This window comes from Pontimicrobium sp. SW4, assembly GCF_039954625.1.
Classification (GTDB): Bacteria; Bacteroidota; Bacteroidia; order Flavobacteriales; family Flavobacteriaceae; genus Pontimicrobium.
In genome coordinates this window covers 114359-172029 of the sequence record NZ_CP157199.1, presented here as the reverse complement: position 1 = coordinate 172029, position 57671 = coordinate 114359, and the positions used below count along the sequence as shown (strand labels likewise).

Genomic DNA, 57671 nt, shown 5'->3' with positions numbered 1-57671 from the left:
GAGCTGTTTCTTTACCTTCCTTCTGAAGTTGAATTACTGTAGGTAACAATAACATTACAAACATCCAAGCAATAAAGTACACAATTCGTCCAATTAATGCCAATGATGCATATAATCCAGCATCATAAGATTCAAAGTAATGCTTTACCAAAATAATATCGCTATTATTTATAATGATTTGAGTAAGCTCATAAAATGCTGTAATAATAAAGAAGTTACGAATAACTTTAGATTGAGCAACTTCAATAATTCCAGTTGTTTTAAATTGTAAATAGGTAAACTTAAACGGTAGTAATCCAAAACCAAAAGAGAATAGAATCCCTAATGCAACTACTATTGAAGATTGGATATTAAGAAGAAAAAGAAGGATGAGAGTAATTACCAATCTACTCAACATTTCGGCTTGATATGTTATTGATAATAATTTAAATTCTTTTTTCCCTTGAAAAACACCTCTATTTATACTCATTAAAAAATAAAGCGGCACACCTATACCAAATACAACAAACATGTTTGACGATGATGTATTAAGTATTTGTTGTAACTGATTTGCAAATACAATTGTTAATACCCCAAATCCAATTCCGGTAAGTATTGCCTTCTTATAAGTCTTTGAAATGAATCTTTGAAATGTTTCTTCGTCGAATACTGCTGAAAATTTTGCTGTAACCAATTGAAAAGTCATTGCTAAAAAAGATAGTATTAACAAAAGAGTTATTAATACAGCCGCATCTGCAAACTTTTCTGGTCCTAAAATACGACCAAGAATAAGGTTGTAAAAATAGTTTCCTCCATTTACTACTAAAACACTTAGCATAAATAGTTGTTCTTGAGAAACCTTAACTCTTAAAGTTTTAGATTGAGTAGTCATTTTTAAAAATCTTGCAAAGTTTCGCTTTTCTAATTTTATTCCTAATCTTATTATTCCTTTCTCCTAAAACAAAAATTGTTTTGCTTCGCTTAGTAGACTTTTTTAGAATGAATTCTAGTACACTAATACCATAGTTATCAATTTGTTTTACCTGTTTCAAACAAATTATAATTTCGTAATACGTATCAAGTAATTCATTGAAATAGTTCCTTACTTTATCTGCGTGTTCTTCAGTAAAGTGGTCATGTACTTCAAAAGACACCTTTATTATTTAATATCTGTAAATTCATAACTAAATCTTTAAGATTAAGCTGCTATAGAGCTTTTAAAGTCATCATAAATCTCTTTACATCCAACACCTACAACGCATACATTTTTGTTAAAATATCTTGCATTATTGATAATTAAGCGTTTTAATGCAGACAAACCTGTTTTATCAATTTCTGATAGATTTTCAATATTAATAGTTGCTCTACCTCTTATAGATATAACGTGTTCAAAATGCTTTAAAAAGTCTTCTGCAGTAGTAGTATTTAATCTTCCTTCTAAAAAATGTGTTCCTAAATGTTCTTTAATTGCAAGTGCCATAATTATTATATTTTAAGTTAATATTCCTTTGTATCTGACACAAATATCTACACAAACTCCATGTATACCCTTTTGATTTCGATGGATGGTAGTTTACTGTAGGTGAGTGAAGTAGTCTTTGTCCGTAACTTGCAATAAAGCAAATCAAACAGATATGAAGACTTTAAAAACACTTATTACTTGTTTCCTTTTATTACTTATTATTTCAAGTAATGCCCAAAACATGCAAAAAGGTTTTAATTATTTAGAAACTGGTAACTACGAAAAAGCCGAATCGTTTTTCGAAACTGTATTGCAAGACTACCCAGATAATAAAACAGCACGTTTATGTTATGGAAGAGCTATAGGGCTAAATGGTGACTCTAAAAAGGCAAATAGTTTATTTACAAGACTATTAAAAGATTACCCCAATGACTTTGAAGTAAAACTAAATTATGGAGAGTCTTTATTATGGAACAAAAACTTTACAGAAGCCAAAACGTATTATGCTAGATTAGTAACTGAATCTCCTAATAGTTTTCCAGCACTTTTAGGCTATGCAAATACATTATCTAATTTAAAAGAATATGAAAATGCTTTCTTATATGTAAACAAAGCTCTAGTGGTCTCTCCAAAAAATCCAAATGCTTTAACCTCTAAAAAGTATATGTATTTAGGTTATGCATACCAAAAGCAACAAGCACAACTTTATGATGAAGCAGAAGTACTTTTAATTAAAAGCTTAAGTTTTTTTAAAGATGACAAAGACACCTTACTTAATCTTGCCAATCTTTATCTTATAACTGATAAATTAGAAAATGCTAAAGCAACATATAACACTTTGGCAGAACAACAAAAAAACAAACTCTTAGCCTTAAATGGGTTGGCTCTGGTAGCGCACTTAAACAATAAAGAAAAGAAGGCATTGGACTTAAGTACTCAAGCCTATAATAGCTTAACTGGTGCTACTGATAAAAGTACAAATAAGCAAACTACAGAGCGTTACATACAAGCATTAATTTGGAACAAAAAATACAAACCAGCAAAAACTCTAATTGATACATTATTTTCTGAACAGCCTAATAAAAACTGGGTGTTAGCTTTAAGAGCAACATTGAATATTTATAAAGGTAATTTTAAAAAGAGTCTTAGTGATTACAACTCAATACTAGAAAATGACAACACATCCTTTGATGGTCATTTAGGGAAAGCAAATACTTTAAAAGCATTAGGATATTATGACGAAGCTTATACTTGGGTTAAAAACACATTAAAGATTTATAATAACCAAAAAGATGCTATTAACTTTATTAATCTATTAGACAGTCACTTTACACCCTCCATAGAATCAAATGTCTCACGTTCATTTGACAATGGTGATAATAAGGCTTTCTCTTTTATAAACACTGTTGCCTTTCCATTATCAACTAAGTTTAGCCTTTTAGGTAATTACGGTTACAGATCTACCAATAATACTGTAACGAACAATAGTGCTACTTCTAATAATATCTCTCTAGGTTTATCTTATCAGATTGCACCCAATACTACTATAAAAGGAACCGCTGGCATCACCTCAGCAAAAGCTGATAGCAATGATTATACACAATTATTAACAGACGTGTCCTTAAATATTAGATCTATTAAATTACAAACCTTAAGTATTGGTTACAAACGAGATATACAAAGCTTTAACGCTGATTTATTGGATAGGGAAATTGTACAAAACAATTTTTACGCTAACTATAATGTAAATACTAACTTTAATTTAGGTTGGTATACACAATACTACTATACCTCACAAAATGATGATAATACAAGAAACTTACTATTTACCTCCATATATTATAATTTACTTACAAAGCCTTCATTAAAGTTTGGATTAAACTACCAATACATTACATTTAAAAATCAAGTTCCAAATATTTATTTTAGCCCTGAAAGATTTAATGCAGGTGAGGTATTTGTTAACCTAATAAAGGATGAGGCAGTTACAAAACCAAAAGCTTGGTTTTATGAGTTTACTGCTGCAACAGGATTGCAATATATAGAAGATGGAGATAGCCAAAGTACTTATAGATTTCAAGGAAAATTAGGATATAAGTTCTCCGAACGTAGCATCGCAAATATTTTTGGTACACGAAGCAACATTGCTTCTGCTACTGCCGCAGGTTTTACATATACTGAAATAGGTATGCGTTTTAAGTGGCGCTTATTTGATGGTCCTGTTTATAGAAATTAAAGCCATTGACCCAATACGCTTCTACAGGATCCTACTTACATTGATATTTATTAGCCCTAATATTACTTTGCTTTGAATGTATTATTATTTCATAATAGTGTATATTCACAGGACTTTTTTACGATTATGAAACTCAATAGTACTAAAAAAATAAAGAAGCCTTGGCCAACTAAAGATGCCATGCAACAAGTTTATGAGAACAACCTTTGGGGAGGTGAAAACACCGTTTTCTATTCAGGCGTAGGATCACATCATCCCGAAATAGTAAATCTATATATAGATGTCCTAACTTCATTTTTAACATCCTTCAAGAACCCTTTAATTGTTTGCGATTTGGGTTGCGGAGATTTTAATGTAGGGAAAGAATTAGTAAAACACACTAAAGTTTATTATGCAATAGATATAGTAAAAAACCTTATTGAGCATAATAAAAAAGCATTTCAAAAAGCAAATTTAGAATTCCATTGTTTAGACATCTCAAAAGACGATTTGCCGGCAGGCGATTGTGCTATTGTGAGACAAGTGCTCCAACATTTATCAAATACTGAAGTACAGCGTATATTGACAAAGTTGTCACATTTTAAATATGTGATTGTAACAGAACATATACCTTCTAAAGACTTTTTACCTAATAAAGATATAATTTCGGGGCAAGGAATAAGGCTAAAAAAACAAAGTGGCATAAACCTTTTAGCTTCACCATTTAATTTTAAAATAAAAGAGAGTAAACAACTATTATCTATTCCATTAAGTGACAATAAAGGACTTATAGTTACTACGTTTTATAAAGTTTTTTAAACCATTGTTACTTTGGACAAATTACAATAAAACAAAAAGGCAAAAGATTTCTCTTTTGCCTCTACAAACAAACTATTAATTAGGCTACCTAATAAGTAACTTCAAAGGGTTATAAACATGCTTATCTCCAACCATATTGCAAAAATATAAACCTGAACTTAATTGTTGTTTGTTTAGTTCTATTTCATTTTTACCAGAAACAGTTCTATAACTAGTTTTATAAACTACTTTACCTAACTGATCATGAATTATAAGTTGTACTGTTTCAGATGTGTTTGACATAAATCTAATAGTCGTACTTGTATTCATTGGATTTGGTATTGCCATTATTCTATTTAAGCCTTCTGCATCATAAGATTCAATACTTAAAGATTCACTCTGTGTGAAACTTATATCTTGCAGCAACATGTTTTTAGTAACCGTTTTTCCATCTTTTGAGACCATTGTAAACACAATTGTTACAATATCATCTAGTACTAAATTGGAATATGTTGAATTATTAAATTTCGAAAACGGTATTATAAATTCATTTAGTGTGTCTGTTAACTGTATATTAGTCTTGTACTGATCTTCCCAATTGTCAATGCCTTTTTTAATAAACGTAATTTGTAGATTTCCTGTTCCTTTTGCTTTTAATTTAAATGCATTATAACTAGTTAGATTTACTGGATTGAATCTTGGTGTTAATGCTCTATAAGCCGCTACATATTCACTTGTTGTAGCTTCTAGATTTATGTTTCTTTCTATTGGAAAATCTGCTGTATCAAAATCTATAGAATTTGGTAAAATGTTATAGGAGTTAATTACTGTTGTTTTAGCAAAATCATCAATTCCCCATGGACCGTCAGACATAAACAAATCATCCGGTGTTGCAATGCCGTCTCCAATTCTAAAACCAATGTCAAACAAATTGCCTATGTCATATTCTAAATTGGTTATATAATTTTCATTTAAATTAACTGTAGAAGATTCACTAATTATATCTCTAGTTTCAGTTTCTCTTAATCCAGCATCAAATGTAACTGCTCTTGTTGCATTTGTATTAATTATTTGTAAGTCTAGTTTTCCATTAACATATTTGCCTTTTCTAACAAATACTGTTGGAGGTGTTGAATTATTATAACTTGAAATAGGTCTTTGTGAATTTAATAAACGTACTACCTCTTCGCCTAGTAATAGCAGATCATCTAAAGAATTAGACCAGATTTGAAAATTATAAAATGTAACATCACTTTCGTATTTATCAAGGTTCCAGTGACTCTCAATAGCAAAATTCTCATTGTTATTAACTTCTTTTGCTGAAAGACTTAATACAAACTCAACTGTATTATCTGTATTTCTAATGATGCTTTTAATAAAACTTTGTTCATTAATATCTATGGTTGATACTGATATCAGCTCTCCTCCTAAAAGACGGTCGCAGATATATTTTGTGTGTTCATACACGCCATTTTCTGTTTTTAAGGCTAGTATTGAAGCTACTGTGTTTGTATTTATCATATAATCTACAGAATAGACTTCGGTTGCATTCGTTATATTCAATAAGTCTGTTGGTGTAGATTCTAAAGCATATTCTTCATTTATAACATCAAGAGGTATAAAATCTTGTAACTTAAACTCTAAATTAGAATTTCTTTGTGCATATTTCGCTGTTTTCTTTACTTTACGCGCATTTGCTTTATCAAAACTATAACTGTTTTTAGCGCGATTATAATTTCTTTGATTAATTTGGTTTGAGAGTCTATTGTTGCTTTCCAAACCACCATCATTTCCGCCTGATGTTGGAGGATCTATAACCTCGCAATCACCATAACCAGAACAAGAAGGGTCTTCACAATCTGTAAGCCCATCACCATCATCGTCAATTCCATTGTCACAAATTTCTTGAGGCACAGGTGCTGTTGGACAACGTGCTCCGTCATTTTGTGAACTTGATGGCCCAAATGCAAATAAATTTGAGTCCATACTATTAGCTCCATCTAGATCTTGAACACTTTGAATAACATAAATTGTTCCTGTTTGATTTGCCGATACATAAAAACGCCCAGAGACATCAAAATATACAGCTCCATATGTGTAATTTAGTCCAGATAAAATAGGGACTTCGCCTAAATTTTCAATAGCACCAGTTTCTGCATCAATACGATATAAAATATTAGTGCTTTTTTCGACAGTATATAACTTATTATCTACGGCATTAAATGCCCAATCATGATGACTTATACTCTGTGAAAGGTTTAGGGTTTCAATATACTGTCCGTAATTTGCAGAATCGGGGTTCAAATCTATTTTATAATATGTTGTACCTCCTCCTTTTAAGTAATAGATTCCTTCAGTACTAATATCTCCAACATATCGATTATGTATTGGTAATTCATCTATATAGAGTGTTGTGGTTTCAAAATTCTTACCAATACGTACTATTGTTTTTGACGGTGTACTTAATGAGCCCCAGATAAATCCATCCGCAGAGTTATAAGCTGCTGCGTTAATGTTTCCTGTTGTAATATCTGTTGCTACTTCATAAGCATTGCCTGAAGCTAAATCTATAGCATAGACATCATTATACTGAAACAAATATGCATTATAATCGCAATTGAAAGGTAGGTCTTGCCCTTGGCTGTTTAAACCAATTAAAATAGAGCTAAGTATTAAGATTCTATTTTTTAAAGTGTAAAGTTTATTCATCATTATATTTCTAATAGGTTATTAGCAAAATTATTCCCTCTTTTAGTTTTATTATCATATTTTCTATTAAAGCATTTTGAATAGGGTTGGTTTGTAGTTTACAATAGACGAATGGCTTTAGAGGCTTATAGCCAATACTTTATAAAGTAAAAAAAGGCAGAGATTAAATTCTCTGCCTTGACTTTGACTACTAATCTCAATAAACTAAATTACTATTAATCACAAATTGTTATGTTATAATTTGATTTACAAAAATAACAGTGATTATGACTCGATTGATTGATTTTCGTTTGACTGAAGATTAAGTTAGTTAGAATACCTTTATGTATCGACGAACCGTTTTAAAGCAAATTAAGCCGCTTCATTAGTTCAGGTCTGTTTGATCTACTTACAGGGATGACATCTTTTTTAATAAGCACACTATTATCTTCGATGTCTATAATTTTTTTGGTATTAATAATATAAGAGCGATGTACTTTAAGAAATAAACTGTCTGGTAATTTTTCTTCAATCTTTTTAAGCGTAGAATGTACGGTATAATTTTTCTCTTCGGTTTTCACATGTATGTAATCACCTTTAGCTTCTACCAGATAAATACTAGGAATATCAATTTTAATTAACCGTCTGTCTATATTTACATATAGATCATTCCCTGATGCCATTTCAACTTTCTCAGAAGGGATTGTCTCATTTACTTTACTAGGTAAAGCATTCGCTTTATTAATTGCTTTTTGGAAACGTTCTGGGGTTATAGGCTTAACTAAATAGTCTACAATACAATCATATTCAAAAGCTTGAATTGCAAACTTCGAATCTGAGGTGGTTAAAATTATTTTTGGAGGATTCTTTAGAGTTTCTATAAAATCGAATCCTGTAAAATCTGGCATATGTATATCCAAAAAAATTAAATCTACTTCATGTTGATTTAGATATTTAATTGCCTGAATTGCATTAGGGAATTCTTCCAAAACATTTAAGTTATCAACATTTGAACATAGTTGATTAATAATTGCTCTTGCTGTAGACTCATCATCAATGATAATACAATTCATATAGGCTAATTATAATTGTTGTAAATAATTAGTTATGGTATTTAAAATAGATTCAAATTCTTCTTGAAGCTTAGTATTATCTTCCAGTAGATTATTTTCAAATGCTGCTGCAATCTCATAACTTTTCTCAAGTCCCAAAATACTAATTTTATGTTTAAGTTTATGTACATTTTCTGAAACTTCTTTAAAATTTTTAGCAGCTAAATTTTTAAAATAGATTGTCTTTTCTTGTGGAAATTCTGTTTTTATAATAGTGATAAGCTTTGCCTTAAAGGCTTTGTCTCCACCAGACAATTGATTAATATAGAGTAAATTAGGCTCTTCCATTGTCATTTTTTTATTGTAAAATAAAACGTTGTTCCTTGTCCTAAACAAGATTCTATCCATATCTCTCCTTTATAGTAATCAATAATTTTTTTAACTATTGACAACCCAATTCCAGTAGATTCTTTATTGTCATTTAAAGAATGGAAAATCTTAAAAATCTTATCATGATATTTTTTTTCAATACCTAAACCATTATCCTTTATTGAAAATTGATAATATGTTTTCTTATTTGACACATCAATCTCTACAAGTCCTTTTTCTTTATTAATAAATTTAATAGCATTACTTATTAAATTTTGAAATAGTTGTTGAAACTTAACTTTATCTCCGTAAACAACTGGTAATATATTTAACACTTTAACAGTGATATGTTCTGGTATAAAAAGAACCTGTGTTACGTCTAGTACAAGTTGGTTTAAATCTACTTCTTGCTCTTTAACACTATCAGAACCTATACTTGAGTATAAAAGAATATCTGAAATAAGGTGTTCCATTTTTTCCAGAGTAGTTTCTATTAGCTCAAAGTTTTCTATACTCGCATCATCTAACATACCTTTATTATCTTCTTTAATCCAGTTTACTAAAGCATCTATGCTTCTTAATGGCGATTTTAAATCATGAGACACAATATGAGCATATTCTTGTAGCTCATCATTGCTTTTAGCTAATTGATCTAAAAGCTCTTTGTTTTTAGATTCAGCTCTTTGACGTTCTCTTAAATTAATCGCGCTTTTTAGCTGCATAGCCACTAGATTTGCTATACTCTCTAAAGCATATAAGTGCTCCTCAGTGTAGTAGTTTTTTTCAGTATGTTCAGAGTCTATAAGACCAATAACATGTCCATCACTAATAATTGGCACAGTTATTTCTGAAAATCGTTTTGCACCATCTTCAATATAGCGTTTATCTATAGTTGTATTTTTTATAATCTCTGCTTTTCCTGTTTTTGCTACTGTTCCTACAATACCTTTCCCGATAGGCAAGGTAATTTTATTAATGATTTGGTTATTGTTATCTACTTTTTCTCCATACGCTGCAATTTGTTCTAGAGTATTCTTTTCACGATCAATCAAGTAAATAACACAGTCTTCTGAATTTAAATATTCTGCTATATTATTAGTAATCTCCCAAGCTATTTCGTAAATATCCATTTTCCCAAGTATAGCCTTAGCCACATCATTAATCATATCGATGATTAATGTATTTTCTCTTTCTGAAGTAATATCTTCTATAAGTGCTACTTGATATTTAATATTTTCCGAGTTGTCTCTAACTGCATTTACATTTACTTTAGCCCAAAGTACAGAGCCGTCTTTCTTTTTATAGCGTTTAGTGATAACAAAATTGTCTATTTCTCCAGAGTCCATTTTTATTAAGTAGTCTTTAGACTCTGAGAAATCTTCTTTTAAAGAAATATCCTTAATTGTTAGCTTAGAAAGCTCCTGTTCTGTATATCCTAACAGTTTTTGTATCGCCTCATTTGTTCTTATAATTTTTCCTCTTTTGGTAAGTACTATTCCTAAGGACGAATTTTCAACAATAACATTTAACTCTTTTTTTTGCTCTTCTATAAACTCTGCTGTTAGTTTTGCTTCAGTTATATCCCTTATAACACCTTGAGCAGCTATAGGTTTTTTTCCTTTGTCATATATAATGCTGGCATTTATATGAACCCATCTAACAGTATTATTTTTAGTTATAACACGTGCTGTATAGTCTGTAAAAATTCCTTTTTTTCTTAATTCTTTAAACGATGCAAATGCATAATTAGCATCTGCTCTATATATAAGGTCTACAACGTTTAATTTTTCTATACTTAAGTTGTATCCAAAAAGCTCTATAGCTACATCGTTCATTTTTAGAACATTTCCTTCAAGATCCATTATTAAGTATGCGTCATTAATGTTTTCAAAAACACCTTGTAGCTGTGATGTTTTCTCTTCTAAAAGCAATTCCAATTTCTCGTTTACTTCTTTTAGCTTTTCAGCAGTACTAAAAAGTTTTAAAGACTTATCCTCTAAAATACTTTCCGCTTGTTTTCTAGCTGCTTTTTCACGATTTAAGGCACGCTTTAATATGTCAATTTGAGTTTGACTCATTAGTTTTTATTAATAACGAACTTCACTTCTGTTCCATCAGGTTTAATTTTTTCTAACTCAATTGAAGCGCTTGAATTAAAATGCTCGAATGTTTTATTCATCAAACCTAAGCCAAAATGATGCATTGCTCTACTAGATTTGTATATCATTATCAAGGAATTATTTGTCTTTTCTATAACCTTAAATGTAGGTAATTCTGCATCAGGATAAATTTTCCTTACCTCAACATGTATATGATTTTCTATAGATGATAGCATTTCTATAGGATCTTTATAGGTAGCTAGCAAGCCTGGGTAACTTTCTTTTAAAACTCCAAAAAAATGTTCGGCGTAAACCAATAGTAAATTATCAATGCTAATATTTGTATTCGCACTTAAATTTTGTAATAACTGTAACATTTCAGAGAATTTATATGTCCCAATTGAAGTATAAACGCCTTCTGATTCTAAATTAGAGTTCTCTATAATATTATCTACCATCTCTAATCCAAACTTCTCTTCAACTAAATCCAAAAACTCTGTAAAAACAATTCCTTTCATTTAAACTTTTATTAATTGGTTAATACTCCAGTAAGCCAGTAAGCTTTTAATTTTTAAAACATAGTCTTCATATTTTAAAGGCTTTAAAATATACCCTGCAATACCAATTTTATAGCATTCTAATAAATCCTTTTGATTATTAGATGTTGTCAATATTATGGTTGGAATATGCCTTAACTGCTCATCTTTTTTTAAGATTGATAAAAATTCGATGCCATTTACTTTTGGCATATTTAAATCTAATAAAATGATATCCGGTAGATTTATCTTTTTAGATAATAAGTTTAAAGCGTCTTCTCCATTATTAGTTTCAATAATTTCATGCTCCAATTGTAGCGCTTTTATGGTTCTGTTCATCTTCATGATTTCAATCATATCATCTTCAATGAGCATTATCTTAAGAGCTTTATTCATTTAGATTTAAGTTTAATAAAGTACAATATACATCACACTACACCTCTTTAACTTGTGTCTTTAGATAAAAGTAATGTTTAGTATAGTCCAATGGCAAATAAGTGTCGATTAATAGTTTTTATTCTCTAATAATAATCGCATCTTCTTCGTCATTCCTTTTACAACCATATCATAACTATGATCTATTAGTTCTAATACTAATTTTGGTGTCAATTCATTTTTATGGATTGCTATAGTATTCCAGTGTTTATTACTTACATAAGGGCCTGCATAAACGCTCTCGTATTGCTCCCTAAGTTCAATTGTATATTCTGGGTCGCATTTTACTGTTACTGAAGCTTCTCCTTTCTCAAACTTATCTAAAGGCGCCATTAAGAACATTTTGTTCATTACTTTAAAAACTAATGTGTTTTCATCAAACGGAAAACTCTCGGTTGCTGCTTTTTTGGATAGGCAATGATCTCTTATTTGGTCTATATTCATTTTAAAATTCTTTCCATTACTTTATCAGGATAACTCAACTCTTTATATCCGAATCTTTTATACAAATTATGTGCGTCGGATGTTTTAAGCATCCAAACTTTACATGATTTTAATTGGTCACAATTATTTATTGCTTCTATTAATTTTTTAGAATAACCATGTCCTCTATGTTCAGGCAGAATAAACACATCCATAAGATATGCAAAAACCACATAATCTGTTGCTATTCGTGCAAATCCAATTTGCATATTTTCTTTATATACTCCAAAACACAAACAATGTTTAATCGATTTTTCAACCTCTTTGCGAGTTCTTCCTTTTGACCAATAAGCATTAGTTAAAAAATTATGAATAATATCTATATCTAATTTAGACTTATCTGAAGATATCTCAATCATTCTAATAATTTTGAAGGTGTTTTATTATCCATTTTTAAAGATTCATAATCTAGTTTCCAACCAATGGTTTGAACTAAATTTTCCATTAACAGTATCGCTTCTAAGGCTTCTTTTTGTGCTGCTTGATACAAACCACTTTCTGGGATTTTATCTTTTATATGAATCTTGGCTTCATTCTGTAAATCAGTAAGATCGGTTGCTTCAAATTTATTAAAATAACCATCTTTTTTATCATAATAATTCAAAGTGGTGTCTATAGATAATACTTCTGCTTCAGGAAAATTTTGCAGAACTATTGTTTTAGTATTTGAATTTGCCTTCATTTCTATTTTAGACAAGTCAAATCCAATATAGGCTTTGGCGTTAACCACAACTAGGGCTTTTTTCTTACTAGTTATAAGTTTTAAGAACTTTTGTTTAACATCTTCATAATGGTAAATCTCTGCAAAATCTCCTTCAACTGTTATAAATTTGCAAACACTTTTTACTTTATCCAAAAGAATAACAGATTGCGAATTAGTCAATTTTTTTGATTGCACATATTTAATATAGGTAATAATACCAACTGTTAGTAAAGCACCAATTATTAACCCTAAAATTGCTTCCATACTATTCGTATAATTTATATAAAATAGGCTTACTAGGTGTTGCATCATTCTCAAATGGTGCTATTTGAAGATTTAGAATATACTTACCATCTTCAATACTATTAGGCACATAAATAAACTCTGTAATAGTCGCTTCGGTTCTTATTTTTCCGTCTGTATTCCAAAAAGCATTATGAGATAATAATTCGCCATCATCTCTTTCTTTGTCAACACTTGGTAAATCAATAAGTAAATGCTTTACCCCTTTACTTTTTAAATAAATTGCTGCTTCTTCTAACAAGTATGGTGGATTAGTATTTGAATATTGTTGCGATAATTTTTCAGTGGTATTTGGCAATGTTCTAATAATCACTGCTTCACGCTTTTTATTTCCAATTGCAAAACGCAATTGCTTTGCCGAAATCACAAAATCATCTCCTAATTTTTCTGGCGCAACTGTTATGACTTCAGCGACAAAAAAGAACTGTTTTAGACATTGATTAATACTGTATTTTTTTTCTGTAATATGACCAACACATTCTGTATGTGTACCGTGAGCATGTGGATTAAACTGGATGTTATTAAAATTTACTGGAGCTCCATGTTCAACGCTTACAATAAAGTCATCCATTTTTACTGGTTCTATAATAGGTTCATCAATATACCAAGCATTTACGTTGCTTTTTGTTGCACGTAATGGAATTGAAATATCTAAGGGTTTATCTATATATATGGCGTAGGTACGACTGTTTACGTTTATAACTGCTTTCATGTGTAATGGATGTTAAGCGTAAATTTAAGGATTAAATAAGAAAAAGACTTGATGAAATACCATCAATTAAAAACTTTCCTTTTTGGGTTGCTTGTAACTTCTCGATACAATTGCTATCGCAATCATTCGAAGTGATAACAAGTAATTGTTGATTGATAAATTCTTTAGATGCTGTTAGTAAATGTTCTTTATATTCGACTCCAAAGTCTTCTTCAATTTTATTTAATGAAACTCCCCAAACAGTACGCAAACCCGTCATAACATACTCATTAAACCTATCCTTTTTAGAGAGTGCTTCAACAGTTGAAGGCAATTCGTTTTGCTGAATAGATGTAATATATTTTGTGTTATTTGACACATTCCAACTTCGTTGATTATTATTAAACGAATGGGCTGATGGGCCAATTCCTAAATAGGATTTCCCTTGCCAATAACTTGTATTATGCTTAGAGAAATAATCAGCTTTTCCAAAATTAGAAATCTCGTATTGCACAAAACCTTGTTTATCGGTTTCTGTTATTAAATGATTAAAATGTTTTAAGGCCAATTCTTCATTAATTGGTGGATAGATACCTTTTTTAATAAAACTATCTAAGGCTGTTTTTGGCTCAACTGTTAAGGCATAACTAGAAATATGATTAACTCCAAAATCAAAAGCTATCTGTAGATTTTGATTCCACTTATCTAAACTCATGTTTGGAATACCGTAAATTAAATCGATAGTGATGTTATCGAAGTGACGAGTTGCTTCCTTTAAACAATCTTTTGCTTCTGTTGCATTATGCGCACGATTCATGCTTTTTAAATCGTCTTCAAAGAAGGATTGAATGCCAATGCTTAAACGGTTAATTGGACTTTTAGATAATTGGATTATTCGATCTTTAGATAAATCGTCTGGATTTGCTTCTAAGGTGATTTCTGGGTTTTCTACAACTTGATAGTTTTTATAAACAGCATCAATCAATAATTTTAATTCTTCATTCGATAATAATGAAGGTGTACCTCCACCAAAATAGATAGTTTCTATAGTTTGATTGTGAAGTTCTTCTTTTCGTAACTCTAACTCTTTTACTAAAGCCTGAAGCAATTCATCCTTTTTATTTAAAGACGTTGAAAAATGGAAGTCACAGTAGTAACATGCTTGTTTGCAAAATGGTATGTGGATGTAGATGCCGCTCATTTAGTTTATTAAATCTTTGTGATGAATTTAGGGTTAAATTTTCTTTTGACCACTAATCTTCTTCTGAATGCAATAAAAAATGAATATCCAAAAGCCCCAAATACAAGTACGATAAAAAACCAAATCAATTTATCTTTTCTATACTTAAACTTTGTCTGAAATAATTCAAATGAAAAAAGAAGTAAAAATATTAATCGAAAGCAAAACATTAGACAAAAACTTTGAAAGTGGATTCCTGCCTTCGCAGGAATGACAATACAACTACTTTTTTATTCTTTTTTCATTGTTTTTCACAAAACTTTCCCAACCAGAATAACTTTTACCGACAGTTACTTTTCCAGAATTATAAAAATGACATACTGCAGCTGCTAAACCATCGGTTGCATCTAGGTTTTTTGGTAAGGTTTTTAGTCCTAAGGTACTTTGTAACATTTTTGCAACTTGTTCTTTACTCGCATTACCATTTCCAGTAATGGCCATTTTAATCTTTTTTGGCAAATATTCAGTAATTGGAATTTGTCGCGATAATCCTGCTGCCATGGCAACACCTTGCGCTCTTCCTAATTTGAGCATACTTTGTACGTTCTTTCCAAAGAAAGGCGCTTCAATAGCTATTTCATCTGGATGATGCGTGTCAATAAGTTCTATGGTACGTTCAAAAATGAGTTTTAGTTTTAAGTAATGATCATCATATTTTTTCAAACTGAGTTCATTAAGTTGCATAAACTGCATTTTTTTATTACGTACTCTTATTAGCCCAAAACCCATAATTGTGGTTCCAGGATCAATACCTAATATAATTCGTTCTTTATCCATTAATCGCAATATCTACAACCACTTAATGCTACTGATAGTCCAACAGTGGTATATACTAAATCTCCATTAAACGAGTAACCATCTAGAGCTACATCGTACTTATTTTTACTCGACAAACTTTTTGCATAAGCAACATCTACAAATACAGATAGCTTACGCGATAAACTAAAGTAAACATCCAACCCTACTAATCCATTTAAATAGGTGTACGTGTTTTCAGAATCATTTAATAAGGGTTTTGTAAAGCTTATTCCTGGTCCAGCATGTGCTTGAATAGTCATTTCTTGAGGCAAGAAATTCAACAAATCATAAAAATCGTACACAATCTGTGCATTAACGCGTGTGTAATTAAGTTTAAAATCTAAAGACCCTACATCGCTTTTTGACCTATTATAGCCAACATCAAGTTTTGCTCCCAATTTGTTAGGCTTAAACATATATCTAATCCCAAAGTTAATGGTTGGCAAGTTAATATCTTTAGCATAATAACCATCGTTTTCACCATTATCAATTGGGTTGTTTACACCTAATGCTAGTTGTAATCGGATTTTTTCAGTATCCCCTTGAGCAAAACTTAAGGATGTTACACAAAAAAGTAGTAAACAGAGTAAAGGTCTTTTATATTTATTTTTTATAAAGCTCATTTACAATAATAGTTTTAATTTGTGACAAAATGATTAGCGGGCTTCCATACAAAACTAAGCAATTCTTTTTTGTACTTATTAAGTTAAGTATCGTTGTTGGTGCTACTTATTTTATTTACGACAAACTAACAAATAACGAAGAATTAGATTTTTCAGTTTTTATTGATTTTTTAACCAAAAACAATGCTTTTTCACTAAAAAGCATTGTTTTTTTACTGTTTTTAACCATTTTTAATTGGTTTTTTGAAATTAAGAAATGGCAAAGTTTAGTAAATTCTATTTCCAAAACCTCTTTTATTGAAGCATTAAAACAAAGTTTAGCTTCACATACAGCCTCTTTATTTACTCCAAATAGAATTGGAGATTATGCTGCTAAAACTATTTACTTTAATGGCAGCGAACGAAAAAAAGTAATACTCCTAAACTTAATAGGAAACATGGCTCAAATGCTTATGACACTTTTATTCGGAATCATTGGTTTTTTAATGTTTATTACACAATATCAAGTTGATATTTCTTACTACAAATTAGTACGGTTGCTCACTTATGCTTTAATAGGCATAATTGCTATTGGATTTGGTGTGTCGTATAAGCGATTTAACATTAAAGGTTTTCCATTTTTAAAAATATGGTCTTTTGTGAAAGGGCTCTCTAAAAAAATTCATATTAAAAATATATTGCTATCACTCTTTCGATATGTAATTTTTTCATTTCAATTTTATTATTTGTTTGTGTTGTTTGGAGTAGACATCACATACATAGATGCTATGGTTTTAATAAGCACCATGTATTTCGTGGTTTCCATAATACCAACCATATTTATTTTTGATGTTGTCGTTAAGGGAAGTGTTGCTTTATATGTATTTGGTTTTGCCGACATCAATAATATTACCATCTTGAGCGTTACTACTTTAATGTGGCTATTAAATTTCGTGCTTCCAAGTATTTTTGGTAGTTATTATGTGCTTAATTTTAATTTGCCAACAGCTTCTAACATCGATAACTAAATGATTTTTATCATTCTAATTACAACAATATTGTATTGCCTTTTAATAGGCTTTTTTGTTATTGGATTTAATAGAGTTAAGTCTTTCGAAGAACCTTTTTTAAGGAATCTAACTCGTTTTACCATTGTTGTTCCTTTTAGAAATGAAGAAGAAAATTTACCCGATTTAATCAAGTCACTAGAGAGTTTAAACTACTCCAAGAATCATTTTGAAGTCCTTTTTGTGGATGATGACTCTACTGATAATTCGGTAGAATTATGCTCACGATTATTAAGTTGTTCGCAATTAGATTTTAAAATTATTAAGAACAAACGCTCATCTAATTCACCAAAAAAAGATGCCATTACGACTGCCATTAATAATGCTAAATACTACTGGATTGCAACTACAGATGCCGATTGTGAAGTTCCAAATAGATGGCTTGAAACAAGCAATTCATTTATAAACAGTTATGATGTTGCTATGATTGTTGCTCCAGTAACTTATACATCATCTGACTCTTTTTTAAAACAGTTCCAAACATTGGATGTTTTAAGTCTACAAGCGGTGACTATTGCTGGTTTTGGACTTTCATTACCTTTTTTGTGTAATGGTGCCAATTTATTTTATAGAAAAGATTTATTTGAAGAACTTAATGGCTTTGATAATAATAATGATATTGCTAGTGGTGATGATATTTTCTTGCTTGAAAAGGCAGTGAAAAAATACCCTAAACTGGTTAAATACTTAAAATCTACAAACGCTATTATATTTACAAAAGCAGAAACTTCTTTGTCTGCGCTTATTCAACAGCGTATTCGTTGGACAGCCAAAACTAGCACTTACAAAAATACTTTTGGAAAATTTGTCGGTATTTTAGTTTTAACAATGAACAGCTTAGTTGTTACTACTCTTTTCCTAAGTATTTTTGGACTCTTTAGCTGGTTATATTTTACAATTTTTTTAACTTCAAAACTTGCGATGGATTATTTACTGCTATCTAAATCGACGAGGTTCTTCAATCAAACAAATCTTCTAAACAATTACTTTTTTAGTGGCTTACTGTATCCTTTTTTTACCGTTTTTGTAGCCTTTAAAGCGATGTTCTCTAAATATAAATGGAAAGGTAGAAGTTTTAAAAAATAAGTATCTTTCCAATCGATATGCAGAAACTATCCAACTATAAAACGTCCAATCCAGCTTTTTCCAATTATTTCTGGAAAAATAACCCTAATACTTCTAAAACAATGAGTGTTAGAGGTATTCTCATTAAATCTATGGTTTGTATTTTCATTATTGCAATGATTGTTGCATTTGTTTGGAGATTATACGACAATGGCACTAATGTAAGATGGTTTACACTTGGTGGTATGTTGGCAGCAATTGTTATTAGTATTGTCATTTCGGTAAGGCAACATTGGGCACATTTTTTAGTACCTCTTTATGCGGTTGCTAAAGGTTGTTTTTTAGGTGGTTTTAGTGCATTTATAAAAGCTAAATATCCTGAATTACCTTTTCAGGCAATAGGTGTAACCATTGTCACTTTTTTTACCATTTTAGTATTATACCAAACACGGATTATTATAGTAACCAAAAAACTTAGAAGTGTTATTATTACTGCTGCTTTCTCAATCATGATTGTGTATTTGATATCTTTCATTTTGAGCTTGTTTGGTATTAAAACATTTATTTGGGGAACGTCTTGGATTGCTCTAATATTTAATGTTATTGCAGCTATTGTTGCTGCGTTTACATTGTTATTGGACTTTGATTATATTGAAAAACATAAAAACAAAGCCGATAAGTACAAAGAATGGATTGCTACTTGGGGTTTATTGGTATCTCTGGTTTGGTTGTACACAGAGATTTTAAGACTCATGCGAACATTCGCTATAAAATTCTAAACTACTCTACCTTAATTATTATTGGAATTTTAAACTCTGTTTTAACCTGTTGTCCTCGTTTTATTGCTGGAGAAATCTGTGGTAAATTATTTAGACTTTCATTTAAAAACGTGTTTATTTCTGGGATTTGCGCAGCTATTTTTGGATTGCTTTCAATATTCAATACACTTAAGTTTCCTTTCTCAGAAATAAAAAAAGTCATCTCAATAGTATCATTTAAATCTTCTGTAACCACAATTTTCCTTAATGCTAATTGCGAAGTGATATGGTTGGTAAGTGTCGTTTGAAAACATTGTTTACGAAACTCCTTGGTATCTGATGAACTACAATTATCAAACGATGGATATTCATCAACCTCATTCCAATTAAATGTCTCAAGTTCTTCTTTGACTATATCTTGAGAATTCACTTTCTTCTTGTCGAAATAATCGCAAGAAGTAAAGCAAATAATTAAAACAAAAATCTTTAGATACTTCATTATTGGATACTGAAGTGGAAAAGTACGATTTTTTTAAAATTAATCGGTCTTCATAAATTTCTCTTTTTTTAATTCGTCTATTTTATAGTTGACAAGTGTCTTGAATTTACTCTGCGGAAATCTGTTATTAAAGTTCTCAAATAGTTTAATACGAGCATCGATATCTTCATAATATTGGTCTTTAACATAAATTGACAAAAAGTGTGCTCGTTCATTTTTTGGATTTTCATCAATCGCTTTTTTATAAGCATCTATCGATTCTTTGTATTTTTTTTGCCGACTGTAAACACCAGCTAGTTTAATGTATTCAGCATCTAAAGGCTTATCTAATAGAGCAAGAGATTCCTTATAATATTTTTCGGCATTTTTAAAGTCATCTATATCTTGGTATAGTTGACCTAGAATAAACAAATTTGTAGCATTTTTAGGATCAAACTTTAAAGCTATTAATTGGTGTTCTATGGCTTTTTCAGGTTCGTAAACTCTATCATAGCAAAAACTTAATTTTTCATGAATAAATTGTGATGATTCGTTAAGCTCAAGTAATTTTTCAAACCATTTGGCTGCATTTCCATAATCTTCTTTCCAATAAAAATTTTGAGCTTTTAAGCTAATGAGTTCTTTATTATTGGCATACGTGCTTAAACCAATATCTATGTACCTATCAACCACTTTATGATGTCTTTTTGTTAAATGGTGTTTCGCAATTTGAAAAATAGTTTTTTGGTGTGTATTATCTAAATCGAATGCTGTTCTAAAACGATTCTGACTTGTAGAATCACCTAATTTTTGCATTACTAGACCACTTTCATAATGATAATTTGGATTTCTGTAATCAATATCGATAAGTTTATAAAAAACCTCCAAAGCTTCTTTGTGTTTTTTAACTCTAGTTAATAATTTACCATAATCGAACAAGGTTAATGCATCCTTTGGGTTTTTCTTTAGGCTATTTTCGTAATTAATTAGAGCCTCATCATAATTTCCTAAAGCGATGTATGCCTTAGCAATTTTATCGTAGACCTCATCTTGGTTTTTATGATTTTTATATGCTTCTATCGCTTTAGTATAATTACCATGCAAATACAAACTATCTGCTAGATGCAGTGTTTGTGTTTGCGCGTTTATCGCTACAAAACACATTAAAATTAATATTTGAAGTAAATTTTTCATGACACTCGTATCTTTAAAATAAACAGAGAAAAGCCAAAGTTTACACTAAGGCTTTTCAATTTACACCAATAATTTTTCAAAAAACTTATAACCAACTAATTTTTCTTTTCTCCTAACTCATACATTATTGGTACAGAATAGGGTACAATCACCGTAACTCCTTTGTGTTTTCCGGGAGTCATTTTTGGCAATGCTTTTAATACTCTTATGGCTTCTTTTTCTAATTCTGGATGTTTGGCCCTAACTCTAATAGATTCAATATATCCTGTTTTGTCTATCTTAAACATAGCCAATATTTTTTGTCTTGGTTCTAACTCGGAGTCTATATTTTTTGGTAAGTTTTTGCCAAATTCTTTAGAGATGAAATTAGCTAAACTGTTTTTAAAGCATTCTTTTAGTTTATCGCTAGAAGAGGTCACATTACAACCTGGATAAATTGGTGATTCATCGAGAGCTACTAAAGGCACTTCCTTAGAGTCTTGTTTTTCTACATCCTTTTTAGAATTTGAGTTTTCCGTTGTCAAATAACTAATAATCGCATTAGGGCTCTCTTTTACTTCAAAAACAATAGGCAACGAAAAAGGCACTACCACTCTTTTACCTTTTTGTTTTCCAGGAATCATTTTTGGGAGGCTTTTAATCACTCTTATGGCTTCTTCTTCTAATTTTGGGTGTGGAGCTCTCGCTTTTATATTAACAATTCTACCTTTTTCATCTATTTTAAACATAGTTATAATTGTTTGTCTTCCTAACAAGCCTAAATCTCCAGCTAAATTTGTATTAAAGTTTTTAGCCACATGCTTTTGAACAGCTTGAGACGTACACTTTCTTTGCTCTTCTGCAGAATTGAGCATTTTACATTCTTTAGACATAGGTGGTTGTTCTATATGTGAGTAAGGGACTTCAATATCCTGATTTTTATTAGGAACTTCTTCATGTTTGATTTTGTTGTTAGAAGGTTTATCATCTGTTTTGTCGGCTACTTCAAAAATAATTGGTAAGGAATAAGGCACCACTACTGTTTTACCTTTTTGTTTTCCAGGAATCATTTTTGGTAAGCTTTTAATGACTCTTTTGGCTTCTTCTTCTAATCTTGGATGTGGTGCTCTAGCAACTACGCCCTCAATATCACCTTCCTTATTGATTTTAAACATGACTCTAATGGTTTGTCTTCCTGTTAAGCCTAAATCTCCTGCTAAGTCTGCACTAAAATTTTCTAGAATATGTTTTGTAATAGCATCAGATGTACATTTTCTTTGTTCTTCGATTGAAGCGAGCGTTTCACAATCTTTAGACATTGGTGGTTGTTCTATAACATAAAAAGGAACCTCTACTTCATCAATCATTATACTTTCTTGTTGTGCGAGTTTTTTATCAGTGCTGTCAGCAACTTGAAAAATAATTGGCAAGGAATAAGGTACCACCACTGTTTCTCCTTTTTGTTTTCCAGGAATCATTTTTGGCAAGCTTTTAATTACTCTTTTGGCTTCTTCTTCTAGTCTTGGATGTGGTGCTCTTACCTTTACATCTATAATATTTCCTTCTTTATCTATTTTAAATACAGTAGCAATTTTTTGTCTTCCTGTTAAACCTAAGTCTCCAGCCAAGTCTGTACTAAAATTTTTTAGAATGTGTTTTGTAATAGCTTCAGACGTACATTTTCTTTGCTCTTCTCTAGATAGTGTTTCACAACCCTCAAACATTGGTGGCTGTTCTACTACATCAAATCCAACATTTACACTTGGGTTATTTATAAGTGCCGCTTTAGTATCATCGGTTTTATTGGCGCTAGAGAATTCATTTGGGTTAAAGTATGCAAAAATTCTTCTGCCGTTAACATCTGTCATCATGAGCTGCGTAAAAAATACGTCTTTAGATAATAGCTCCTTTTTCTTATTGTATTTATTTTTTTCTTCAGAAGTTAAATTATCCAAATCGTCAACTACCAATCTTAGCACACCATTTTCAATATTATTTTCCCAAATCTCTTTAGCTTCATCCGTTTTTTTCCATGCCAAATACTCCTTGTAATTTTTCAGATTTTTAATCACTTTTTCACGGTATAAAACAAATTCTTTGTTTATTTTTTCTTTATTAGGATTTGGATTTAGCATAATACTTTTATAGGAGTATTTAATATAGGCATTAGATTTTGCATGTTCATCTCTACTCAAAACATACTTGTCTTTTCGTTCCCGTTTTGCTTCATGATAATTTGCAATTCCTTCAGCTTTCATATCTAAAAACTCTTGATAATATTTTTCAACTAATTGTTCAAAGGTCAATTCTTGAGTTTCTGTTTTATTTATATTTTCTTGCGCATTTGATGAGGTATATACTAGGATCCCAAACACCACTGGAATTAACAAAGCATACTTAAACTTTACTATTTGTTTTGATTTTGATTTTGACAACATGATGATTCGTTTTTTAATTAATGATTTCTTAAAAAATGCATTGACAAATGATACATTTTGTGTGTCGAAAACTTGTGATAATAAATTTTGATAATAGTCCGACTTATTTTGAGTCTTTAAAGCCTCTTGGTCGGCAATAAATTCGTGTAATGAGCGTATTCGAGTTTGATACATATACACTAATGGATTAAACCAAAATACAATACGCTGTATCTCGAAAAACAAAAGATCCAACGTGTGTTTTTGAGTAACATGTACTAGCTCGTGCTTTATGATGACTTTTTGTTCTTCTTCTTTCAAGTTAGCACCTAAGAACACATAATGAAAAAATGAAAAAGCTGATGTACTGTTTATTAATTCCACTAACAATACATTCCCTTTCCATCGCTTTGGATTTTTATAGATAAGCAGAAGAATATGTACTATTTTAAAAACAAACAATAAGCTAGCAATAACAACTCCCAAATAAAACAATGTCTCTAAATTCCAAGAAAATGCTTGCTTTGTAATTTCAACTTCTGGTAAAACTATTTCTGCATTGCTAACTGTTTTGTTTCCAATAAACACTTCAGGTAATGTTACTATGTAATCTTTAGGTACTAATTCTTTAAAAGCAGTAACCTTAACAAACGGAAGTATTAATGACAATACAGATGTACCAATTAAGTAAAACCTGTTCCAATTAAAGAAGGTTTCTCTTTTTAAGAATACATCATAAACCAATAAAAAGAACACTTGAAAAGCGATGATTTGAATAATATACTGCACCATAATTATTCCTCTTTATTAATTTCTTTTAATACCGATTCTAGTTCGTTTAAATTGATATCATTCTTTTTTACAAAAAACGACACCATACTTTTAAAAGAGCCTTGAAAATAATTATCTACCAATTTATTGAGCGATTGGTTACTATAATCTTGTTGTTGCACTAAAGGGTAGTATATATGTCCTTTTCCTTTTTTATCATAATCCACAAAGCCCTTACTTTCTAATATTCTAACTATAGTAGAAACCGTATTATAGGCTGGTTTTGGTTCTGGCAATACATCTATAATGGCTTTAACGTTGGCTTTTTTTAATTGCCATAGTACTTGCATTATATCTTCTTCGGCTTTCGTTAACTGTTTCATTAAGTAAATTTTTAAACTAAGTTTTTAGTTGAATAATTATCAAATATAACTAATTTTTTAGTTTGAACTAATTTTTTAGTTAAAAAATGTAACATTTAGAGTGTACCTTCGTCATACATTCAGTACTAATATTACAAATAATTAATGGATATATTTTTAGTTTTTGTTGCTGGCCTATTTATGCTTTTAGGTATTATAGGTAGCTTTTTACCAATATTACCAGGTCCTTTAACTAGTTGGTTCGGGCTTTTAATTTTGCATCTTACTGATGCTATTCCTATGAACTGGGTGTTTCTAGGTATTTGGCTTACTGTTGCAATACTTATTTGGTTACTGGATTATTTTATTCCTGCCATGGGGACCAAAAGGTTTGGAGGTAGCAAGTATGGCATGATTGGGACTACTGTTGGGCTTTTAGTTGGTTTATTTTCTCCTATTCCATTTGGAATTATTATTGGTGCTTTTGTTGGTGCTTTAATTGGAGAGCTTATAAATAAAAATGACACAAATGTTGCTATAAAAGCTGCTTTTGGATCTTTTCTTGGGTTTTTAACCTCGACCTTTTTAAAGTTTATTTTTGCTGTAATCTTTTTAGGTCTCTACTTTGTAAAAGTTTGGGAGTATAAAAGTGTTTTATTTTAAAACAAAAACCTTATGACCAACAGAGTTAGTCATAAGGCGTGTCAATTGCTATTAATTCAACAAATAAATTAGAGGGATAATTAATTCTTCGTTGTCCCTTCAAAGATACTTAGAAACTTAAAAATTTTGTTGCGGTAAAACCGTAGACTTATTACGGAAAAACCGTAATATGCTGCAATACCAATATATTCGAGAGATTTTTAAGTCTAAAAAAAGTAATATTTTAACACTTTAGTACGAATTGGTCTACATATTTATTATAAAAAACCTCTTTCACGAGCTTCTTTTAGTAAGGTTTCATCTTTACCATCCTCAACATCAAACAATAATTTTAGGTGTTTTTTTCGCTTCTCTATAGCACTCATAGATAAATCTATGTGTTCTTTAAGGCTTTTTGTTTTTACTCCTTGAGATAATAAATGAAGAATTTTTCGGTTGGTTTCATCTAAATAAATATCGCTTGTTATAGCGGTGTTTAAAAAAGCACTAACCGTACTACTATAATAAGGAGGGCTAGATAAAATATGCTGAAAAGCTTCAGCCAACTCACTAGATGTTAGATCACTTTTAATTAATAAACCTTCGGGATTTATCCCTTTAATGATATTTAAAATTCTAAAAGACTCATTAAACATGGTGAGAATAATCACCTTAGCTTTTGGCAAATAGACTCTAGCAATTTTTGCTAAATCTTCTCCAGAAGTAATTAAACCATCCTTAGATGCTGGCAAACTTATATCAAAAAACAACACGTCATAGGGTTCGTTTTTCGCAGCTTTTAGAATTAGCTCATTCGCCATATCACAATCGTGAGCAATATCAATATCTAAATGTTGGTGAGATTTTTTAGTGGCAACCAAGGTCATCTGGTAGCCTTCGATAATCATTGGGTGATCATCGACCATTAGTATTTTTAAATGCTGTTCCATAATAGCTATTTGACCGGAATAAATATTTTTATAATTGTTCCAATGTCAATCTTAGAATAAACTTCAACTTTTCCCTCTATTTCGTTTATTCTGGAATTTATATTTTTTAAACCTATTCCTTTTCTAGCTTTGTTAACATTAAAGCCAGAACCATCGTCTTCGATAGTACATAAAATTACATTATTTTTTAATTGGAAACTAATTTTTACAAGGGTTGCGTTAGCATGTTTGTAAATATTTTGCATTGTTTCCTGCAACATTCTGTATATGTGTATTTTAGTTTTGTTAGGTATTTCTTCCCAATCTATATCATTATCGTTTAAAAACTCATATTTGAGATTATAAGCAGCCGTTTGTGTTTCTACTAATGCTTTTACAATGTCTATAAAACTTGAATCTGCAATGAAATCGGAATTTAAATCGTGTGATATTTTTCTAATTTCGGCTTCAATAGTCTTTAGTTGATCTATATATTGGCTTCTGGATTTAGCAGCATCTTCGGTTTGTACTAAGTTTAAACTATCTAAACTCAACCTGGTACCAAATAACTTTCCTAGGATGCCGTCGTGTAGCTCTTCCGAAATTCTCTTTTTTTCATGTGTTCGCCCTTCTTCAACCTTATCCTGTTGGGTTAACATTAAATTATAAATCTCTTCGTTAGTCTCTTGCTGTTGTTGTATAAACTTTAATTTTCGGTTTTTAGCTCTTTGGGAAATAATCACATACAAAAGAGTTAAGCTAATTAGCAAACCTATAGAGATTAATAACAAAAGTTGTCGTTCTTTAGATAGTTGTAAATTATTTTCTTCTATTTTATCAGTGTCAAACTCAATTCTTGCAAATTTATCACGAGCAGCTCTTTCATTTTGAACAAGACTGTCATTTAATTTTATATACTCATCCAAATAATACTTCCCCAAGCTCCCTCCTTCAATATCTGACATTAGCTTTAAAGATTTAAGAACTATATCATTAGAATTTGTTTCCTTTCCTAATTTATAATTTTCTTTACTGAGTAAAAATGCGGAATCTTTCTTATCAATAGAGAAATAAAATTCTGCCATGTCTTTTGTAATCTCCATTAATCCTAAAGAATAATTTAAGCTATCGCTTATCTTATATGCTAACTTAAACTGTTCTTCAATACCTTCTACATCGCTATCTTTTTTTAAGAATCTAGTATAAGCTATATTGCCTAATACAGTTGGATATAATTCAGGGTCAACATCAATTAATCTTTCATCACTAATTAACTCTTCATATATAGATAGTGCTTTTGAGTAATCACCCATTTGACTATAAGAAAAACCAATATTATTTTTCGTGTTTAAGTTAAAATATAATGGATCACTCATATCCTTAGCAATGTTTATACATTCATTATAATTCTTTATAGCTTCGTTGTGCTTTTCTAAACGCTCAGAAATAACAGCTAATAAATTATATAATTTCCATAATACATCAAGGGTTCTATCATTTTTTGGTAACGACTCAATTAAGCGTATTGCTTCTACAGCTGTCTCTTCACTTCCTTTATAATCTTTTGCTATCTCTTGAATATCTGCCATATTTAAGAGTACTTCTCCTTGATTCCTTATATCCTTTAATTCATAATAAATTTTTTCTGCATTATAGTAATAATGATATGCACTATCATTGTTCATTACCTGAGCGTGATACCAACCTAAACTCCTATTTGCTGTACCTAATGCCATAGAATCTTTAAGTTTTTGAGCTAATTTTAAATTTTCATGGTTTGTACTTCTGAATAAGTCTAGATTATCTAAATTTAGATACATGAATGAAAGGTTAATGTTACTTTTTAGAATAGTAGAATCTAATTTTAGTTCTTTAGAAAGTCTAACTGCATTTTTAGCATGCAACAATCTCCCTTCTAAATCTTGTTTAGAGTTTCTTGATAGCTTCCTAAGAACATTTATACTGTCTATTTTACTCAAAAAACTATCTTCTTGAGCATTTATAGAAAAAGAAATAAAAACCAAAAAGAGTAATCGAATATATTGCAATTTTTAAAGACTTAATTAAACTTAAATTTAGAACAAAATATAACAAAAAAACTGTCTAAAGGAAAATCTTAACATAAACTATAAAAAAAAAGCTTTTCATATAATTATATGAAAAGCTTAAGTTTAATTTATGATTAAGAAATTACATTTCTTGTGTAGGTCTAGATGTTCCTTTTTTTACACCAGCTATATACTTAAACTCACTTTTATCGACTTTTTGAAAGGTATCAGTAAGTTTAACATCTGTTTTCTTACTTGTTCCAGAAATAGTTAAGCAAAATATTGCTGCAATCATTAAGGTAATTTTTAGGGACTTCATAGTTATCGTGTTTAGGTTTATAAATTGTCTATTTTATTACATATTTTTTAAAATTTAAATACATAATCTATCTGCAATTAAAACTACAGAGAGGGATAATAAAATGGACTAATTATTTCTAAACACACTATGGTGCTTAAATTGAGGGAATACATTTTAAAACAAAAAATGTACTAATAATAAGGATTAATTAAATTTCTTAAAAACAGAGGGAATATTTTGGGGCTTTTAAGAACTGTAAATGTAGAGTCAGTTACGACGAAGTATTAAAAAATACGATGAAATGTATAAAATAATCGATGAACTGTTGTTGAAAAGTATTTTTCCTACAAATATTATGAGTTTATCAGAACTTTTTGTATGACAATATATGGGTTTTTATAATATCGCTCTTCTTAATACTGAAATTGGGTGCTTAGAAATTCTGTTAACACCATCATTAATTTGATGTCTACAACTTGTTCCAGCAGCAACAAAAATAGTTTCATTATCTATATGACGTACTTTATCAAACAAAGATTCTTCTCCAATTTGCATACTTAACTTATAATGTTCCTTTTCATACCCAAAAGATCCAGCCATTCCACAACAACCAGTATTCATAATTGTTACAGTAAAGTTTTTGGGCAAAGACAGCATATTAAATGTATGTGACATATTACTTAACGCTTTTTGATGACAATGACCATGTATTTTAATTATCTTCATTTCTTTACTAAAGCTATTTGATGAGATTTTATTTTGCTTAATTTGAGCGTCTAGAAACTCCTCAATAGTAAATGTGTGTTTTGAAATTTCTTGAGCAGCACTTTTATCATCTGCTAATCTTAAATACTCATCTCTAAAGGTTAATATTGCTGAAGGCTCAATACCAACTAAGGGAACTTCACTATTTACTTTATCTTTAAAAATTTTAATATTCTTGTTTGCAATGTCTTTCGCTTTATCTAAAATTCCTTTAGAAATATAGCTTCTTCCACTTTCTTCATGGTTTATAATATTGACTTTATACCCTAAATGTGATAGTAACGTAATAGTGTCAATTCCAATTTCAACATCATAATAATTAGTAAATTCATCTATAAATAAATAGAGCTCTCCATTATTGAGTTGCTGCATCTCAAATTGTTTCTTGTTCTTTTCAAACCATCTATAAAAAGTTGTTTTATAAAGCTTAGGAATACTCCTTTCTATAGCAACTCCCATTAGCTTCTTAGCTATTGAGGTATTTAATAATGTATTAGTAATTATAGGAAGCTTGCTCCCTAGTTTGTTCCACTTATTGTTTGAAGCAAACAATTTAGTTCTAAAAGGAATACCATGAGTTTTGTAATATTGATGTTGAAATTCTGCTTTTAACATAGATACATCCACATTACTAGGACACTCGCTAGCACAAGCCTTACAACTTAAACATAAATCGAAAACCTGTTTCAACTCTTCACTATCAAACTTATTTACTTTACTAGAAGTCGTTAATACTTCTCTTAAAGCATTTGCACGAGCTCTTGTAGAATCTTTTTCGTTTTTTGTCGCTCTATAACTTGGGCACATGGTTCCTCCTGCAAATGATGGTTTTCTACAATCTCCTGAGCCATTACATTTCTCTGCTGCCCGAAGAATTCCAAGGCTATCTGAAAAGTCAATAAGAGTATCTATATCTGGTTCAATTCTATCTTTTTCGTATCTAAGATTTTCATCCATTGGAAAAGGATTTACGATCTTACCTTCATTAAATATATTATCTGGATCGAAAGTCGATTTAACCTTTCTCACTAATTCGTAATTCTTTTTGCCAATCATTATTGGAATAAACTCAGCTCTAACAATACCATCCCCATGTTCGCCACTAAAAGAGCCTCCATATTTTTTTACAAGAAGTGCAGTTTCATGTGTTATTTGACGAAATAATTTTACATCTGCTTCTTTTTTTAAATTCAGTATTGGACGTAAATGTAATTCGCCAGCTCCTGCATGCGCATAATAGACCGCTTTTTGATCAAACTTGTCCATAATCGCAGTAAACTCTTCAATATAATTAGGAAGATCAACTACCTCAACTGCTGTATCTTCTATGCAAGGCACAGCTTTTTTATCTCCAACGATATTTCCTAACAAACCCAAGCCAGCTTTTCGTAATTCAATGGTTTTATTAATATCATTACCTAACAACATTGGATAACTGTATCCAAAATTATTCTGTTTTAAATCTTCAATAACCTTTTCTGCAAGAGCTTTTGCTTTTTCAATATCGCTAGAACTCACTTGAAGCATTAAAATAGCTTCGGGATCTCCTTCAACAAAAAATCGATTTTTAAGTTGTTCTCGATTATTTTTAGTGCAATCTAAAATGGTTTTATCCATTAATTCGCACATGTATAAATCGTGCTTCATAGCACATACTACTGCTTTTAAACTTTCATTGATACTGGTAAAATGTGCAGCAACTAAAACGCTATTGTTAGGAGGAAGCTCATTTAATTTTAAAGTGATTTCAGTTGTAAACGCAAGCGTTCCTTCACTTCCACATAATAGCTTTGCAATGTTTAATGGGTTATTTGAGTTATTAAAAACTTCTGAATCAATTAAAGCATCTAAAGCATATCCTGTATTTCTACGATGAATATTAGACTTGGGAAACTCTTTAGTTATTTCTTTTTGTACTTCTTCTTTAGAAAATTCATCAGAAAGCATTTTATAGATGTTTCCTTCTAAATTATTTAACTTCCGTTTTTTATGAAATTCATCTTTAGATAGCTCACCAAAAACAACTTCGGAGCCATCACTCAAAACTGATTTAAGCGCTAAAATCTTATCTCTAGTAACACCATACTTAATTGATGTCGTTCCAGAAGAATTATTACCAACCATTCCTCCAATCATACAACGATTACTTGTAGAGGTGTTTGGCCCAAAAAATAAACCATGAGGCTTTAAAAATTCATTAAGCTCATCTCGAATAACTCCTGGCTGAACTTTTACAGTTTTCTGGTCTTTGTTAAACTCAAGTATTTTATTAAAATATTTAGACGTGTCTACAACAATACCATTACCAACACATTGACCTGCTAACGAGGTTCCAGCTGCTCTAGGAATGAGTGTTATTTTATTGGTCGTTGCAAAAGCAATCAATGATTTAATATCATTAACAGTTTTAGGTATCGCCACTGCTTCTGGAAGCATTCTATAGGCAGATGCGTCAGTAGCATAAATAGAACGATGGAGATTATCAAAATATAGTTCTCCTGAAAAATTAGCTTTTAAATCGTTATAAATTTGGCTCTCTATATGCAACATTAATATATTATGTTGTAAATATAAGTAATGCCATTAAATAGAATAAGAATAACTTAATGTGAGTTCTGTTTTCTAAGTTTTAGAATATAATTGTTAATTAATGATTTCTCAATAAGAGTATTTTTCGTCATTCCTAACGTAGTATGAGGAGGAATCTCATAATTATAAGAGATTTCTCGTTGTTCATTCTTCAGTCTGTTTAAAATGATAAGTAATTCTAAAAAATAGTTTAAAAAGTGCACACTCTTATTTATATCTAACTCATATAAACTTTTATACTAAAAAAAATAGAAACTTAAATACTAACGGAATTTCATATCCCAAGATATTCCAAAAGAATAAATCCAAAAATAAGAACCAGGATCAAAACTAATTTCTTGATGAGATACACCTGCTTGAGCTCCCCAAGAATTTTTATTATTCTTTGATGTAAAATAATACCCTAAATTAAATTTTTGCGAATTAAGGTCGATTATAGAGTTTTCGTTTCCTTCAAAGTTAAATCTATAAATTTCTGGTGAAAATCCCATACCTGCTTCAATACTTAAATAATTGTTTGCATCTTTTCTATACTTTCTATAAGTAAGTGCTCCAGATTTACTTGCTTTAGGTTCTCCAGGTGTTACATAAGCTCTAAATGACCAATAACTATTGCCTGAATACCAACCTACTGAACCAGTATAAATAGTTGTAGTAGAGCTATACTTTAGCGATCTAAAACCTAAGGAAGCTTCAAGGCTTAAAGGCAAAGACTTGTGCAATTCTGCTCCATATCTAACATCTGGATATAAAAATGAATTAGACATCCCAAAGTTTACATAAGCATACAACCCTTTAGTAATTCTTGGATAAGCATCTATTTCAAACTGTGCTCCAGTTGAAGCAAAACGCCTACTAACATTTAATTTACCATGAATACTACCATACTTTGTTTCTCTAACATATTTTAATAAATAATACTGCATTGGATCAAAAACTTCAGAATATACATCTACAGAACTTTTTAGTCCAATTGTATTTAAACTCAAATCATCTATTAAACTCTTTTTGTATGCAATGGTCTTTTCATGATTAGGGTTTATTAAAAGGCTATTATTAATTGTAACTAGGGCTTCTTGTTTTTTTCCTGAAGCATCTTCGGCGCTTGCTTTTAAATATAAAATATCTGGATTATTAGGGAAATGTTTTAAAGCATCTATAGACATATCTAAAGCTCTAAAAGTAGATTCACTCCATAATTCATTTTTAATAGCTGCTTCCCAAGTATCTAATCTTTTTGGGCTTTGTTTTAGTACATAAGCAAACTCTTTTCTAGCTTTTTTATATGCTCCATCCCAAGAATACGTACTAGCTAGAAACGAGCGAATATCATGGTAATTAGGATACTTAGTTAGTATTAGTAATAATGTATCTTGTGCCTGCTTACGCTGATTGTTAAAAGCCATTTCTCTAGCAACTTCAAAAGCTCTATCTGGATCACCTTTAAATTCTTTTTGCTGAGCAAATCCGCAAAGCGTTAAAGAAAACAGTATTATAAAAATTATCTTTTTCATGATTTGTATTGCTTATTTTAAACTTGCTTTAAATGTTTTATACTCTTGAATATTTGGATGAATTTTAAGAATACTATCTATAACTCCATTTGCCTGCTCAACTTTTTCTAATCGCTGATATGCTTTTGCCATTTTAAAACTTATTTCTGGGTTTAGCACTTCATTTGCAATAGCTTGTTGGAAAACTTCTTTTGATTTCTCATCCTGAACAGACCACCAATACAAATCGAGAATAGCCAAATAGGCATCGTCGTAATATGGCGAACGTTGTATGGCATTTAACAACACTTTTTCAGACTGCTCATAAACTCCTTCCCATGCTAGGGTTCGTCCTTTTAAAATTCTTGCATCCGTATAATTAGGAAATTCATTTAAAATATAATCACATAGTATTCGAGTTGTTTTATAATCTTTTTTAAAGGCTATATCTCTTGCAATAAACAATAGCTCATCAAAGGTTTTGTCTTTAGAGTACTTATTAATTACTGCTAGTTGCTCTTTAGTAAACTTAATTTTTGGAGTCACGTAAATATTAAGTGAATCTGGGAAAATTTTATTTCTTTGAGTTACGTAAGCATTCATTTTTTTAAACGCCAATAAAGAATCTTCAATGGTTTTTTTAATCTCTTCTTCGGTCACTTTATAAGTTCCAAAGTCTTCATTTATTTTAAATAACTCGCCTCCTGCATATAAGTAATCCTTATAAATCATATCATCTAAACTACCCTTATAGCGCATTAATGGGATGTTTTTAACATTTCTAAATTGCTTAGTAGTATCAAGCCCTTTCCCTATCCAAGGCGTTACTTCTAGAGGTTTTAATTTATGATTGTTAGACAAGTAACTTAATAAACTTGGAGCAACATCCCAATGCGATGAAACAGATCTAAATTTTTCTGGTTTTTTAAGCATTGGGCTGTAAATAAGAAATGGTACATGAAATCTACATAGCTTATCCTTTTGAGTAATTGGTATTAGTCTATGATCGCCTGTTATAATAAAAATAGTATTATTATAATCTGGTCTCTTGGAGTATTCTTCCATAAACGTTTGTATACTTTCATCTGTATATAGTAAACATCCAAAAATATCTTTATGATTAGAAACTCTTTCTTTGTAGCTGTCAGATTTTATTGAATTACTTATTGCTTCTTCAACTCTAGATATATAAGCCTCTTTGTTTGGAAACTCAAATGGCTCATGATTGGACAATGTCATTACAATATCTAACCTAGGTTGCTTTTCTACATCAATAGAAGCTATTGTTTTTCTAAAAATTTCACTATCTGGATAACCCCAAGAAAAACCTCCATCATTGCTTTTAGTTTTAATAAAATCTGAACCATATTTGTTTTCGTCAATTAGATTATGAACCCCATTATATTCAAGGAAATTTACTTTTCTATCAAAACTAGATGGTCCTCCAGAAAAATATGATGTTTGATATCCGTTATGTTTTAAAACACTTATTAATGATAGATGCGATGGCACATCGGTTAATTCTAAAAAGCCTGTTTCACCATAAGGCAACGAACCTAATAATGATGGTAAAATCCCAAAGGATCTTCCAGTAGTACTAATAAAATTATCCCAATAAAGTGACTTAGAAATAAGAGAGTCTAAATAAGGTGTGAAACCACTATACTGATTATTTGCAACAAACTCAGCACCTAAACCTTCAACAACTATAATTACCACATTTGGTTTTTCTTCTCCGCTTTCAATAAATGTAGATAAAACATCTTCTGTTTTATTAAACGGTTTTAATAATGGGTAATCTTCTCTATCAAATAAGTTAAGCGCACTTATTCTATTTTTCTCTTTCTGAAATTTTATAATATCCTTAGTTAGAAATGCTGTTTTGTTTTGATATAATTCTGAAGATACTTCTGGGAAAACTAACTTTAAGCTGCCAAATAATAATATGAAAAATAACCCTACTCCAATTGCTTTATGCTGGTTTACAAATTTTTTAACCACTAAAAAAGCAGCAAAAAATAATAGTGGAAAAATTATAAATGGCAGTAAATAAGTAATAGAAACAGATTCTGAAGCTGACACCGTACTTGTAACATCATCATAAGAATATCCTAAAATGTCTGCGCCTAAGTTTATAAGCGTCGTTAAACTATATTTTACTAATGAAAATTGTAATATTATTAATAAGAGAAATAAAATATTAATAACAATAAATGCAGCTTTTTTTGAAAAAAATTGAACTATATAAAATATTGGAAACATTACTATCCCAATAGTTATTCCAGTCCAGAAATCGTTTATGAGTTTATAAATAATAGCTGAACCCATGTTTGGGATTACTATTCCTGATGTTCTTGAAAAATATAGTTCATAGAAACTTACAGCCCAAAAAACACTTATTAATGCTAATATTAAATAAGCATAGCTATAGATTTTATCTTTTTTAATACTAAATTTCATATCAATATATTTTTAGGCTTCAACAGTTCCAAGACCTTTCCGTTCCATTTGTCCCCATTTTATTTTTTTATTAAAGTAGTAATCAAAATTACCTCTAATAGCAGCATACAGAATAAATGGATGCAGCACAAAAGGCTCTAATGCACTTAATAATACCAATTTAAAACCTGTTCCTTTCTTTTTGTATTGATGAAAAGTTAGTTCCTCTGAATAAATAGCAACTATTGAAAATAATACCGAAAACAAATATGCCAGAAATAAAAATGTTAAAGCGAATTCCCATCTCACTTCATTTAATGCTACTAAGATTACAAAATAGATAATACCAACTGTTTCAATTATTGGTGCTAAGCGTTCAAAAATTAACCAATAAGGATAACTTAATAAACCAAACGCCCCATACTTAGGGTTAAATCCAATTTTACGATGCTTTTTTAAAGTTTCTATAGTACCTCTAGTCCATCTATTTCTTTGTGAAATAAATATTTTATAAGTATCTGGTGCTTCTGTCCAACAAAGAGGGTCAGGAATATAAGATACTTTATATTTTCTTCCTTGCTCTTCCATGTAGCGACGCATTCTCACAATAATTTCCATATCTTCTCCAACAGTATTTGTGTCATAACCTCCAACAGTAATAGCAATTTCTTTATCAAAAATGCCAAAGGCACCAGAAATTACTAATAAACCATTTAGTCTACTCCAAGCCATTCTACCTAAAAGGAAGGCTCTTAAATACTCTAAAATTTGAGATTGAACCAATAAGCTTTTTGGAAGATTTACATCAATTAGTTTTCCACCTCTAATGACACATGAATTAGCAATACGAATAACACCACCTGTTGCAATAACTTTAGAGTCTGTGACCTCTAGAAAAGGCTTAATCATTTTTTGAAGTGCATTTTCAAGCAATAAACAATCAACATCAATACAAGCCACATATTTACTTTTACTTATATTAAGTCCCATATTTAAAGCATCTGCTTTTCCTCCATTTTCTTTATCAACAACCATAAGTTTTTCGAAAGCTGGATTTTTCGATTTAAAAACACCTGCCCTTAATGGTTGCGTTTTTAGTTTTTCATTTATTATATACTCTATCTTTTCTAAATCATAAGCCTCAATCAGTTTTTCTAAACTATCATCCTTACTTCCATCATTTACTATAACCACGCTGTAATTAACATAATGATTAGATAATAAGGATCTAACATTTTCAACAATATTTAAACTTTCATTATATGCTGGAGCTATGATTGTAATCGAAGGAGATTCAGTCGACGATAAAATATCTTTATAATTAACAAAACTGTTTCTTCTTAAATATTTTATAGTTTCTTTACCAGAAAGAATTGACAAAACTATATATGAAAAAATAGCTGCAAACGCATATCCAAAAAATAGATAATGGAGTATTTGTAGTATTATTTTAACTGTACTAGTATCCATAGTTAGTAGGCATTTTCAAGTTTTAACATTGCTGAACTTTTTTGATTAGATGGGAGCTTATTTAATCCAATATATTTGTCTAAATTGATAGATTTTAAAATTTTTAAGGCTAATAATTGTATTTCAAAATCCTTATGAAACAAGTGCTTCTCTACAAAAGGTTCGTCATCTGGAATTACTAATTTTTCCAGTAATCCAAAGAAACTTCTCTGTTCTTCAAGGCTTAGTTCTCCAAAGTTTGCCTTTAAAACATCTTTTGCTTCAATTCCATATAAATGTGTTAGAACTTCAATAGTTTGTATTCTGACATCTTTATTATTATGGGAAAGCAAATCCATTAATATGTCTTTTGCTTCATATTGGTTATAAACTTTTGCAAGCTTCAATGCGAATAGAACTACTGTATCATTCTTAGATTGAAGCCAAGGTTTTATATCACAAATTTCTTGGTCGTTAAACCTTTGAAGAATCTCTAGTATTTGTATTTGATCCCATTCAGATAATGGTGTTTTAATTGTATTTAAAAACGTTAAGCCTTCAAAATGAAATAAGTTAACAAAATAAAAATGTGCTTCTTTTCTAACTTCTCTCGTAGAGTGTGTTAGGTACTCTATCATTTCATCTTGAACAGATTCAATTTTAAACTTAGTTAGTTCTCCAATACCTTTAGCCTTTATATACCATCTCTTACTATTTAATCTTTTTAATGAGTATTGCAATAAACCAGTATTTTTATATAGAATTTTAACCGCATCGGTTACCTCTCCAGATACTTCATTCATTAATTTATATAAAACTGAAATGATGACTTTTCGCTTGGATCTTGATGAAACATGAGTTTTTAATTCATCAATTATTATTTTTTGAATTTCTGATATTTCTCCGTCATCTCCACCAGAATACAAATATTCTATAAGTAAAGCTTCATATTCACTTCTAAATTTTAAACTATCAGCTTCTTTATTCCTTAAAAATTTACGAAGAAATTTTAAATATATTGTTAAGAGAATGATTGCAATACTTAATACAACACTTGTAACCCAAGCTAACTTAATAAAGAAGGGGTAATCATTATAATTGTCTATAAGCATTTGAAAATCTGTCATTGGGGCTGAGGTTTTCTGTACTTAACTTAATTGTCGTTTGACTCGTATAACTAATTCATTTGGACTAAAGGGCTTCCCCATAAAGTCATTTGCTCCTAGGTCAAATGCTTTTAGTACCATTTCTTCCTGACCTGCAGAAGAAAATACTATAATTGGAACATCTAATTCCAATTTATTTCTTACGTGACTTATAACCTCTAATCCGCTAATAAATGGCATCATAATATCAGTAATAATCAAATCTGGTGAGTGCTCTTCTATTAAAGCCACAGCCTCTTTACCGTCAACTGCCATAAACAATTCATGACCTTCTTTTTCAAGTCTAAACTTTAAGAGTAATGACAGTGTTGAATTGTCTTCGGCTAAAACTATTTTTTTCTTATGCATAAGACATTACATTAAGTTCTAGTTGTATTTCTTTTTTTACTTCCTTTAAGTTAGAAGCAATCAATTCCACTAGATCATGAACTTTATCTAAATCTTGTTCTTTTCTAAAACAGGTTTCAAGCTCCAATATCGGATCTATTAGAGAGGTAATACCAAACATGGCAATGTTTGGTTTAATTTTATGTGTTTCTTGAAATAATGTTTGCCAATTTTTGATTGGTAACTCTTTTTCAAAAACGCTTAAATATTCATCTATTCCCTCAACAAATAATTCTAATATAGACCTTAGAATATCAGTATCTCCAAAGGTATCTTCCTTTATACTTTGTAGATTTATGTAACTATAGGCTGTATGGTTCACAATGGTTATTTTTTAATTTGGGTTAATTTTTACTTAAACTCTTAACAATCAGTTTAAATCACGTAGCAATATATAAAAAATAATCGATTAAACGTTATTTTTTATCGATGAAATGCATTTTATAATAATATTATTGAATTTTGTACTTTACATTAACCTAAAAAGCATAAAAAATGACGCGTATATCTCTTTTTTTACTATTTGTTCTAGCCTCTCTCATATTGAATTGTAGTCAAAAAACAACTTATGATACTGTTATTATAAATGGACAAGTTTATGATGGTTCAGGTGGTGATGCTATTTTAACAGATATAGGTATAAAAGATAATGTCATTATAAAAATTGGTGATTTATCTAAGGCTGAATCTAATCGAGTTATAGATGCTAAAGGTCTTGCAGTTACTCCAGGTTTTATTGATGCTCATGCGCATTTGGAGCCAATTCTTGAATTATCAAACTGCAAAAGTCATATTATGCAAGGTGTTACCACAAGTCTTGGTGGACCAGATGGTTCCAGTCCTTGGCCTATGGGCAAATATCTAGATACTCTCGATCAAATTGGAGTTGGAATGAATGTAGCTTATTTAGTTGGTCACAATACCGTTAGAAGAAATGTTATGAATTTAGATAACAGAGCTCCAACTAATGACGAGTTAAAACAAATGAAATCTCAAATATCACAAGCCATGGATGAGGGTGCTTTTGGTATTTCTACTGGGTTAAAATATCTTCCTGGAAGTTTTTCTGAAGTTGATGAAGTTATCGAATTATCTAAAGAAGCTTCAGCAAAAGGAGGTATTTATACGTCACATTTAAGAGATGAAGGTTTAGGATTATTTGACGCTGTTAACGAAGCCATTATCATTTCAGATAAAGCAAATATTCCCGTAGTGCTTACACACCACAAAGTAATAGGAAAACCAATGTGGGGAAGAAGTAGTGAATCGTTAGCTCTTGTTGATTCAGCTAGAGTTGCTGGGTTAAACATTATGATTGACCAATATCCATACAATGCAAGCTATACAGGAATTTCTGTGTTAATTCCTGGTTGGGCAAGAGCTGGAGGAAACAAAGCTTTTATTGAACGCGTGTCAAACCCAAAACTTAGAGACAGTATAAAAGCTGGAATTGTTTTTAATATTTTAAATGACCGAGGCGGTGACGATTTAGACAGAGTTCAATTTGCAAAAGTAAGTTGGATGCCCGAGTTAGAAGGCAAAACTCTTAAATATTGGTGTGAACAAAAAGGACTTGAGCCTAATGTAGAAAATGGTGCAGATCTCGTTATAGAAGCTCAAGTAAATGGTGGTGCATCTTGTGTTTTTCATGCTATGGATGAAACAGATGTTGAGAATATTTTGAAGCATCCTCAAACAATGGTCGCTTCAGATGGTAGATTGGTTAAGCCTGGAGATGGACACCCTCACCCAAGATGGTATGGTACATTCCCAAGAGTGCTAGGGTATTATGTTCGCGAAAAAGGTATAATTTCTTTAAGTGAAGCCATTTACAAGATGACTGCATTACCAGCGAAAAACATAGGATTAAAAGATAGAGGTGTTTTAAAAGAAAATATGAAAGCAGATATCGTACTATTTGATCCCGAAACAATTATAGACAAAGGCACTTTTGAAAAACCCCATCAATACCCAGAAGGGATTTACTATGTTTTAGTTAATGGTCAAATCGCTATTGACAATAAAGAATTTAAAAATATTAAAGCTGGTGAGGTTTTAAGAAAAAAATAAGGCTCCATTATACTAACCAACCAATAACAATGGAGCCTTTAATTAAGTTAAAATTACCTAATTATAATTTTCTTATTAATTATCCCATGAGAAGATGTATTGAATTTTAAAAGATAGATGCCATCACTTATGTTAACAGAAATTTCATTAGTTGACACATCAATATTATGAACTGAAATCTGTTGACCAGCTAAATTATATATTGTCAAATCAATTAAATCAATATCATTGGTATTCGTTATTTTTATTTTTGAAACATTAGAATCATAATATGTTAACAATCCATGATTAACCTCTTCTATAGGGCTTTGATCTGAAGTTTCTTGCTGCTGAAATACCAATGAAAACCTGTCATTATAAACACCTGTATCTAGTTTTATACTAAAAATATTATTATTGATTTTAAAGGTTTCTTCTGTTTCTTTATCTTTTATAAAAATTAATGTATTTGAATCAATATTTTTAAGCTCTTCAATTCTAATGCTAATTACTCCACTTTCATTAACAATTAATCCTAATGGAAATTCTTGAACATTATTTATAGCATCAACACCTTGAATTACAAATTTTCCTCCATCGATATTCCAATACATATCTTCTTCGTTCACATCAGCTATAAAAGCATCGTATCCAAAATCAAATCCTTTAGATGCATTATTATTAACCCCTAATAATAGTTGTCTATGATAGCCTTTCGGAGAGTCATATATTATTCGAATAGATGGTGAGTTTTCGACTTTTTGATTGTTTGTTGCTGTTTTAGATTTCTTTTTACCCGAAGTTCTCATAAATACTGAAGTTAACAATGGGTCTTGTTCTGTTACAAAAACACGTTGACTGTTTTTAAACACTATATCACCACCATCAACTATATCAATTGCTGCTCCGTTGTCATCATTAAACCCGTCGAGCGCTGTAGAAACAAAAAACCCTTGATTTACAGGTATATATTGCCCTGGTACTTTAGTTCCTGTTGCCCCTGTAGCATTAATACGAGTATCATTAGAAATCGCTACAGCTCCTCCTATTAAATTTCTTGTAGCATAACCACCGACATAGTCTTTTAAGTAATGAGTGTTTTCTTCTCCAAAATGGTCCCAGAAATATAATGCTCCATTAAATATGGTACCATTCGTATTATTACCTCCATCAGCTAAACTTAAATTATCTAAAATAAATTCTGTAGCATCCAAAGCAGATGGATAAGGGTTTCCTATCAATCGTTCTACATCTCCAGAAGTTTTATCTAATTCTAATGTAATATCTCCATTATTAGGAAGCCCTTTAAATACATAGTTTTGGTCTGTCGAAATTGTGATGGAACCTGAAGTCCCCTTCATTGTATATCCTTCTCCAGGTAATAAGGACGAAGTTTGATCAATTGAAACCCAAGCATCATAATCATCTTCAGGTCCATAGAATTTATACATCCAATAGGTACTAAGAGTTCTAGGAGTGGTTGGCGTATTAGAATCTGCTGCTGTATATGCTGTATTAAATGTTAATCCTGTATATGCTGAAGTTGTAGTACCATCATTTAAAACTCCAGAAATAGAATGGCTAGGATTAGAACTTGCAGTTCCTGTTCCTCTAGTTCCAGTATTTCCAGTTATTGGCCCTACTGAAGAAGACCAATAGTTATAGTTAAATCCATTTGCAGTTCCTTGTTGGTCTCGCTCAATATAACCTCCACTATCAGCGTCAACTATACTATTATCGGTTTGAATTAGTTGTGATTCACCAATCAAATCTATAACTCCATCAATTTCTAAATAATTTGATACTGTTAATGCTTGACCAGAATTAGTTTCATCTTGAGTGTCTACAGGGTCTGCAATAGTTAACTTTCCTGCAGTTTGTTTTAATCCCAATAACGAAATATCTCTATCTCCAGATGTTATATCATGTCCTATTTCTACAATATGCCAATCAATAACAGTAGAACCGTCTAAACTTATAGAGTTTGGTATTATTTGATCTACATTATTACTCCATGTTGCAGCAGTATCCCAAGCACCATTTGCTGCTGAAACATATGGCAATGGTGTTGTTTGATCATCAAGTACTGTTTTTGTTTTATTTAGATAATTTAATCTTAAAAAGTAACGATCGTCTGTTAATCCTTCTATTGTCGATCCATAGTACGAGTTAAAATCGTAATAGACTCTTAAACTACTCCAAGGAATAGTTGCAACTTCATTGTTTGTAGCTGCTTGTGGCAAAACTTTACCTTGCACATAATCAGTTCCTGCTATATCAAAACGTTCTATTTCCTGATTCATTAAGTAACGAACTTGGTCTTGGGTAAGTGCTAGATCCCAAACATAGACCTCATCTATTTCTCCTAATAATGGATTAGTAATATTGTCTTTATTAGTATATAAAGCACCTACTGCATAATGGTTATAGTTTGGAGATGGGTGCACAACATTTTGAACTGATTTATCTAAAACACCATCTACATACATTAATAGTGTACCACTATCATAAATATATGTTGTATGGTGCCATTTACCATCATCTATATCCATATTAGAAGTAAACTTTGGTGTTACAGCATCGTCAATAAACACTTCTATATTTCCTGTTGTATTTAATCTAATTTGTAGTTTATCTCCTTTAGCCATTACTGTTCTATTACTGGCGTTCGAAGGAACTTTTAACCATGCCGAAATTGAAAATGAATCTACACTTAAGTTCAACAAATAATCACCTACTAAGTAATCACCTGAAGCAATATTTATAGAATGATTTTCAGATAACTTCGAAGTTTTTCCAAAGGTGAAGTATTTAGTACCATCAAAATTATACCATGTAGAATACAATTGACTGCCATTTTCATCTAAATAGGTTGTCCCATCAGAGTTTAAATGCGTTCTCAATGGAATAACATCTATAATGTCTCCATTTGCAAAATTACCATTATCAGCTACTATTAAAGCATAGGCTTCATCTGCACCTAAAGTAAAACCACTAAAGGCTGTTGTAGGTATTCCAACAAACACAGTTCCAACATCTCCATTTATATCTTCATTAGATTCAACTATTTTCCATTTTCTATCTATTCGCGTTAAAGAAGTTGTAACTCCACTGGCTACGGTAACAGTATTTGTACTAGAACCCGTAAAGGCTCCATTATTATTTCCCCAAACCAAGAAGTCTCCATCTTTTACAAATTCATTTGGATTAGAGATATTTGTTGTAGAAATTCCTCCTAAACCAACTGTAACTGCATTCACATAATTTATAGATTTTGATTGCTTTTGATTTAAATCGGAAATAGAATCTCTACCTACACCTGCAACATGGTAGTTATATCCAGTATTCGCCGATACATCCCAAACTGATGTATCAAAAGAATTAATATAATCTTTTTGAGCTTCAGTTGATGCTCCTAATGTAATGCCGTATTTAAGACCTAAATAAGATTCTACTTTTTGTCTATCTGCATCTGCTAAACGTTCCGCAAATGTAAAAATCTCTGCTACTCTTCCATTTAAACTTCCTTGAACATCATAATTTCTACCTACCCAATATTCTGTTCCTAATACAGTTGGAGGCCCTGGTGTACCAACATTAGCAAACGCAATATCATTAACAGTTGATGTTGTTAATACATTTGAATTGTACAAAATATCTTGACCTGTTGGTGAAGTTACTGCATTATTCCTAACATTTATTATACCTGCATTCGAATATGTTGAGCTAATTTCTGCTTCTCCATTAAAGCTTGCACCTCCTGGAATATTTTGATTATATGATAATGTTTCATTTGTGAATTCTGAAGAATAGTCTCCAAAACCAATCCCTGTCATATCTCCAGCTGTTCCAGTAGAAATTCCAGCAAAAATAGTATTTCGTGAAGAAGTACTTGTCATGGTTGCATCTGGCACCATTACTATAAAAACATCCTGACTATAAAAACCATTAGTTGCATTATACATATATTGCTCCACTGAAGCTCCATCATTTTCAAACTTAACAACTGGATTATAATTTATATTATCTGTAGATGTATTTAAATAAGTTGGTTCTTTTCCAACTACAGTTGTAGCATCTTTACCATTGGTTCCTAAATCCATCCAATCTGTAACACTAGTACCAGAAGTAACAATACCACGTGTAGATTTTAACCATAATCTAAAATCGGCAGTAACACCTCCAGGTCCAGGAATGTTCTCATTAAACATTTCAGCTTCAACTGTAAAGGTAAACGTAGTATTATCGGTATTACTAATACTAATTACCGAAGATTGTGTCCCTGTTCCTGCAACAGGTGCAGTAAATGTAACATCTATTACTATATAGGAGTATGGTGCTATTCCTGTCCATGGAATTGGATATGGTGAAGTAACTGCAAAATCGCCATTTGATGTAGCAAGTGCTGTTACGTCTAAATCGCAACTACCAATATTTGTAACTATATATCTTCTAGTAACTACATTTCCTTCATCAACAACACCAAAAAAAGTTCCATTTGCATCAGAGGTTGTTGTATCTCCATGATAAATATCTACCCATGGATTACCTCCTAAAACATAAATTTCTGGAGAAGAAGTAACTTCTAATGTAAATGTAAAATCAGCTTGACCCTTTATCTCTACTGTAACTAAAGTACTTGCTGTAGTACAGGCAGGACTTATGTTTTCAATTTCAAAATCAAGAAACTTCTTTCCTCCTCTACATCCATATCTCTTTATGCCCCTACTAGGGTTGTTTGGATTGATGTCGAAATCTGTAGTATTTGTAATATCAACATCTTGAATTTTTAACTTATTACAGTTAGAATAATCAACATTGGTTATTCTAAAGTTTAGACTTGTACCAGCAGTAATAGTGATAGTAGATCCTTGAGTTACCACAGCACCACCTTTAACTTTAAGCCGCATGGTTTGAGAGTAACTAAATGAGCTAATTAGCAAAATTAACACTAATAATTTAAAAGCCAGAGTGTTAGGGATTTGAGCTCTTTTCATTTTTAATGATTTAGGGGTTTTTATCACTTATAAAAAACAATAAAATATCGATAAAGTGTTAAAAACATCGATAAAAATACAATTTTTTTTTAAAAAATCATAAAAAAATCTAAACTCAATGCTAAAATAAATTTCTATAATGTAACTTTACGTTGTTATAATTTAACATTAAGGGATAATTACAAAGAAGGGTTGCTAAAATTGGCAACCCTTTTATTTTTATACATTTTAAAATTTTTATTATTAAAATAAAAAGCTTTTCCAACAAATAAAATTATTTTTAAAAAAACTATTTATCAATTATTTACATTCATAACTTTCTAATATCACACTTGTTTAAAAAATTTAGATGACGTAAAAAAAATAACTTACTTTACTAATAAAATAGTAACAGATAATAAAAAAAATCGTCTCATTAATAATGAGTCTTTTTTGCTTATATTTTATCTAATCAATCTAAACTAAAATGAACTTTTTAAAGAAAAATCATAAACTCCAAAGTAGCAATAAAAGTATTATAACTATTACTAAAACATCATTCTTGGTATTATTTACCATAGCTTTTGTTTCAAGCTGTTCTAAAAACATAGATTATTCTGCAGAGTATATGGAGCAAACTTCTGGACGCTATTTATATAATCAAGAGAATGTTATTGATGTTTTTTATGAAAACAAAAAACTATTTTTAAACTGGGGAGAATACAAAATAATTGAACCAGTAGTTTTAGATAACAACACATTTTTTATAGCAGATATATATAAGAAGCTTCATTTTGTTCAGCATCCAGAAACAAAAGAGCGTTATTTATCTGTAATATCTGAAGAGAATGAGGATGTCATTTCTTATGACTATTTAAAAGTTGATGACACATACAAAACACCAAGTATGCATTTAAAAAATGGTAATTACAAAGAAGCCCTAACTGGTTATTTAGAGATTAAAGAACAAGATTCAACAAGTACTTTAATAGATGAAGGCAATTTCAATAGTCTTGGATATAAATTATTGCGTGACAAAGACTATGAAAATGCTGTTGAAGTTTTTAAAATGAATGTCGTTTTATTTCCTGAAAGCGCTAATGTGTATGATAGTTTAGCAGATGCTTATTTGGCAAAAGGCGATAGCTTACAGGCTTTTAATAATTTTAAAAAAACCTTAGAATATAATGACAACAATAGTAAGGCAAAACGGTTTGTAGAAGCTTTTAGCAAGAAACAAGATTAAAGTTTTATAAAAAGCTGTACTCTGGTACTGTCTAAATTTTAACCCTCACAAAAACAAAAAAGCCTCTCCAATAAAGGAAAAGCTTCTCAAAGGTCTGTTTCCAGACTACTTGCCACATCTCTGTGACACAACACAACTACTTTTAATTGCTAAAAAAAGCCTCAACTAGGTTAAGGCTTTTAGTAATCTTGCGGTCTGGACAAGGCTTTATATTTTTGTTATATATTTGATTATACAAGGTTTGTATTAAAATTCTAAATCTGCAACGAGGTCAAAATCATCGTAAATGGCTTTGTCTTTTAATCCATCAAAGAAACTTGTTGAACCATATCTTACATCGAATTTTGTCCTATCAATTTTTAGCGATGCATTTGCTTTGTTTCCATAAATAGAAATATCAAAAGTAACTGTATCTGTTTTTCCTTTAATAGTTATGTCTCCTGTCACTTCATAGGAGTTTTTCCCAGTTGATTTAACTTTGGTAAAAACTAGAGTCGCTGTCGGAAAATTATTTATTCCAAAGAAATCATCAGATTTTAAATGACCCTCTAATTTTTTTTTGTATTCACCTTCTAAATCTGTATTTGCGATCGTAGACATATCTATAGTAAAATCACCACCAGTTAGTTTATCTTCATTAAAGGTTAGTTGTCCAGATTCAATGGAAATTACACCTTGATGAGACCCAGTAACTTTATATCCTTTCCATACTACTTTACTGTTTTCTGTTTTTATTTCTTTTCTATCTCCTTCTACTGACGTAAAAGAAAATGTCATAAAAGCAACAATCGCAATAGCTGCTAAATTTTTAATTGAATTTTTCATTTTTATTATTTTAAATTATGCTCCATAGTAAAATTTTTCCTTAATTATTTTTCCGTCTTTCCAGTCTTGTACTGCAACTTGCGTGTAATTTTTAACTCCCCAATCTTTGTGAGTGTAGTCAAAGTGCCATTCTACCATTGTTGTGTTTTCTCCAATAGTTACTTTTAAAGGTTGAGCACCTCTAAATTCTGTAATTGCTCCAAAAAAATCTTCTTCACGTTGTCTATTGGCTGCTTTTCCTTCGATAATTGGATTATCATTTTCTTGCATTATGACATCGTCATGATAGAATTGATCAAAAGCTTCTAAGGCTTTTCCTTGAAGAATCATGTCATTAATTCTACTAATTTTTTCTAATAATGTGTTCATTTTATATGTTTTAATATTATGGTACAAATGTCACAAACATTAAAATTTTAAGAAATGAAGTAGATTATGAAATGATGTTAATCTAGATTAACATCTATTGGTCGTGAATGAGTTGGCTTTTAATTTTACTTAAAAACTCTTTAGTAATGCCAAGATATGAAGCAATCATATATTGAGGGACTCGCTGCTCAATTTTCGGATATGTCTTTTTGAAAATTTGATAGCGTTCTTTCGCAGTAAGACTAAAATTTCTAATAATTCTTTTTTGTGAAGCCACAAAAGCACGTTCTACAATCTTTCTAAAAAGACGTTCCAGTTTAGGTATTTCTATATATAAGGCTTCTAGATTATTATAAGTGAATTGAATAAGTTGTGTGCTTTCTATACATTGAACGTTAAAATCGGCTGGAGTTTGAGTTATAAAACTACCTAAATCAGAAGTCCACCAATCTTCAATGGAGAACATTACTATATGTTCTTGACCTTCTATATCCATATAAAATGTTTTTGTACATCCAGACATAATAAAATTGACACTTTTGCAGATATCACCTTGCTGAACTATGTATTGATCTTTGAGATACTTTCTATGGACTGTTTTGGAAAGTAGAATAGTTTCTTCTTCATCAGTTAATTTGATAAAGTTCTTTATGTAATCTAAAAAAGGCTTAGTATCCATAGGCTATCATTTTTGGTATCATCTATTATCAAACACTATTTACTCTACCATTATAATTTAAACAATATTACTTAACTGCAGACCATTACAACTATTTATATTGAGATAAGTAAAGTTCTGATGCAACTTAAAGTTAATTTATTCTTCCTTAATATGTAAATCATTTTATTGATAATAGACCCTCTAAAATAAACTTTAACTCATCCGACCATAAAATTGAATAATGACCTTTATTTTCAAGTTCAATAATTTCACTTTGCATAAAGGATTGATTAACTTCTCTAGCTCCTTCAATAGGTAATACTTTATCTGATTTTGAATGAACAATCACTGCTTTTTTCACATTAAAAAGTTCGCTACAATAAGTTACCATATTTAGATTCTCGATGCTTTCGTTAACATCTTCCTCGATTTTAGATATTAATTTTCCTGTGACACTATGGTTTAAGTTAAATTTTGTAGCTATTTCGTCAATTCGACTTTTAAAATTATTTGGAGTTGTAACCATTAGCCATAGCTTAAGATTAATATCTGGACACAACCTTAATACTCTTGCCACATTAACACTTCCAAAGGAATGGCTAATTATTAAATCTGGCTTTTCTTGGTTAAAATGATGTTTTAAGATATCTGCAAACTCAAACATTGTAGTTGTTCCAATTGAGCTTTTGCCATGTGAAGGTGCATCGATGGAAATAACTCTATAATCAGCTTTTAATAAAACAGGGATTAAGGATGCAAAATTACCTGTTTGTCCTTCCCATCCATGAACAAGAAAAGCTGTTTTACTATTCTCTTTTTCCCATTCATAACGCACTAATGAAAACCCTTTATATTCAAAAAACTCTTTGTCAGCATAATTTAGCATTAATTCTTCATGCTTAATTAACTTGCGCCCACTTGGATGAGACATGTGATTATAAATTTTCCTTGCAACTAAACTTGGAAAAACATATTGAAGATACTTTGTCATTTTATATATTAATTAAAATGTAATTTCATTCCTTCATGAGAATCTATGAATCCCAATTTCTTATAAAAACTTAAGGTCTTAGGTCTTTTTTTATCAGTAGTTAATTGCAAAACATGAGCGTTTCTTGCTTTTACTCTTTCAATAGCCCATTCAAACATTTTGGTGCCTAAACCTGTGCCTCTTTGATCTTTGTGTATTCTTACAGCTTCAATTTGTGCTCTTATGCCTCCTTGATAGGTTAAATACTGAATGAATGATAATTGCATAGTGCCTACAATCTTCAACGCATCATCTTCTATAACTATTAGTTCTTGGTTATTATCATTTTTTATGCTTTCAAATGCGCTATAGTATTCTTTAGGAAGCGGTTTTTGAAAATTCTCTCTTGTTTTTCCTAGCTCATCATCTGCAATCATTTCTACAATTGAAATAACATCTTTTTTTGTTGCTTTTCTAAATATCATGATATTACTATTTATACATTAATTTTTGATTTTGTTGATTTGGTTATAAGTGTAAACACTAGCAATAAAAAAGCTATTCCAAATCCTAAAACACCTATATTAATTCCCAACAATGTTTTTTCACTTCCATCTAAGTACTTCATTGAACCTCCATAGGAATCTTTCAAAATGAACGATAATAAGAATCCCCCTGTTATGAGCAAGCTCAACAAGGCACTGATTTTAGTTTCTTTTTTAACCCAAACTAACCATAAGCATAACAGTCCAATACTTGAATTAGTGATTAATTGCCAAACTTCATGGATTCTAACATGAGGTGTCCAATCTGGGTTAAAAACATGTGTTGCATTAATTTCTAAAAAAGGAACTATCACTGCATAAAGAATAATACTAAATGTGATTATTGATTTTTTCATTTCTAGATACTTTAATATTTATTTATTTTTTAGTTTATTAAGTTTATTATTAGAATTCTTGCACCAATGACAATTATCCATTGGTTTTAATTCCAAAGCTTTACCAAAAGCTTTGATCGCATTTTCTTTTTGGTTATAATTAAAATACCCTTCACCAAGAGAATCGTAAAGATTGCCATCATTTGGAAATAATACTACATTTAATTTTAATAGCTCCAATCCCCAACCAGCATCTTTTTCTTTTGCTATAAGCTTGAAGCCAATTCGGTTGAATACAGCTTTATCACTAAATTTTAAATTTAAATTCTTATTTAAAAAAGCAGGCAACTTATTAGCTTTTTCTAATTTGTTTGTCCTCATGAAATCATAGACCAATTCATAGGATAATTTTGTAACAGGTTTTGGTGTATAATTAGAATCAAAAACCATTCTTCCAATATTCCAGGATACATCTTCAGAGTCTCTATTTAAAATAGTATTTGACAATACAATAACTACTAAATCGTCTTCAACATGCCTGATGAAATTGGAGAAATAAATACCATTACTTCCATTATGTGTTACAATTTTTGTTCCTCTTTTACTCTTAAATATTGCCCACCCATAACCATAATGTGATGATTCTTTGTCATTTTCTGCAACATGGGGTGTTTCAATCATTTTTAATGATTTCTTACTTAAAACCTTGTTGTTTTGCAAAGCCATATGCCATTTATAAAGATCTTCTGTAGTTGAATAAATATCTCCCTTTCCAATACTGTACCAATGCTTATCATTATAAGGAAGATGTTCCTGTGTTATTCCCCAATCCTTCCATACTCCATCTGTATAATTAAAATAATATCCATGTGCAAGTTGCTCACTATTAAAGGAAATACTTTTATAGCCTGTATGATTCATTTTTAAAGGCTTCCAAAAATTTTCTTGTAAAAAAGAGGTATAATCCTGATTAGAAATTAATTCAATAATAGCTGTAAGCATGATATAGTTTGCATTGGCATATCTATGATTTGTTCCTGGTTTTGATTGTAGCTCTGCTTCAAAAAATTCTTTTAAAAACTGTTCCTTACTAGCTTCATCATATCTAAATCCACCAGTTCTTGGTGAAACGCCTGATGTATGCGTAAGTAGCTGATGAATGGTTATGTCTTTTTTATCATCAGGCACTTGACTGTAGTATTGACTTATTCTGTCTGAAGTTTTCAATTTCCCTTGTTCTGAAAGCTTTAAAATAGCTGCAGCAGTAAATTGTTTAGTTACCGAACCAATATTAAAAACTGATGAAGGCGTATTGATAATCTTATTTTTTCTATTAGACCAACCATAGCCTTTTGATAAAATAACCTCTCCTTTTTTAGCAACTAAGACGGATGCTGAATAGCCATTAGTTACACTATTATTTAAATAGGTGTCAATTTTAGCTTTAAGCTCATTATTGTTCATCTCTTGCCCAAATAAGGTGCTGATTCCTATTACTATTTGGATAAAAACGAGGGTGAAAAATCGTCTTTTTTTCATGATCTTGATTGAATTATATTACTCATCATTTGTATCTATTTGTTCTAAATGAAATACAATTTGTTCGAAAAGGATTTTTTAAAAAAATCAGCTATTATGAGCTAATATCAATTATTTTTTGCCGTTCTTCTTTAGTCATCACTACAATTTAAATCAGCATTGTTATTCTTTATTTCGAGGACTACCCTTATCTCCCCCTTGTTCTAGCGTAACCTGTTTACCATCTTCTGAAAAAATGAATGATATAGACTCTGCGTACATTTGCTCTAAAACAAACCGATTCTCTCCTTTATAAATTAAAGGAGCCTTAAATTCGTTTTTTATAAAATTAATTAAAGTATTATTTTCTTGTATAAATACAGACTTATCGTTTGGATCACTTTGAGAAACATAAACACCAACAAATTTCTTCAACTCATCTTCTGATATTGCTACAGGTGCATCTCCTAGAAACAATTTTAGTATTTCAGTATATATTTCGTTAATATCTATTTTCGAACCGTTTGAAACTAATGTAAAAGATAAATTCTCCTTAGAAAAATAGATTGAAGTCGCTCTAAATTCATCAATACGTCCTCGATGCCCAAATCCCTGTCTATCATTAGTTGTATACCTAAAAAGTCCCATGCCATACCTATCTTTTATAGTTTTCATTAAAGTTAGACTTTCTGCTGAAAGTATTTTTCCAGTAAGCAAGCCTTCAAAAAAACTATTTAAATCTTTTGGTGTTGAAACTATTGAGCCAGTTCCTGTAGCAGTAGACAAATCAGTCTCAGGAAATTCAGTCCATTTTTCATCATAGTTATAAGAATACGATTCATTATCATTTATATCTATTTCTTTTCCTGAATATGTATTATTTAAGTTAAGTGGTTTACAGATTTTCTCTTGCAAAAGGTTTTCATAAGAAGTGTTATACGTTTCCTCAAGAATTAACGCCAATAAAAAATAATTAGAATTACTATACTCTCCTTTTGTATTTGGTTCAAAGTCACTTTCATACTTTGAAATTTTGGATAACATATCTTCAGAGGATATATGCTTAGTACGATTGTCAAAAAACCATTTATCATTAGTAAAACTGTGAATACCGCTTCTGTGTTGTAATAACTGAGCAATGGTAATCTTGTTTGCGTTTTTTACATTCGGAAAATAGCTTTCTATAGTTTTGTTTATATCTAACTTATTTTCTTCAATGGCCTTAAAAATTAGTGTCGCTGTAAATGATTTAGTAACAGAACCTATACGGTATTTTGTGTTAGAACTCGCTTTCTTTTTTGATTTAATGTCACTAAAACCAACAGTGTTTTCATACACTGTTTTCTCATTTTGAGTTAGTATAATACTTCCCATAAATTCATCATTTTTATCATAAGTCTTTAATAGGCTGTCGATTTTAACTTGATAGTTATTAGGTGTTTGTTCATTTATTGAATGAACTGATTTTTTGTTTTCTGTACAAGAAAATAGTAGTGCGATTAATGCTACTGTTAATAGAATTGTTTTTTTCATTTTTTGATTGATTTTGATTGATTTTGATTGATTTTGATTGTTAATATAAATAGTTTGAAGCAGCTAGTCCCATATTTTTATAATCGTGACCAACTCCTGGAACTGTTTTAAGTTCCCAATTAAATTCTGTATTTAATCTTTTTGCCATTTCTTTGGCCTGTTTAAAAAAGAATTTTCCTCTTTCTAATCTATGATGTCCCTGTTCATCTGCACTTTTTGATTGCAAAAAACTCCCTCCTGTTTCATTTTCGTTATCCTCCTCTCCAAGAAATACTACTAACCTCTTCTTAAAAGCATTTTTTAGTGAGACTTCATCAATTGGTGTGTTTTTTAATCCAAAAGGATATGGGTTATCAAAATTTGGCAGCGTATAGAAACTTGCATTAGAAGCTAAAATGTTATTAGCTTTTGTGTACTCTTGAAAGAGTGCAAACCTATGTAAAATATGTCCTCCTGCAGAATGTCCAAAAAGATTATATGTAGTTTGGTTAGAGTTTAATGTTTCAACAGCGATATCAAATATGCGATCAAAATCATTGAAAAGCCATTCGCTTGTATTAGAATTTGAATCAAATTTTAGTTTTTCTTCATTAAGTTTAATTTTATTAGTTCCTTCTACTCTTTCTATACAATCGTATAGGTTAGAGTTTTTTATTAAACCTCCTAAATGGTATGCATCAAAACTGTAATGCTTTTCGGAATACATTGGAGATAAAATTAGAATACTCTTTTTTTCTGACTCCTCTATCCAAGAATCTCTATATGTATTTCCATTTCTTCCAGCCCCAGGAATTAACAGTAAGATTTCAGAATCTTGTGTAAAACTATCAGGTCTATGATAATGCACTTCAATGGGTTTTTCTTCATTTCCCACGCCACCTTCTATAAAAAAAGACCCTGAACCAGTTTGAATTTCAACATCAATTACAGTTTGGTTTTCATTTAGAAATAACTCACTTTTCTTTATTAAATCCATACCACAATGTGGGCAGGTTCCTAGTTTTGTGAAGATTAATTCATCACATGATAAATTACAAGGCGTGCAAACATAGACTTCTGTTTCAGATTTACAAGAGAAGACTATAATGGTAAAAAATAGTAGAGTACTAAACTGTTTCTTCAATGATTGATAACTTGATTTTAATCTCTTCATAATTTTAATTTTAATAGCTTTTAGATGTGAAGGATTTATGAATTATTTTCCATTCATTTTTTATTTTCAATAACAATAAATAATCAATTGCAATCCTATTACTGTCTGGCATTATAATTTGCAATTTGGCAAGACCTGCATTATTTTCATAATCTAAAGATAAAACATTCCCTATTCGATTGTTTTTCTTGCCCTCTTTAAAATTACCGATGTATTGATTTCCTGGAATGATACTCAGATTGTCATCTTTTATATAGTATAAATTGAAATCTTGGTGAAATGCCTTTCTTAATTTATTGGGTTCTCCGTTTGCTGTTCCGACAATGTAGTTTGACAAGGTTTCTTTGATTTCTTCTAACCCCTCTTTTTCAATAGAAACTAAATCTTCTACTTTATGATAATTTTTAAGGTTTATAATCTTGTGTAATATTTTCCACTGCCCTTTTATTTTTAGAAGCAAAAGATAATCCGTTGCTATTCTTTTTGTGTCAGGAAAATAAACTTCAACTTTTACAGAAGCGGCATCGTTTTCATAATCAATAGATATGATTCGTCCTATTCTGTTATATTTTTTCCCCTTTTCAACTCTTTCAATATAACCATTTCCATCTATAACCCTTAATGTGTCTCCCTGTACTATAAATAGATTAAAATCTTTATGAAATGCTTCTCGTACTTCGTCAGGATTGCCATTTGCTGTACCCTCTATATATTTCATCACAGTAGAATTAATTTGCTCTACTTCTGTTTGTGCATTTAGTTTTAATATTAAAATAAAATTAAATGCTAAAAATATTATTAATGCTTTTTTCATGTTTATTGTTTTTGTTTATTGTTTTTCTTGTTACTAACGGTCTCGTGTATGATAGTAGCAGATTTCTTCTCACGAACCTTTCGGTTTTGCACTGACCTTTGTTTTATGTTTATACTTTCGCTTTATTGCTTAAACCGCTATTACTTATTCACATTGTTAGCAAATGTTTTATTCTATTTTTGCATTGAAGAGTACATCAGCGTTTACCCAATAAACTTCTCCTTTTTCAACACCTGCCCATCCTTTTTTTTCAGGGTTATTATATCTTCTGGAATAGATAAAATATTTTCCGTCAGAAGACATATACGGACAATAATAGCGCCAGCTACTTTCATATTTTAATGGTATTTCTTTCGGTTTTGTCCATTCACCATTATCATTAAACGTTATTTGAAATTCACCTTGTCCATTAGTAATGGCATACCGCTCATCTGGTGAAACATAGGTTATTAGTTCCTTTTTCTTTGTCTTAGTGTTTACGATAACAGGTGTTTCAAATTTTTCATTTCCTAAATATTGTGCACGATATGTGTTCATTCCTCCTTCGTCATTTGGTCTATTTGAGCGAAAATATAAACTCCCATCCGCTGTAACAACAGGATAGGTTTCTAAATATTCGGTGGAAACCAAAAAATCCACTTTAGAGGCTAATTCCCATTTACCGTTCACTTTTTTACTCTTATAAATGTCTGGTGGTATCGTGTAAAGTTCTTCTCGGGTAACATTATTTTTATAAAGCTTAGGGTCTACACCGAGAAAATACATAGTCTTTCCATCTTTGGTAATTGTGGGGTCACAAGCAACTGAAACTAAGACATTATCTTCATACATTTTAATGGGTTTAATATCAGACCACTTGCCATTAATTAATTCAGAATGGTGAATAACAAAACTGTTGTCCACAATTCTTGAAAAGAACATTTCTGTATTGTCATAATTAAAAACTACATTAAGTTCGACATTGTCTGTATTAACAATTGATGGAGCAAATAATTTAGGAATTGTAGAAGGAGGTTCTTGGTCGAAATATGAAATAGTGTTGTTCTTACAACTAAAAAATGTTACAATGATTAATAAAATCGATAAAAATTTATTCATTACTGTTAAAATGTTTGTTAACTATTGTATAACCGTTACTTATATACTGATACTTATAACCCTATTTTAATCAACTTGTAATAACACCCTAGTTGAAGTGTCTATCCATTTAAATGCTACATGTTCTTTAGACTTACCTCCATAGCCCCCAAAAAACTCACGCCCTTCTTTATTTTTTAAAATAAGTGCCATGTCATTTCTTTTACCAGTATTATTAGTAATTCCTACAATAATGCTGCGAGGCATATAATTTCTTTCTGCCCTTATTTTTACAATGGACTGCGTCAAGTCAAATAAAAATTCGGCATCCATTACATAAATCACTGGGTAATCATGAATGTTTCTATCGTAATTCACAGGAAGAGAAACTAACAGCTGCCTATCTTCATTTAAGACTTCTGATTTTATAAAAAGCTGTTTTCCTATAGTATAATTTGTCTCAGTTACCTGAGCAGCGGCATTACTTATGATTAGACAATTAATTAGTAATAAGTATGCTTTTATGTATTTCATTTTTATGATTTAAAATCCAATATAAAATAGTCTATGACACAAAGATGAACTACAATGCTTAATATATTTTGTTCGAAAAGCAATAAGATTTGTTCTAAAAGGATTCTAAATATTTTTTAGGTTTAAACCATCGATTTGTTGCAATACGTTGCTTTCTCAAAATCCCTAATATTTATAGAAATAATTGGAACATTTGGACACATTATCTTAAGTTCTGTTATTATTAATTTTGAAAGTTTTGCTTTTTGTGAGATCGTCCTTCCCTCCATAATATTAGCAAAAACGTGAATGAAATCATCTTTCGAATTTCCTAT

The 57671-nt window shown here is 30.4% G+C and carries 51 protein-coding genes (2 of these 51 running past the window's edge); 8 read left to right on the top strand and 43 right to left on the bottom strand.

All coding sequences use genetic code 11. The features are described 5' to 3' along the window. Both ABGB03_RS00855 and ABGB03_RS00850 read right to left on the bottom strand, forming a co-directional pair. On the bottom strand, positions 1-871 hold the 5' portion of the coding sequence (locus tag ABGB03_RS00855; protein WP_347924032.1) for an oligosaccharide flippase family protein. 395 nt of this gene lie to the left of the window's left edge; the window shows 871 of its 1266 coding nt (coding positions 1-871); its start codon is at positions 869-871; its stop codon lies beyond the left edge, outside the window. A 306-nt stretch (positions 872-1177) separates the two neighbouring features. Next, the gene (locus ABGB03_RS00850; protein WP_347924031.1) at positions 1178-1459 is read right to left on the bottom strand and encodes a hypothetical protein; all 282 of its coding nucleotides are present in this window, start codon (positions 1457-1459) and stop codon (positions 1178-1180) included. A gap of 154 nt (positions 1460-1613) precedes the next feature. Here ABGB03_RS00850 and ABGB03_RS00845 point away from each other — a divergent pair, with 154 nt between their 5' ends. Next, the gene (locus ABGB03_RS00845; RefSeq protein ID WP_347924029.1) at positions 1614-3677 is read left to right on the top strand and encodes a tetratricopeptide repeat protein; all 2064 of its coding nucleotides are present in this window, start codon (positions 1614-1616) and stop codon (positions 3675-3677) included. Positions 3678-3803: 126 nt separating this feature from the next. Next, the gene (locus ABGB03_RS00840) at positions 3804-4475 is read left to right on the top strand and encodes a class I SAM-dependent methyltransferase (protein ID WP_347924027.1); all 672 of its coding nucleotides are present in this window, start codon (positions 3804-3806) and stop codon (positions 4473-4475) included. Between the two features lie 84 nt (positions 4476-4559). Here ABGB03_RS00840 and ABGB03_RS00835 read toward each other — a convergent pair whose 3' ends face one another. From ABGB03_RS00835 to ABGB03_RS00775, 13 genes are all read right to left on the bottom strand, one after another. Beyond that, positions 4560-7166: a T9SS type A sorting domain-containing protein gene (locus tag ABGB03_RS00835; protein WP_347924026.1), complete on the bottom strand. Its 2607-nt coding sequence runs from the start codon at positions 7164-7166 to the stop codon at positions 4560-4562. A gap of 338 nt (positions 7167-7504) precedes the next feature. Continuing rightward, positions 7505-8215 (bottom strand): LytTR family DNA-binding domain-containing protein, encoded by a 711-nt coding sequence (locus ABGB03_RS00830; protein WP_347924024.1) that lies wholly within the window; start codon positions 8213-8215, stop codon positions 7505-7507. A gap of 9 nt (positions 8216-8224) precedes the next feature. Further along, a complete protein-coding gene (locus ABGB03_RS00825) occupies positions 8225-8542 on the bottom strand; it encodes an Hpt domain-containing protein (protein ID WP_347924023.1) in 318 nt (105 codons plus the stop codon). A gap of 2 nt (positions 8543-8544) precedes the next feature. Then, on the bottom strand, positions 8545-10641 hold the full coding sequence (locus ABGB03_RS00820) for a PAS domain S-box protein (RefSeq protein ID WP_347924021.1): 2097 nt from the start codon (positions 10639-10641) through the stop codon (positions 8545-8547). After that, complete coding sequence (locus ABGB03_RS00815; RefSeq protein ID WP_347924019.1) at positions 10641-11180, bottom strand: heme NO-binding domain-containing protein; 540 nt, start codon at positions 11178-11180, stop codon at positions 10641-10643. Before ABGB03_RS00815 ends, ABGB03_RS00820 begins: the two co-directional genes overlap by 1 nt. Then, positions 11181-11594 carry a response regulator gene (locus ABGB03_RS00810; RefSeq protein ID WP_347924017.1) on the bottom strand — a complete coding sequence of 138 codons (414 nt, stop codon included), beginning with the start codon at positions 11592-11594 and terminating at the stop codon, positions 11181-11183. A 108-nt stretch (positions 11595-11702) separates the two neighbouring features. Further along, positions 11703-12077: an MmcQ/YjbR family DNA-binding protein gene (locus ABGB03_RS00805; protein WP_347924015.1), complete on the bottom strand. Its 375-nt coding sequence runs from the start codon at positions 12075-12077 to the stop codon at positions 11703-11705. Next, the gene (locus tag ABGB03_RS00800) at positions 12074-12475 is read right to left on the bottom strand and encodes a GNAT family N-acetyltransferase (RefSeq protein ID WP_347924013.1); all 402 of its coding nucleotides are present in this window, start codon (positions 12473-12475) and stop codon (positions 12074-12076) included. Before ABGB03_RS00800 ends, ABGB03_RS00805 begins: the two co-directional genes overlap by 4 nt. Beyond that, positions 12472-13083 (bottom strand): DUF4230 domain-containing protein, encoded by a 612-nt coding sequence (locus ABGB03_RS00795; RefSeq protein WP_347924011.1) that lies wholly within the window; start codon positions 13081-13083, stop codon positions 12472-12474. Before ABGB03_RS00795 ends, ABGB03_RS00800 begins: the two co-directional genes overlap by 4 nt. A gap of 1 nt (position 13084) precedes the next feature. Continuing rightward, positions 13085-13834, bottom strand: a complete 750-nt coding sequence (locus tag ABGB03_RS00790) for a cyclase family protein (RefSeq protein WP_347924010.1) — start codon at positions 13832-13834, stop codon at positions 13085-13087. Positions 13835-13865: 31 nt separating this feature from the next. Continuing rightward, positions 13866-15014: a radical SAM family heme chaperone HemW gene (hemW, locus tag ABGB03_RS00785; protein WP_347924008.1), complete on the bottom strand. Its 1149-nt coding sequence runs from the start codon at positions 15012-15014 to the stop codon at positions 13866-13868. Between the two features lie 261 nt (positions 15015-15275). Continuing rightward, positions 15276-15830, bottom strand: a complete 555-nt coding sequence (gene ruvC, locus ABGB03_RS00780) for a crossover junction endodeoxyribonuclease RuvC (RefSeq protein ID WP_347924006.1) — start codon at positions 15828-15830, stop codon at positions 15276-15278. Next, complete coding sequence (locus ABGB03_RS00775) at positions 15830-16474, bottom strand: outer membrane beta-barrel protein (protein ID WP_347924005.1); 645 nt, start codon at positions 16472-16474, stop codon at positions 15830-15832. Before ABGB03_RS00775 ends, ruvC begins: the two co-directional genes overlap by 1 nt. Before the next feature lie 29 nt (positions 16475-16503). Here ABGB03_RS00775 and ABGB03_RS00770 point away from each other — a divergent pair, with 29 nt between their 5' ends. The 3 genes from ABGB03_RS00770 to ABGB03_RS00760 are packed head-to-tail and all read left to right on the top strand — an operon-like array spanning position 16504 to position 19364. Continuing rightward, the gene (locus ABGB03_RS00770) at positions 16504-17481 is read left to right on the top strand and encodes a hypothetical protein (protein ID WP_347924003.1); all 978 of its coding nucleotides are present in this window, start codon (positions 16504-16506) and stop codon (positions 17479-17481) included. Then, entirely contained in the window at positions 17482-18606 is a 1125-nt protein-coding gene (locus ABGB03_RS00765; RefSeq protein WP_347924001.1) for a glycosyltransferase, read from the top strand. Between the two features lie 17 nt (positions 18607-18623). Next, positions 18624-19364: a Bax inhibitor-1/YccA family protein gene (locus tag ABGB03_RS00760; RefSeq protein WP_347923999.1), complete on the top strand. Its 741-nt coding sequence runs from the start codon at positions 18624-18626 to the stop codon at positions 19362-19364. A gap of 1 nt (position 19365) precedes the next feature. Here ABGB03_RS00760 and ABGB03_RS00755 read toward each other — a convergent pair whose 3' ends face one another. The 4 genes from ABGB03_RS00755 to ABGB03_RS00740 form a co-directional block, all read right to left on the bottom strand. Further along, the gene (locus ABGB03_RS00755) at positions 19366-19842 is read right to left on the bottom strand and encodes a hypothetical protein (RefSeq protein WP_347923997.1); all 477 of its coding nucleotides are present in this window, start codon (positions 19840-19842) and stop codon (positions 19366-19368) included. Between the two features lie 39 nt (positions 19843-19881). Next, a complete protein-coding gene (locus ABGB03_RS00750; RefSeq protein WP_347923995.1) occupies positions 19882-21015 on the bottom strand; it encodes a tetratricopeptide repeat protein in 1134 nt (377 codons plus the stop codon). 95 nt (positions 21016-21110) lie between these two features. After that, positions 21111-24203 carry an energy transducer TonB gene (locus ABGB03_RS00745; RefSeq protein WP_347923993.1) on the bottom strand — a complete coding sequence of 1031 codons (3093 nt, stop codon included), beginning with the start codon at positions 24201-24203 and terminating at the stop codon, positions 21111-21113. Between the two features lie 2 nt (positions 24204-24205). Beyond that, the gene (locus ABGB03_RS00740) at positions 24206-24565 is read right to left on the bottom strand and encodes a BlaI/MecI/CopY family transcriptional regulator (RefSeq protein WP_347923991.1); all 360 of its coding nucleotides are present in this window, start codon (positions 24563-24565) and stop codon (positions 24206-24208) included. A 144-nt stretch (positions 24566-24709) separates the two neighbouring features. Between ABGB03_RS00740 and ABGB03_RS00735 the strand changes: the two genes are divergently transcribed. Then, positions 24710-25207 carry a DUF456 domain-containing protein gene (locus tag ABGB03_RS00735; RefSeq protein ID WP_347923989.1) on the top strand — a complete coding sequence of 166 codons (498 nt, stop codon included), beginning with the start codon at positions 24710-24712 and terminating at the stop codon, positions 25205-25207. A 257-nt stretch (positions 25208-25464) separates the two neighbouring features. Here the strand turns inward: ABGB03_RS00735 and ABGB03_RS00730 are convergent, their stop codons facing one another. The 10 genes from ABGB03_RS00730 to ABGB03_RS00685 form a co-directional block, all read right to left on the bottom strand. Continuing rightward, entirely contained in the window at positions 25465-26136 is a 672-nt protein-coding gene (locus ABGB03_RS00730; protein ID WP_347923987.1) for a DNA-binding response regulator, read from the bottom strand. Between the two features lie 5 nt (positions 26137-26141). Beyond that, positions 26142-28094 carry a tetratricopeptide repeat protein gene (locus ABGB03_RS00725; protein ID WP_347923986.1) on the bottom strand — a complete coding sequence of 651 codons (1953 nt, stop codon included), beginning with the start codon at positions 28092-28094 and terminating at the stop codon, positions 26142-26144. Positions 28095-28305: 211 nt separating this feature from the next. Then, on the bottom strand, positions 28306-28482 hold the full coding sequence (locus ABGB03_RS00720) for a hypothetical protein (protein ID WP_347923984.1): 177 nt from the start codon (positions 28480-28482) through the stop codon (positions 28306-28308). A gap of 378 nt (positions 28483-28860) precedes the next feature. Then, entirely contained in the window at positions 28861-31779 is a 2919-nt protein-coding gene (locus ABGB03_RS00715) for an FAD-linked oxidase C-terminal domain-containing protein (RefSeq protein ID WP_347923982.1), read from the bottom strand. 302 nt (positions 31780-32081) lie between these two features. Next, complete coding sequence (locus ABGB03_RS00710; RefSeq protein WP_347923981.1) at positions 32082-33332, bottom strand: YaiO family outer membrane beta-barrel protein; 1251 nt, start codon at positions 33330-33332, stop codon at positions 32082-32084. Positions 33333-33344: 12 nt separating this feature from the next. Beyond that, positions 33345-35771: a sulfatase-like hydrolase/transferase gene (locus tag ABGB03_RS00705; protein ID WP_347923979.1), complete on the bottom strand. Its 2427-nt coding sequence runs from the start codon at positions 35769-35771 to the stop codon at positions 33345-33347. 12 nt (positions 35772-35783) lie between these two features. Then, entirely contained in the window at positions 35784-37220 is a 1437-nt protein-coding gene (locus ABGB03_RS00700; protein WP_347923977.1) for a glycosyltransferase, read from the bottom strand. Between the two features lie 2 nt (positions 37221-37222). Further along, complete coding sequence (locus ABGB03_RS00695) at positions 37223-38326, bottom strand: hypothetical protein (protein WP_347923975.1); 1104 nt, start codon at positions 38324-38326, stop codon at positions 37223-37225. 21 nt (positions 38327-38347) lie between these two features. After that, the gene (locus tag ABGB03_RS00690) at positions 38348-38713 is read right to left on the bottom strand and encodes a response regulator transcription factor (RefSeq protein WP_347923973.1); all 366 of its coding nucleotides are present in this window, start codon (positions 38711-38713) and stop codon (positions 38348-38350) included. Next, positions 38706-39074, bottom strand: a complete 369-nt coding sequence (locus tag ABGB03_RS00685; protein WP_347923971.1) for an Hpt domain-containing protein — start codon at positions 39072-39074, stop codon at positions 38706-38708. The genes ABGB03_RS00690 and ABGB03_RS00685 overlap by 8 nt, the downstream gene beginning before the upstream one ends. Before the next feature lie 173 nt (positions 39075-39247). Between ABGB03_RS00685 and ABGB03_RS00680 the strand changes: the two genes are divergently transcribed. After that, positions 39248-40822 carry a D-aminoacylase gene (locus ABGB03_RS00680; protein WP_347923970.1) on the top strand — a complete coding sequence of 525 codons (1575 nt, stop codon included), beginning with the start codon at positions 39248-39250 and terminating at the stop codon, positions 40820-40822. Between the two features lie 53 nt (positions 40823-40875). Here ABGB03_RS00680 and ABGB03_RS00675 read toward each other — a convergent pair whose 3' ends face one another. After that, positions 40876-45711 (bottom strand): LamG-like jellyroll fold domain-containing protein, encoded by a 4836-nt coding sequence (locus ABGB03_RS00675; RefSeq protein WP_347923968.1) that lies wholly within the window; start codon positions 45709-45711, stop codon positions 40876-40878. A 553-nt stretch (positions 45712-46264) separates the two neighbouring features. Between ABGB03_RS00675 and ABGB03_RS00670 the strand changes: the two genes are divergently transcribed. Continuing rightward, complete coding sequence (locus tag ABGB03_RS00670) at positions 46265-47023, top strand: tetratricopeptide repeat protein (protein ID WP_347923967.1); 759 nt, start codon at positions 46265-46267, stop codon at positions 47021-47023. Between the two features lie 246 nt (positions 47024-47269). On the opposite strand, the gene ABGB03_RS00665 is transcribed toward ABGB03_RS00670, so the two are convergent. The 13 genes from ABGB03_RS00665 to ABGB03_RS00605 form a co-directional block, all read right to left on the bottom strand. After that, positions 47270-47848, bottom strand: a complete 579-nt coding sequence (locus ABGB03_RS00665; protein ID WP_347923966.1) for a YceI family protein — start codon at positions 47846-47848, stop codon at positions 47270-47272. A 15-nt stretch (positions 47849-47863) separates the two neighbouring features. Further along, a complete protein-coding gene (locus tag ABGB03_RS00660) occupies positions 47864-48217 on the bottom strand; it encodes a nuclear transport factor 2 family protein (RefSeq protein WP_347923964.1) in 354 nt (117 codons plus the stop codon). Between the two features lie 94 nt (positions 48218-48311). Then, entirely contained in the window at positions 48312-48896 is a 585-nt protein-coding gene (locus ABGB03_RS00655; protein WP_347923962.1) for a Crp/Fnr family transcriptional regulator, read from the bottom strand. A 160-nt stretch (positions 48897-49056) separates the two neighbouring features. Beyond that, a complete protein-coding gene (locus tag ABGB03_RS00650) occupies positions 49057-49869 on the bottom strand; it encodes an alpha/beta fold hydrolase (protein ID WP_347923961.1) in 813 nt (270 codons plus the stop codon). 8 nt (positions 49870-49877) lie between these two features. Beyond that, positions 49878-50333 (bottom strand): GNAT family N-acetyltransferase, encoded by a 456-nt coding sequence (locus ABGB03_RS00645; RefSeq protein ID WP_347923959.1) that lies wholly within the window; start codon positions 50331-50333, stop codon positions 49878-49880. A gap of 11 nt (positions 50334-50344) precedes the next feature. Beyond that, a complete protein-coding gene (locus ABGB03_RS00640) occupies positions 50345-50749 on the bottom strand; it encodes a hypothetical protein (protein WP_347923958.1) in 405 nt (134 codons plus the stop codon). Positions 50750-50767: 18 nt separating this feature from the next. Then, a complete protein-coding gene (locus ABGB03_RS00635; protein WP_347923956.1) occupies positions 50768-52267 on the bottom strand; it encodes a serine hydrolase domain-containing protein in 1500 nt (499 codons plus the stop codon). A 162-nt stretch (positions 52268-52429) separates the two neighbouring features. Continuing rightward, positions 52430-53779, bottom strand: coding sequence for a serine hydrolase domain-containing protein (locus ABGB03_RS00630; RefSeq protein WP_347923954.1), 1350 nt, complete (start codon positions 53777-53779; stop codon positions 52430-52432). Between the two features lie 40 nt (positions 53780-53819). Beyond that, the gene (locus ABGB03_RS00625; protein WP_347923952.1) at positions 53820-54932 is read right to left on the bottom strand and encodes a hypothetical protein; all 1113 of its coding nucleotides are present in this window, start codon (positions 54930-54932) and stop codon (positions 53820-53822) included. 10 nt (positions 54933-54942) lie between these two features. Further along, positions 54943-55746, bottom strand: coding sequence for a nuclear transport factor 2 family protein (locus tag ABGB03_RS00620; RefSeq protein WP_347923950.1), 804 nt, complete (start codon positions 55744-55746; stop codon positions 54943-54945). Positions 55747-55914: 168 nt separating this feature from the next. Beyond that, on the bottom strand, positions 55915-56844 hold the full coding sequence (locus ABGB03_RS00615) for a hypothetical protein (protein WP_347923949.1): 930 nt from the start codon (positions 56842-56844) through the stop codon (positions 55915-55917). A 66-nt stretch (positions 56845-56910) separates the two neighbouring features. Then, positions 56911-57357 (bottom strand): hypothetical protein, encoded by a 447-nt coding sequence (locus ABGB03_RS00610; RefSeq protein ID WP_347923947.1) that lies wholly within the window; start codon positions 57355-57357, stop codon positions 56911-56913. 122 nt (positions 57358-57479) lie between these two features. Beyond that, positions 57480-57671 carry the 3' portion of a 5-carboxymethyl-2-hydroxymuconate Delta-isomerase gene (locus ABGB03_RS00605; protein ID WP_347923945.1) on the bottom strand. Its footprint extends 153 nt past the window's final position, so the window shows 192 of its 345 coding nt (coding positions 154-345); its start codon lies beyond the right edge, outside the window — the gene reads right to left on this strand; it ends in the stop codon at positions 57480-57482.

What these genes read in the sequence shown, in the direction of transcription:
- ABGB03_RS00790 (WP_347924010.1), bottom strand. Translation starts at nt 13,834, where the DNA reads ATGAAAGCAGTTATAAACGTAAACAGTCGTACCTACGCCATATATATA.
- ABGB03_RS00710 (WP_347923981.1), bottom strand. Translation starts at nt 33,332, where the DNA reads ATGAAAAAGATAATTTTTATAATACTGTTTTCTTTAACGCTTTGCGGA.
- ABGB03_RS00840 (WP_347924027.1), top strand. Translation starts at nt 3,804, where the DNA reads ATGAAACTCAATAGTACTAAAAAAATAAAGAAGCCTTGGCCAACTAAA.
- ABGB03_RS00640 (WP_347923958.1), bottom strand. Translation starts at nt 50,749, where the DNA reads ATGAAAAAATCAATAATCACATTTAGTATTATTCTTTATGCAGTGATA.
- ABGB03_RS00800 (WP_347924013.1), bottom strand. Translation starts at nt 12,475, where the DNA reads ATGATTGAGATATCTTCAGATAAGTCTAAATTAGATATAGATATTATT.
- ABGB03_RS00655 (WP_347923962.1), bottom strand. Translation starts at nt 48,896, where the DNA reads ATGGATACTAAGCCTTTTTTAGATTACATAAAGAACTTTATCAAATTA.
- ABGB03_RS00690 (WP_347923973.1), bottom strand. Translation starts at nt 38,713, where the DNA reads ATGCATAAGAAAAAAATAGTTTTAGCCGAAGACAATTCAACACTGTCA.
- ABGB03_RS00810 (WP_347924017.1), bottom strand. Translation starts at nt 11,594, where the DNA reads ATGAATAAAGCTCTTAAGATAATGCTCATTGAAGATGATATGATTGAA.
- ABGB03_RS00705 (WP_347923979.1), bottom strand. Translation starts at nt 35,771, where the DNA reads ATGAAATTTAGTATTAAAAAAGATAAAATCTATAGCTATGCTTATTTA.
- ABGB03_RS00815 (WP_347924019.1), bottom strand. Translation starts at nt 11,180, where the DNA reads ATGAAAGGAATTGTTTTTACAGAGTTTTTGGATTTAGTTGAAGAGAAG.
- ABGB03_RS00695 (WP_347923975.1), bottom strand. Translation starts at nt 38,326, where the DNA reads ATGACAGATTTTCAAATGCTTATAGACAATTATAATGATTACCCCTTC.
- ABGB03_RS00715 (WP_347923982.1), bottom strand. Translation starts at nt 31,779, where the DNA reads ATGTTGCATATAGAGAGCCAAATTTATAACGATTTAAAAGCTAATTTT.
- ABGB03_RS00845 (WP_347924029.1), top strand. Translation starts at nt 1,614, where the DNA reads ATGAAGACTTTAAAAACACTTATTACTTGTTTCCTTTTATTACTTATT.
- ABGB03_RS00620 (WP_347923950.1), bottom strand. Translation starts at nt 55,746, where the DNA reads ATGAAAAAAGCATTAATAATATTTTTAGCATTTAATTTTATTTTAATA.
- ABGB03_RS00630 (WP_347923954.1), bottom strand. Translation starts at nt 53,779, where the DNA reads ATGAAAAAAACAATTCTATTAACAGTAGCATTAATCGCACTACTATTT.
- ABGB03_RS00820 (WP_347924021.1), bottom strand. Translation starts at nt 10,641, where the DNA reads ATGAGTCAAACTCAAATTGACATATTAAAGCGTGCCTTAAATCGTGAA.
- ABGB03_RS00645 (WP_347923959.1), bottom strand. Translation starts at nt 50,333, where the DNA reads ATGATATTTAGAAAAGCAACAAAAAAAGATGTTATTTCAATTGTAGAA.
- ABGB03_RS00770 (WP_347924003.1), top strand. Translation starts at nt 16,504, where the DNA reads ATGATTAGCGGGCTTCCATACAAAACTAAGCAATTCTTTTTTGTACTT.
- ABGB03_RS00660 (WP_347923964.1), bottom strand. Translation starts at nt 48,217, where the DNA reads ATGAACACATTATTAGAAAAAATTAGTAGAATTAATGACATGATTCTT.
- ABGB03_RS00850 (WP_347924031.1), bottom strand. Translation starts at nt 1,459, where the DNA reads ATGGCACTTGCAATTAAAGAACATTTAGGAACACATTTTTTAGAAGGA.
- ABGB03_RS00765 (WP_347924001.1), top strand. Translation starts at nt 17,482, where the DNA reads ATGATTTTTATCATTCTAATTACAACAATATTGTATTGCCTTTTAATA.
- ABGB03_RS00830 (WP_347924024.1), bottom strand. Translation starts at nt 8,215, where the DNA reads ATGAATTGTATTATCATTGATGATGAGTCTACAGCAAGAGCAATTATT.
- ABGB03_RS00825 (WP_347924023.1), bottom strand. Translation starts at nt 8,542, where the DNA reads ATGGAAGAGCCTAATTTACTCTATATTAATCAATTGTCTGGTGGAGAC.
- ABGB03_RS00720 (WP_347923984.1), bottom strand. Translation starts at nt 28,482, where the DNA reads ATGAAGTCCCTAAAAATTACCTTAATGATTGCAGCAATATTTTGCTTA.
- ABGB03_RS00670 (WP_347923967.1), top strand. Translation starts at nt 46,265, where the DNA reads ATGAACTTTTTAAAGAAAAATCATAAACTCCAAAGTAGCAATAAAAGT.
- hemW (WP_347924008.1), bottom strand. Translation starts at nt 15,014, where the DNA reads ATGAGCGGCATCTACATCCACATACCATTTTGCAAACAAGCATGTTAC.
- ABGB03_RS00740 (WP_347923991.1), bottom strand. Translation starts at nt 24,565, where the DNA reads ATGAAACAGTTAACGAAAGCCGAAGAAGATATAATGCAAGTACTATGG.
- ABGB03_RS00650 (WP_347923961.1), bottom strand. Translation starts at nt 49,869, where the DNA reads ATGACAAAGTATCTTCAATATGTTTTTCCAAGTTTAGTTGCAAGGAAA.
- ABGB03_RS00625 (WP_347923952.1), bottom strand. Translation starts at nt 54,932, where the DNA reads ATGAAGAGATTAAAATCAAGTTATCAATCATTGAAGAAACAGTTTAGT.
- ABGB03_RS00755 (WP_347923997.1), bottom strand. Translation starts at nt 19,842, where the DNA reads ATGAAGTATCTAAAGATTTTTGTTTTAATTATTTGCTTTACTTCTTGC.
- ABGB03_RS00775 (WP_347924005.1), bottom strand. Translation starts at nt 16,474, where the DNA reads ATGAGCTTTATAAAAAATAAATATAAAAGACCTTTACTCTGTTTACTA.
- ABGB03_RS00760 (WP_347923999.1), top strand. Translation starts at nt 18,624, where the DNA reads ATGCAGAAACTATCCAACTATAAAACGTCCAATCCAGCTTTTTCCAAT.
- ABGB03_RS00745 (WP_347923993.1), bottom strand. Translation starts at nt 24,203, where the DNA reads ATGGTGCAGTATATTATTCAAATCATCGCTTTTCAAGTGTTCTTTTTA.
- ABGB03_RS00615 (WP_347923949.1), bottom strand. Translation starts at nt 56,844, where the DNA reads ATGAATAAATTTTTATCGATTTTATTAATCATTGTAACATTTTTTAGT.
- ABGB03_RS00730 (WP_347923987.1), bottom strand. Translation starts at nt 26,136, where the DNA reads ATGGAACAGCATTTAAAAATACTAATGGTCGATGATCACCCAATGATT.
- ABGB03_RS00750 (WP_347923995.1), bottom strand. Translation starts at nt 21,015, where the DNA reads ATGAAAAATTTACTTCAAATATTAATTTTAATGTGTTTTGTAGCGATA.
- ABGB03_RS00700 (WP_347923977.1), bottom strand. Translation starts at nt 37,220, where the DNA reads ATGGATACTAGTACAGTTAAAATAATACTACAAATACTCCATTATCTA.
- ABGB03_RS00635 (WP_347923956.1), bottom strand. Translation starts at nt 52,267, where the DNA reads ATGAAAAAAAGACGATTTTTCACCCTCGTTTTTATCCAAATAGTAATA.
- ABGB03_RS00805 (WP_347924015.1), bottom strand. Translation starts at nt 12,077, where the DNA reads ATGAATATAGACCAAATAAGAGATCATTGCCTATCCAAAAAAGCAGCA.
- ABGB03_RS00610 (WP_347923947.1), bottom strand. Translation starts at nt 57,357, where the DNA reads ATGAAATACATAAAAGCATACTTATTACTAATTAATTGTCTAATCATA.
- ABGB03_RS00680 (WP_347923970.1), top strand. Translation starts at nt 39,248, where the DNA reads ATGACGCGTATATCTCTTTTTTTACTATTTGTTCTAGCCTCTCTCATA.
- ABGB03_RS00665 (WP_347923966.1), bottom strand. Translation starts at nt 47,848, where the DNA reads ATGAAAAATTCAATTAAAAATTTAGCAGCTATTGCGATTGTTGCTTTT.
- ABGB03_RS00675 (WP_347923968.1), bottom strand. Translation starts at nt 45,711, where the DNA reads ATGCGGCTTAAAGTTAAAGGTGGTGCTGTGGTAACTCAAGGATCTACT.
- ABGB03_RS00835 (WP_347924026.1), bottom strand. Translation starts at nt 7,166, where the DNA reads ATGATGAATAAACTTTACACTTTAAAAAATAGAATCTTAATACTTAGC.
- ABGB03_RS00735 (WP_347923989.1), top strand. Translation starts at nt 24,710, where the DNA reads ATGGATATATTTTTAGTTTTTGTTGCTGGCCTATTTATGCTTTTAGGT.
- ABGB03_RS00795 (WP_347924011.1), bottom strand. Translation starts at nt 13,083, where the DNA reads ATGGAAGCAATTTTAGGGTTAATAATTGGTGCTTTACTAACAGTTGGT.
- ruvC (WP_347924006.1), bottom strand. Translation starts at nt 15,830, where the DNA reads ATGGATAAAGAACGAATTATATTAGGTATTGATCCTGGAACCACAATT.